Annotated in this window: 53 protein-coding genes and 1 pseudogene (2 of these 54 cut by a window edge); 25 read left to right on the plus strand and 29 right to left on the minus strand. The window is 70.9% G+C overall.

Going from position 1 to position 55,440, the window contains the following annotated elements; translation table 11 throughout:
• Positions 1–454, minus strand: the 5' portion of a protein-coding gene (locus ACZ7L5_RS42375) for a TIGR03084 family metal-binding protein (RefSeq protein WP_471524104.1). It extends 341 nt beyond the left edge of the window; only the first 454 of its 795 coding nucleotides appear in the window; the start codon lies at positions 452–454; its stop codon lies off the left edge, out of view.
• 251 nt (positions 455–705) lie between these two features.
• On the opposite strand from ACZ7L5_RS42375, the gene ACZ7L5_RS42380 reads away from it, so the two are divergent.
• Positions 706–1,686: a hypothetical protein gene (locus tag ACZ7L5_RS42380; protein ID WP_471524105.1), complete on the plus strand. Its 981-nt coding sequence runs from the start codon at positions 706–708 to the stop codon at positions 1,684–1,686.
• A 943-nt stretch (positions 1,687–2,629) separates the two neighbouring features.
• Here the strand turns inward: ACZ7L5_RS42380 and ACZ7L5_RS42385 are convergent.
• The 3 genes from ACZ7L5_RS42385 to ACZ7L5_RS42395 all read right to left on the minus strand — a co-directional run bounded on the left by ACZ7L5_RS42385 (position 2,630) and on the right by ACZ7L5_RS42395 (position 7,976).
• Entirely contained in the window at positions 2,630–3,592 is a 963-nt protein-coding gene (locus ACZ7L5_RS42385; protein ID WP_471524107.1) for an EamA family transporter, read from the minus strand.
• A gap of 161 nt (positions 3,593–3,753) precedes the next feature.
• On the minus strand, positions 3,754–4,878 hold the full coding sequence (locus tag ACZ7L5_RS42390; RefSeq protein ID WP_471524109.1) for a lipid II:glycine glycyltransferase FemX: 1,125 nt from the start codon (positions 4,876–4,878) through the stop codon (positions 3,754–3,756).
• 209 nt (positions 4,879–5,087) lie between these two features.
• Positions 5,088–7,976: an FAD-binding and (Fe-S)-binding domain-containing protein gene (locus ACZ7L5_RS42395; protein ID WP_471524111.1), complete on the minus strand. Its 2,889-nt coding sequence runs from the start codon at positions 7,974–7,976 to the stop codon at positions 5,088–5,090.
• 179 nt (positions 7,977–8,155) lie between these two features.
• Between ACZ7L5_RS42395 and serC the strand changes: the two genes are divergently transcribed.
• On the plus strand, positions 8,156–9,274 hold the full coding sequence (gene serC / locus ACZ7L5_RS42400; protein ID WP_471524112.1) for a phosphoserine transaminase: 1,119 nt from the start codon (positions 8,156–8,158) through the stop codon (positions 9,272–9,274).
• Between the two features lie 97 nt (positions 9,275–9,371).
• On the opposite strand, the gene ACZ7L5_RS42405 is transcribed toward serC, so the two are convergent.
• The 3 genes from ACZ7L5_RS42405 to ACZ7L5_RS42415 form a co-directional block, all read right to left on the minus strand.
• A complete protein-coding gene (locus tag ACZ7L5_RS42405; RefSeq protein ID WP_471524114.1) occupies positions 9,372–10,466 on the minus strand; it encodes a serine hydrolase domain-containing protein in 1,095 nt (364 codons plus the stop codon).
• A 147-nt stretch (positions 10,467–10,613) separates the two neighbouring features.
• Positions 10,614–11,435 carry an ABC transporter permease gene (locus ACZ7L5_RS42410; protein WP_362388412.1) on the minus strand — a complete coding sequence of 274 codons (822 nt, stop codon included), beginning with the start codon at positions 11,433–11,435 and terminating at the stop codon, positions 10,614–10,616.
• Positions 11,432–12,496, minus strand: a complete 1,065-nt coding sequence (locus ACZ7L5_RS42415) for an ATP-binding cassette domain-containing protein (protein WP_471524116.1) — start codon at positions 12,494–12,496, stop codon at positions 11,432–11,434. Before ACZ7L5_RS42415 ends, ACZ7L5_RS42410 begins: the two co-directional genes overlap by 4 nt.
• A gap of 101 nt (positions 12,497–12,597) precedes the next feature.
• Here ACZ7L5_RS42415 and ACZ7L5_RS42420 point away from each other — a divergent pair, with 101 nt between their 5' ends.
• A complete protein-coding gene (locus ACZ7L5_RS42420) occupies positions 12,598–13,410 on the plus strand; it encodes a TetR/AcrR family transcriptional regulator (protein WP_471524117.1) in 813 nt (270 codons plus the stop codon).
• 184 nt (positions 13,411–13,594) lie between these two features.
• On the opposite strand, the gene ACZ7L5_RS42425 is transcribed toward ACZ7L5_RS42420, so the two are convergent.
• The 4 genes from ACZ7L5_RS42425 to ACZ7L5_RS42440 all read right to left on the minus strand — a co-directional run bounded on the left by ACZ7L5_RS42425 (position 13,595) and on the right by ACZ7L5_RS42440 (position 16,200).
• Positions 13,595–14,146 (minus strand): hypothetical protein, encoded by a 552-nt coding sequence (locus ACZ7L5_RS42425; protein ID WP_471524119.1) that lies wholly within the window; start codon positions 14,144–14,146, stop codon positions 13,595–13,597.
• Positions 14,143–14,421 carry a hypothetical protein gene (locus ACZ7L5_RS42430; protein WP_471524121.1) on the minus strand — a complete coding sequence of 93 codons (279 nt, stop codon included), beginning with the start codon at positions 14,419–14,421 and terminating at the stop codon, positions 14,143–14,145. The genes ACZ7L5_RS42425 and ACZ7L5_RS42430 overlap by 4 nt, the downstream gene beginning before the upstream one ends.
• 62 nt (positions 14,422–14,483) lie before the next feature.
• A complete protein-coding gene (locus ACZ7L5_RS42435; protein ID WP_471524123.1) occupies positions 14,484–15,140 on the minus strand; it encodes a hypothetical protein in 657 nt (218 codons plus the stop codon).
• A gap of 88 nt (positions 15,141–15,228) precedes the next feature.
• Positions 15,229–16,200, minus strand: coding sequence for a WD40 repeat domain-containing protein (locus tag ACZ7L5_RS42440; RefSeq protein ID WP_471524125.1), 972 nt, complete (start codon positions 16,198–16,200; stop codon positions 15,229–15,231).
• A 144-nt stretch (positions 16,201–16,344) separates the two neighbouring features.
• Between ACZ7L5_RS42440 and ACZ7L5_RS42445 the strand changes: the two genes are divergently transcribed.
• Positions 16,345–17,019, plus strand: a complete 675-nt coding sequence (locus ACZ7L5_RS42445) for an SGNH/GDSL hydrolase family protein (RefSeq protein ID WP_328880905.1) — start codon at positions 16,345–16,347, stop codon at positions 17,017–17,019.
• Here ACZ7L5_RS42445 and ACZ7L5_RS42450 read toward each other — a convergent pair.
• On the minus strand, positions 17,007–17,651 hold the full coding sequence (locus ACZ7L5_RS42450; protein WP_471524127.1) for an aminoglycoside adenylyltransferase domain-containing protein: 645 nt from the start codon (positions 17,649–17,651) through the stop codon (positions 17,007–17,009). The genes ACZ7L5_RS42445 and ACZ7L5_RS42450 overlap by 13 nt on opposite strands.
• 91 nt (positions 17,652–17,742) lie before the next feature.
• Here ACZ7L5_RS42450 and ACZ7L5_RS42455 point away from each other — a divergent pair, with 91 nt between their 5' ends.
• From ACZ7L5_RS42455 to ACZ7L5_RS42465, 3 genes are read left to right on the plus strand one after another with little or no spacing between them, the layout of a single operon-like run.
• Positions 17,743–18,330 carry a Uma2 family endonuclease gene (locus ACZ7L5_RS42455; protein WP_328426936.1) on the plus strand — a complete coding sequence of 196 codons (588 nt, stop codon included), beginning with the start codon at positions 17,743–17,745 and terminating at the stop codon, positions 18,328–18,330.
• A gap of 13 nt (positions 18,331–18,343) precedes the next feature.
• Entirely contained in the window at positions 18,344–19,006 is a 663-nt protein-coding gene (locus ACZ7L5_RS42460; RefSeq protein WP_471524129.1) for a maltokinase N-terminal cap-like domain-containing protein, read from the plus strand.
• Between the two features lie 30 nt (positions 19,007–19,036).
• Positions 19,037–20,026, plus strand: a complete 990-nt coding sequence (locus ACZ7L5_RS42465; protein WP_471019730.1) for an aldo/keto reductase — start codon at positions 19,037–19,039, stop codon at positions 20,024–20,026.
• A gap of 144 nt (positions 20,027–20,170) precedes the next feature.
• Here the strand turns inward: ACZ7L5_RS42465 and thpR are convergent, their stop codons facing one another.
• Positions 20,171–20,743 carry an RNA 2',3'-cyclic phosphodiesterase gene (gene thpR / locus ACZ7L5_RS42470; RefSeq protein WP_471524131.1) on the minus strand — a complete coding sequence of 191 codons (573 nt, stop codon included), beginning with the start codon at positions 20,741–20,743 and terminating at the stop codon, positions 20,171–20,173.
• Positions 20,744–20,768: 25 nt separating this feature from the next.
• Here thpR and ACZ7L5_RS42475 point away from each other — a divergent pair, with 25 nt between their 5' ends.
• Complete coding sequence (locus ACZ7L5_RS42475) at positions 20,769–21,287, plus strand: GNAT family N-acetyltransferase (RefSeq protein ID WP_471524133.1); 519 nt, start codon at positions 20,769–20,771, stop codon at positions 21,285–21,287.
• Positions 21,288–21,333: 46 nt separating this feature from the next.
• Here the strand turns inward: ACZ7L5_RS42475 and ACZ7L5_RS42480 are convergent, their stop codons facing one another.
• Both ACZ7L5_RS42480 and ACZ7L5_RS42485 read right to left on the minus strand, forming a co-directional pair.
• Positions 21,334–22,605: an MFS transporter gene (locus tag ACZ7L5_RS42480; protein ID WP_471524135.1), complete on the minus strand. Its 1,272-nt coding sequence runs from the start codon at positions 22,603–22,605 to the stop codon at positions 21,334–21,336.
• A gap of 108 nt (positions 22,606–22,713) precedes the next feature.
• Complete coding sequence (locus ACZ7L5_RS42485; protein WP_471524137.1) at positions 22,714–23,151, minus strand: MarR family winged helix-turn-helix transcriptional regulator; 438 nt, start codon at positions 23,149–23,151, stop codon at positions 22,714–22,716.
• A gap of 155 nt (positions 23,152–23,306) precedes the next feature.
• Between ACZ7L5_RS42485 and ACZ7L5_RS42490 the strand changes: the two genes are divergently transcribed.
• Positions 23,307–23,489, plus strand: coding sequence for a ribbon-helix-helix protein, CopG family (locus ACZ7L5_RS42490; protein ID WP_328426929.1), 183 nt, complete (start codon positions 23,307–23,309; stop codon positions 23,487–23,489).
• Positions 23,490–23,532: 43 nt separating this feature from the next.
• On the opposite strand, the gene ACZ7L5_RS42495 is transcribed toward ACZ7L5_RS42490, so the two are convergent.
• The gene (locus ACZ7L5_RS42495; RefSeq protein ID WP_471524140.1) at positions 23,533–24,984 is read right to left on the minus strand and encodes an NCS2 family permease; all 1,452 of its coding nucleotides are present in this window, start codon (positions 24,982–24,984) and stop codon (positions 23,533–23,535) included.
• 159 nt (positions 24,985–25,143) lie between these two features.
• On the opposite strand from ACZ7L5_RS42495, the gene ACZ7L5_RS42500 reads away from it, so the two are divergent.
• Positions 25,144–25,440 (plus strand): DUF2530 domain-containing protein, encoded by a 297-nt coding sequence (locus ACZ7L5_RS42500; RefSeq protein WP_471524142.1) that lies wholly within the window; start codon positions 25,144–25,146, stop codon positions 25,438–25,440.
• A gap of 103 nt (positions 25,441–25,543) precedes the next feature.
• On the plus strand, positions 25,544–27,940 hold the full coding sequence (locus ACZ7L5_RS42505) for a cation-translocating P-type ATPase (RefSeq protein WP_471524144.1): 2,397 nt from the start codon (positions 25,544–25,546) through the stop codon (positions 27,938–27,940).
• Between the two features lie 45 nt (positions 27,941–27,985).
• Here the strand turns inward: ACZ7L5_RS42505 and ACZ7L5_RS42510 are convergent, their stop codons facing one another.
• From ACZ7L5_RS42510 to ACZ7L5_RS42520, 3 genes are all read right to left on the minus strand, one after another.
• Positions 27,986–28,906, minus strand: a complete 921-nt coding sequence (locus ACZ7L5_RS42510) for a hypothetical protein (RefSeq protein WP_471524146.1) — start codon at positions 28,904–28,906, stop codon at positions 27,986–27,988.
• A gap of 194 nt (positions 28,907–29,100) precedes the next feature.
• Positions 29,101–29,859, minus strand: coding sequence for a calcium-binding protein (locus ACZ7L5_RS42515; RefSeq protein WP_471524148.1), 759 nt, complete (start codon positions 29,857–29,859; stop codon positions 29,101–29,103).
• 173 nt (positions 29,860–30,032) lie between these two features.
• Positions 30,033–33,170 carry a sacsin N-terminal ATP-binding-like domain-containing protein gene (locus ACZ7L5_RS42520; protein WP_471524150.1) on the minus strand — a complete coding sequence of 1,046 codons (3,138 nt, stop codon included), beginning with the start codon at positions 33,168–33,170 and terminating at the stop codon, positions 30,033–30,035.
• A 198-nt stretch (positions 33,171–33,368) separates the two neighbouring features.
• On the opposite strand from ACZ7L5_RS42520, the gene ACZ7L5_RS42525 reads away from it, so the two are divergent.
• Together ACZ7L5_RS42525 and ACZ7L5_RS42530 are read left to right on the plus strand one after the other, a co-directional pair.
• Positions 33,369–35,498 carry an RNase A-like domain-containing protein gene (locus ACZ7L5_RS42525; protein ID WP_471524152.1) on the plus strand — a complete coding sequence of 710 codons (2,130 nt, stop codon included), beginning with the start codon at positions 33,369–33,371 and terminating at the stop codon, positions 35,496–35,498.
• Positions 35,499–35,518: 20 nt separating this feature from the next.
• The gene (locus tag ACZ7L5_RS42530; RefSeq protein WP_471524154.1) at positions 35,519–36,175 is read left to right on the plus strand and encodes a contact-dependent growth inhibition system immunity protein; all 657 of its coding nucleotides are present in this window, start codon (positions 35,519–35,521) and stop codon (positions 36,173–36,175) included.
• Between the two features lie 470 nt (positions 36,176–36,645).
• Here the strand turns inward: ACZ7L5_RS42530 and ACZ7L5_RS42535 are convergent, their stop codons facing one another.
• The 3 genes from ACZ7L5_RS42535 to ACZ7L5_RS42545 all read right to left on the minus strand — a co-directional run bounded on the left by ACZ7L5_RS42535 (position 36,646) and on the right by ACZ7L5_RS42545 (position 38,532).
• Positions 36,646–37,377 (minus strand): DUF7873 family protein, encoded by a 732-nt coding sequence (locus ACZ7L5_RS42535; RefSeq protein WP_471524156.1) that lies wholly within the window; start codon positions 37,375–37,377, stop codon positions 36,646–36,648.
• A gap of 70 nt (positions 37,378–37,447) precedes the next feature.
• Positions 37,448–37,660, minus strand: coding sequence for a DUF397 domain-containing protein (locus ACZ7L5_RS42540; RefSeq protein WP_471524158.1), 213 nt, complete (start codon positions 37,658–37,660; stop codon positions 37,448–37,450).
• Entirely contained in the window at positions 37,657–38,532 is an 876-nt protein-coding gene (locus ACZ7L5_RS42545; RefSeq protein ID WP_471524191.1) for a helix-turn-helix domain-containing protein, read from the minus strand. Before ACZ7L5_RS42545 ends, ACZ7L5_RS42540 begins: the two co-directional genes overlap by 4 nt.
• A 156-nt stretch (positions 38,533–38,688) precedes the next feature.
• Between ACZ7L5_RS42545 and ACZ7L5_RS42550 the strand changes: the two genes are divergently transcribed.
• From ACZ7L5_RS42550 to ACZ7L5_RS42560, 3 genes and pseudogenes are all read left to right on the plus strand, one after another.
• A complete protein-coding gene (locus tag ACZ7L5_RS42550; protein ID WP_471524160.1) occupies positions 38,689–39,162 on the plus strand; it encodes an ATP-binding protein in 474 nt (157 codons plus the stop codon).
• A gap of 197 nt (positions 39,163–39,359) precedes the next feature.
• A pseudogene (locus ACZ7L5_RS42555) lies at positions 39,360–40,206 on the plus strand (helix-turn-helix domain-containing protein).
• A gap of 167 nt (positions 40,207–40,373) precedes the next feature.
• Positions 40,374–40,922, plus strand: coding sequence for a Uma2 family endonuclease (locus tag ACZ7L5_RS42560; protein WP_471524193.1), 549 nt, complete (start codon positions 40,374–40,376; stop codon positions 40,920–40,922).
• A 44-nt stretch (positions 40,923–40,966) separates the two neighbouring features.
• Here ACZ7L5_RS42560 and ACZ7L5_RS42565 read toward each other — a convergent pair whose 3' ends face one another.
• Entirely contained in the window at positions 40,967–41,893 is a 927-nt protein-coding gene (locus ACZ7L5_RS42565; protein WP_362388366.1) for a DUF3027 domain-containing protein, read from the minus strand.
• A gap of 324 nt (positions 41,894–42,217) precedes the next feature.
• Here ACZ7L5_RS42565 and ACZ7L5_RS42570 point away from each other — a divergent pair, with 324 nt between their 5' ends.
• From ACZ7L5_RS42570 to ACZ7L5_RS42585, 4 genes are all read left to right on the plus strand, one after another.
• Entirely contained in the window at positions 42,218–43,645 is a 1,428-nt protein-coding gene (locus ACZ7L5_RS42570; protein WP_471524162.1) for an MFS transporter, read from the plus strand.
• Positions 43,646–43,921: 276 nt separating this feature from the next.
• The gene (locus ACZ7L5_RS42575) at positions 43,922–44,395 is read left to right on the plus strand and encodes a DUF2771 domain-containing protein (protein ID WP_471524164.1); all 474 of its coding nucleotides are present in this window, start codon (positions 43,922–43,924) and stop codon (positions 44,393–44,395) included.
• 26 nt (positions 44,396–44,421) lie between these two features.
• Positions 44,422–45,138 (plus strand): futalosine hydrolase, encoded by a 717-nt coding sequence (locus ACZ7L5_RS42580; RefSeq protein WP_471524166.1) that lies wholly within the window; start codon positions 44,422–44,424, stop codon positions 45,136–45,138.
• The gene (locus tag ACZ7L5_RS42585) at positions 45,128–45,988 is read left to right on the plus strand and encodes a 1,4-dihydroxy-6-naphthoate synthase (RefSeq protein WP_471524168.1); all 861 of its coding nucleotides are present in this window, start codon (positions 45,128–45,130) and stop codon (positions 45,986–45,988) included. Before ACZ7L5_RS42580 ends, ACZ7L5_RS42585 begins: the two co-directional genes overlap by 11 nt.
• Positions 45,989–46,106: 118 nt before the next feature.
• Here ACZ7L5_RS42585 and ACZ7L5_RS42590 read toward each other — a convergent pair whose 3' ends face one another.
• Entirely contained in the window at positions 46,107–46,490 is a 384-nt protein-coding gene (locus ACZ7L5_RS42590; protein ID WP_328426909.1) for a cold-shock protein, read from the minus strand.
• 165 nt (positions 46,491–46,655) lie between these two features.
• Here ACZ7L5_RS42590 and ACZ7L5_RS42595 point away from each other — a divergent pair, with 165 nt between their 5' ends.
• Positions 46,656–46,907 carry a hypothetical protein gene (locus tag ACZ7L5_RS42595; protein ID WP_467479551.1) on the plus strand — a complete coding sequence of 84 codons (252 nt, stop codon included), beginning with the start codon at positions 46,656–46,658 and terminating at the stop codon, positions 46,905–46,907.
• On the opposite strand, the gene ACZ7L5_RS42600 is transcribed toward ACZ7L5_RS42595, so the two are convergent.
• From ACZ7L5_RS42600 to ACZ7L5_RS42610, 3 genes are all read right to left on the minus strand, one after another.
• Complete coding sequence (locus ACZ7L5_RS42600; RefSeq protein ID WP_471524170.1) at positions 46,883–47,527, minus strand: HAD family hydrolase; 645 nt, start codon at positions 47,525–47,527, stop codon at positions 46,883–46,885. The two genes, ACZ7L5_RS42595 and ACZ7L5_RS42600, sit on opposite strands and share 25 nt — an antisense overlap.
• A gap of 107 nt (positions 47,528–47,634) precedes the next feature.
• A complete protein-coding gene (locus tag ACZ7L5_RS42605; RefSeq protein ID WP_471524172.1) occupies positions 47,635–48,651 on the minus strand; it encodes a hypothetical protein in 1,017 nt (338 codons plus the stop codon).
• A gap of 76 nt (positions 48,652–48,727) precedes the next feature.
• Positions 48,728–50,338, minus strand: coding sequence for a substrate-binding domain-containing protein (locus ACZ7L5_RS42610; protein WP_471524174.1), 1,611 nt, complete (start codon positions 50,336–50,338; stop codon positions 48,728–48,730).
• A 210-nt stretch (positions 50,339–50,548) separates the two neighbouring features.
• Between ACZ7L5_RS42610 and ACZ7L5_RS42615 the strand changes: the two genes are divergently transcribed.
• The 3 genes from ACZ7L5_RS42615 (at position 50,549) to ACZ7L5_RS42625 (ending at position 53,704) form a co-directional block, all read left to right on the plus strand.
• Positions 50,549–53,086: a helicase-associated domain-containing protein gene (locus ACZ7L5_RS42615; RefSeq protein ID WP_471524176.1), complete on the plus strand. Its 2,538-nt coding sequence runs from the start codon at positions 50,549–50,551 to the stop codon at positions 53,084–53,086.
• A gap of 177 nt (positions 53,087–53,263) precedes the next feature.
• Positions 53,264–53,392 (plus strand): hypothetical protein, encoded by a 129-nt coding sequence (locus tag ACZ7L5_RS42620; protein WP_328426903.1) that lies wholly within the window; start codon positions 53,264–53,266, stop codon positions 53,390–53,392.
• A 96-nt stretch (positions 53,393–53,488) separates the two neighbouring features.
• Entirely contained in the window at positions 53,489–53,704 is a 216-nt protein-coding gene (locus ACZ7L5_RS42625; protein ID WP_363038995.1) for a hypothetical protein, read from the plus strand.
• On the opposite strand, the gene istB is transcribed toward ACZ7L5_RS42625, so the two are convergent.
• Both istB and ACZ7L5_RS42635 read right to left on the minus strand, forming a co-directional pair.
• Positions 53,682–54,899, minus strand: a complete 1,218-nt coding sequence (gene istB, locus ACZ7L5_RS42630) for an IS21-like element helper ATPase IstB (protein WP_471524178.1) — start codon at positions 54,897–54,899, stop codon at positions 53,682–53,684. The genes ACZ7L5_RS42625 and istB overlap by 23 nt on opposite strands.
• 132 nt (positions 54,900–55,031) lie before the next feature.
• On the minus strand, positions 55,032–55,169 hold the full coding sequence (locus tag ACZ7L5_RS42635) for a hypothetical protein (protein ID WP_471524180.1): 138 nt from the start codon (positions 55,167–55,169) through the stop codon (positions 55,032–55,034).
• Positions 55,170–55,334: 165 nt separating this feature from the next.
• Between ACZ7L5_RS42635 and ACZ7L5_RS42640 the strand changes: the two genes are divergently transcribed.
• Positions 55,335–55,440, plus strand: partial view of a DNA repair helicase XPB gene (locus tag ACZ7L5_RS42640; protein ID WP_328880870.1) — the start only. It continues 1,538 nt past the right edge of the window; 106 of the gene's 1,644 nt are visible here — the first part of the coding sequence; its start codon is at positions 55,335–55,337; its stop codon lies off the right edge, out of view.

A 55,440-nucleotide genomic window follows, 5' to 3' on the forward strand; every position in this document is an offset into this window, starting at 1 on the left:
CACCCAGCGCTTCGGCGACATCCAGGCCGTGGGCCCAGGTCTCCATGAGCCTGGCCGTGGCCATGGAGGCGCCGGACATAGGGGGGCCGTACCAGGGAAACTTGGTGCCGTGCGGTGCCTCGCGCAATGCCGTGTCGAGGGCGGTGCGCCCTGCCCGCCAGCGCGCCAGCAGTTCGGCGGGCGGCAGCGCGGCCCCCTCCTCCGCGCCTACGTCGACGAACGACCCCGGCGTCACCAGCGCCTTCTCCACCAGCGTGTGGAACGCCTCCGCGTCGGTCACCGCCAGCAGCGCCGAGTGGTCCGTCCAGGCGAGGTGTGCGATCTGGTGGGCGACGCTCCAGCCGGGCGCCGGAGTCGCGAGCGCCCACTGTTCCGGGCTCAACTCGGCCACCAGCCGGTCGAGTTCCTCGCTCTCCTCGCGCAGATCGTCGAACACGGGCGTCGGATCGGACACGGGGCGCTCCCCTCAGGGCACGGCGGTGTGCGTGGGTGGTGCGGCGTGGTGCTCGGTGGTGCGGCGTTGTGCTCGGTGGTGCGGCGTGGTGAGGAGCATGGCAGCGCGCGCGAAAACAAGCAAGCATGCTTGCATTAATTGAGAAGTGTTCACCGGGGGAAGGGTGCCTGTGCGGCGTGCCATCAATACACTCGGGCGTCGCGCCTGTTGCGGCAGCAACGCATCGGTCACACCTCGGGGGAATCACAAGCATGAGCAACTGGAATCCGGGCGGGCAGCCGCCCTTCAACCCGCAGGGCCAGCCGCCCCCGCCGCCGCCGGCCGGAGGGTATCCGCCCAACGCGCCGTACCCGTATCCGCCGCAGCCCAACGCTCCGTACCCGTACCCGCCGCAGCCCAACGCGCCGTACCCGTATCCGCCGTATCCGTACCTGCCGGCCGCCCCGCCCGGGCCCCTCACCCGGCTGTGGCGGCAGATCGGTCCCGTCCCCGTCGCACGCAGGGTGTTCAAGCCGTCCAGGCCCGGCATCGTCCAGGACCCGGTCGTGGCCCGCATGCAGCGGATCCGCACCTTGGTGGGGCTGGCGGCGGTCGTGTGGATGTCGGTCACCTACAAGATCGCCGACTCGGCCAGGGTCGGCGACTCGGTGGGCAACGTCGCGAACGACCGTCTGAACCAGTCCTGGATCAGCGTCCTGGTGCTCTGCGTGACCTTCCCGGTCCTCGTGGGCGTCCTGCTCGCCCTGGCCTCCGCCTCGGCCCGGCGGGAGCTGCTGCGCCGGGCGGCGAAGTGCTTCGGCGCGATGGTCGCCCTGGTGGCCGCGGTGTTCGTGTTCCCGGCCTCCGTGCTCACGGGCTTCGTCGAGGGCCGTTTCGCGACCAACCCGGTGATGACCGTTCTCACCTACACCGGCATCCTGCTCACCTTCGTGTGGGTGCTGCCCTTCGTCATCGCGGGTATCGGCCTGGCCCTCCTCCACGTGTTCCGCACCGCGGACATCCACGAGACGATGCCGCCGCTGCTCGCCATGACGCTGGTCTGGGAGATGGCCCTGATCGACCTGTTCACGGGCGCCTACACGGGCGTGCCGGCACCGGTCCGGATCCTGTTCATGCTCGGCGCCCCCCTCTCAGTGACGGCAGTGGGCCTGTGGGAACTGCGCCGACTGCGCGCCCATCACGGCATCGGCCTGCAGGGGCTGCTGATGCGGCAGGGGCCGGGGCAGGCTTGACGGTGGGGCGGGGAGTCGGCCCGGTCGGGTGGCCGGCCCGGTCGGGGGCCGGTCCGGTCGGGGGCCGGTCCGGTCGGGGGCCGGTCCGGTCGGGGGCCGGTCCGGTCGGGGGCCGGTCCGGTCGGGGGCCGGTCTGGTCGGGGGCCAGCCCAGTCGGGGAGTCGGCCTGGGCGGGGAGTCGGCCTGGGCGGGGAGTCGGCCCAGTCGGGGAGTCGGCCTGGGCGGGGAAGGGCCCCCGGGCCGCAACCCCGCCCAGCTCCTCCCCGCCGGCGCCTGCACCGCCTGATCTGCGTCCGCGCCGGGCGCATGCACACCGCCACGTCTCGGCGAGGGCCAGCTGAGTGTGCGGGAACTGTGCCGACGGCGGCCATCACGGCATCGGCTTGCAGGAGGCTGATGCGGCAGGGCTTGGGCCAGGCGTGACGGTGCGGCGGCGAGTCGGCCCGGGAAGGGAAGGGCCCCCGGGCCGCAACCCCGCCCAGCTCCTCCCCGCCGGCGCCTGCCCCGCCTGATCTGCGTCCGCGCCGGGCGCATGCACACCGCCACGTCTCGGCGAGGGCCAGCATGAGTGTGCGGGAACTGTGCCGACGGCGGCCATCACGGCATCGGCTTGCAGGGGACTGATGCGCCAAGGCCAAGGCACGGGTCACGCACTGCGGCGTGCCGCAAGCCCGCGCCGACGACCAAGGGGCCGTCGGGCCGCGACCCCGCCTAGACCTTCCCCCGCCGCACCTGCATCCCCACCGCGCCTACGCACGCCGAACACGCCCCGCCCCGCCCCGTGTCAGCCGCCGACCTGTGGGAACTGCGTCAACCCCGCGCCCAGCACACCATCGGTCGGCAGAGACCGCTGATGCGCCAGGGCCCGGGCCGGCGGGCCAGGCGCGACAGCGGTGCCGCAAGCTCGCGCCGACGGCCGAGGGTCGCCGGGCCGCGACGCCGGCTAGGCCTTCTCCGCCGGCGCCTTCCCCCGCCGCACCTGCGTCCGCACCGCGCCCATGCTCGCCGCGATGACCAGGGCGATTGCCAGGGCCTGTAGGGCCGAGAGGGACTGGTTGAGGATGAGGAAGCCGGCGGTGGCGGCGACGGCTGGTTCCAGGCTCATCAGGATGGCGAAGGTCGCTGCGGGGAGGCGGCGAAGGGCGAGGAGTTCGAGGGTGTAGGGGAGGACCGAGGAGAGGATGGCCACGGCTGCGCCCAGGGCGACGGTGACGGGGTCGAGGAGCTTCGTACCGGACTCGGCGATGCCCAGGGGGAGGAACAGGACGGCCCCCACCCCCATCGCCAGCGCCAGGCCGTCCGCCTGGGGGAAGCGTCGGCCCGTGCGGGCGCTGAAGATGATGTAGGCCGCCCACATGGCACCCGCAGCCAGGGCAAAGGCGACACCGACGGGATCGAGGCTGCCGAAGCCTCCGCCTCCGAGGAGGAAGACGCCGGCGAGGGCGAGTCCGGCCCAGACGACGTTGACGGCCCGGCGCGAGGACAGCACGGACAGGGCGAGCGGGCCGAGCACTTCGAGGGTGACCGCGGGGCCCAGCGGGATGCGGGCGACCGACTGATAGAACAGGCCGTTCATCGCGGCCATCGTGATGCCGAAGACGACCACCGTGCCCCAGTCCGTGCGGGAGTGGCCGCGTAGCCGGGGGCGGCAGATCAGCAGCAGGACGACCGCCGCGACCAGCAGCCGCAGCGCCACCACACCGAGCGCACCGGCCCGCGGCATCAGGCTCACCGCCAGGGCGCCGCCGAACTGCACCGAGATCCCTCCGGCGAGCACCAGCCCGACGGGACCGAAAGAGCCCCAGCGGCGCGGGCCACCGGCCGCCGACTGGGGAACGGTCCGGCCGCGGGTCGGCGAGGACGGGGCGGCTGCGGCAGTGACGGCTGCGGCATCAGGGGTACTCACGGGCGTTCCAGGGCTTCACTCGGGGGCTACGGTCTGTTCAGTGGGCTGCACTACCCAGTCCAAGGTAGTGGACATCGTCAGGTGTGTGAACCTGTTATGCCACTGTCCCAGAGTGTGGACGGACGGGTTCCGCCGGCCGAGTTCCGCAGGCCCCGGGACAGCTACCGCCGTGCCATGTACAGATCCAGCGCCTTGTGCAGCAGCCGGTTGAGCGGGAAGTCCCACTCCCCCAGGTACTCGACGGCCTCACCGCCCGCCCCCACCTTGAACCGCAGCAGGCCCAGCAGATGGTTGGACTCCTCCAGGGTGTCCGTGATGCCGCGGAAGTCGTACACGGCGGCGCCGAGCTCGTGGGCGTCGGACATCATGCGCCACTGCATGGCGTTGTTGGGCTGGACCTCGCGCTTGTGGCTGGTGGAGGCGCCGTAGGAGTACCAGATGTGGTCGCCGACGGTGAGCATGGTGGCGGCGGCGAGGGTGTCGCCGTCGTGGTGGGCGAGGTAGAGCCGCATCCGGTCGGGGTGCTCGGCGGTGAGCGCGGTCCACATGCGCTGGAAGTAGGGCAGGGGGCGCGGGATGAAACGGTCGCGCTCGGCGGTCTCGGCGTAGAGGTCGTAGAAGGCGGGCAGGTCCTCGTAACCGCCGCGCACGACCTTCACGCCGGCCTTCTCGGCCTTCTTGATGTTGCGCCGCCACTGCTGGTTCAGGCCGCGCTGGATGTCGTCCAACGACCGCCCGGCGAACGGCACCTGGCAGACGTACCGCGGCTGCCCGGCCGCGAAGCCCTCCTCGCCGCCGGGCTCGGTCTGGCGCCAGCCGGCCCGCCGCAGCCGGTCGGCGATGTCGAGGGCGCCCTGTTCGGTCGAGGTCGGCTCCGCGTCCCGCAGCCGCCGGGCGGCCGGGTCGGCGATGGCCGCCTTCACCGCCTCGGTGTTCCAGCGGCGGACGACGACGGGCGGGCCCATCCTGACCGAGAAGGCGCCCTGCCGTTTGAGGTGGGCGAGCAGCGGTTCGAGCCAGCGCTCGCACAGGTCGGGGGCGTACCAGTCGACGAGCGGGCCCTCGGGGAGGTAGGCGAGGTACTTCTTCAGCTTCGGCAGCGGGCGGTAGAGCACGAGCCCGGCCCCCACCGGCCGCCCCTCCTCGTCGAACCATCCCAGGCTCTCCGCCCGCCAGTCCGGCTTCACGTCGCCCCAGGACGGGACCTGCATATGGCTGGCGGACGGGCGGGCCGCGACGAACGCGAGATGTTCGTCGCGGGAGATGGACTGGACGCGGAGGGCCATGTGCGGGGCTCCCTGTGGGCGGCAGTATCGGTGTCCGGCCAGCGTATGCAGCCGTCCCCGGCCCCGCGCGCGGAGCGCGGACGCCGGCGCGTGCGAGCCGCCGCGCTCCCGCGTTCAGCCCAGGGCGCCGGCCCACCGGGAGCACCCGTTGCCCCCGGCCGGAGACCACCCGCCGCCCCCGGGCACGAGCGCACTCACTCCCCCCCGGGTCACCCGTCCCCCTCCAACCGCTCCGCCAACACCTCCGCCAGATGCCGCCCCGGCACCCCCGCCAACTGCTCCACCTGCGTCCGGCAGGAGAACCCGTCCGCCAGCACCACGGCGTCCTCCCCCGCTCCCCGCACCGCCGGCAGCAACCGCTCCTCCGCACACGCCACCGACACCTCGAAGTGCCCCTTCTCGAACCCGAAGTTGCCCGCGAGTCCGCAGCAGCCGCCGCTCAGGTCCCCGGCGAGCCCAGCGGCCTCGCGCAGCCGGCGGTCCGCCGCGTCCCCGAGGACGGCGTGCTGATGGCAGTGGGTCTGCCCGACCGCCGGCCGGTCCACGCGGGGCGGCGTCCAGTCGGGGGCGTGGCGCTCCAGCGTCTCCGCGAAGGTCAGGACGCGGTCGGCCAGGCGACGGGCCCGTGGGTCGTCGTGGAGGAGCTCCGGGAGGTCCGCGCGGAGGGCGGCGGCACAGCTCGGCTCCAGGACCACGACCGGGGCGTCCGTCGCCAGTACCGGCTCCATGAGGTCGAGCGTGCGCCGCAGCACCGCGCGGGCCCGGTCGAGCTGCCCTGTCGAGATGTACGTCAACCCGCAGCAGACCCGCTCCCGCCCCCGTAGGAGGGACACCGGATCCAGCGCCACGGTCACCTCCGCACCGCCGCTTCCCGCGGGCGCCGTCAGCCGCACCGTCGGCGGCAGCGCGACCCGCAGCCCGGCTGCCTCCAGGACGCGTACGGCCGACTGTCCCACGGACGGCGTGAGGTGCTCGGTGAAGGTGTCCGGCCACAGGATGACCAGGTCACCGGCCGAGCCGACGGGAGGCTTCGGCTTCTCCCGCCGCTCCCACCACCGGCTGAACGTCCGCGCCGCCAGCCGCGGAATCCCGCGCTCCGGCGCGATCCCGCCGAGCCGTTTCGCCACCCATGCCAACGGCCGTACGGCGGCAAGTGCGTTGACCAGCGACGCGGTGCGCGTGCGTGCCACGACGCGCAGCCACTGGGGCAGCCGCCCCATGCTGTGGTGCGCGGCCGGGCGGCGCCGTCCCTCGTAGTGGTGGTGCAGGAACTCCGCCTTGTACGTGGCCATGTCGACCTCGACCGGACAGTCGGACCGGCAGCCCTTGCAGGCCAGGCACAGATCGAGCGCGTCCCGCACCTCCGTCGACCGCCACCCGTCGGTCACCAGTTCCCCGGCGAGCATCTCGTGCAGCAGCCGGGCACGCCCGCGCGTTGAGTGCTCCTCGGCGCCGGTGGCCCGGAAGGACGGGCACATGACGGCGGGGCCGGTCGCCGACGTCGTACGGCACTTGGCGACCCCGACGCAGCGCCGTACGGCCGCCGAGAAGTCCCCGCCGTCGGCCGGGTAACCGAAGGCGACGTCCACGGGCTTGCTCGGGAGCACGGAGAAGCGGAGGTTGGAGTCGAGGGGGGCGGGGCGCACCAGCATCCCCGGGTTGAGCAGATCGTCCGGGTCCCAGACCCCCTTGGCCCGCTCGAAGAGGGCGACCATGTCCGACCCGTACATCTTCGGCAGCAGTTCGGCACGCGCCTGCCCGTCCCCGTGCTCCCCCGACAGCGAGCCCCCGTGCGCCACGACGACCTCGGCGAGCTCCTCCGAGAACCGCCGGAAGCGAGCGACACCCGCCTCCGTCAGCAGGTCGAAGTCGATACGGACGTGGATGCAGCCGTCACCGAAGTGCCCGTACGGCGTCCCGCGCAGCCCGTGCGCGGTCAACAGCGCGCGGAAGTCCCGCAGATACGCCCCGAGACGCGCGGGCGGCACCGCGCAGTCCTCCCAGCCCGGCCAGGCCTCGCTGCCGTCCGGCATCCGGGTCGCCGTGCCGCTCGCGTCCTCCCGGATGCGCCACAGGGCGCGCTGCCCGGCCGGATCGGTGACGACGATCGCGTCGACGACGTCAGCCGCCCGCACGATCCCCTCCGCACGCGCGCGTGCCTCACTCTCCGACTCCCCGCCCGTCTCCACGAACAGCCAGGCCCCGCCCCGCGGCAGCGCGGCGGAGGCCGACTCCGGCACCAGGTCCTGCGCCATGCCCTCCACGGTCAGCGGCCCGTACGGCAGCAACCCGGCGGCCGCTTCCGCGGCGGCGCTCTCGTCGGGGTACGCCAGCACGGCCAGCGCACGCGCGCGTGGCGCCTCCACCAGCCGTACGACCGCCTCGGTGAGGATCCCGAGGGTGCCCTCGCTCCCGCAGAAGCCACGGGCGACGTCGGCGCCCTTCTCGGGCAGCAGGGCGTCGAGCGCGTATCCCGAGATACGGCGCGGCAGTTCGGGGAAGCCCGTCCGCAGCCGGGTCAGGTCCCCCTCCACCAGCTCCCGCAGCCCCTCCGGCGCACCGGCCCACCCCTGCCCGAGCCGCAGCCGCTCCCCACGGCCGCTGATCACGTCCAGCTCCCGCACGCTGTCCGCGGTCGTCCCCCACGCCACCGAGTGCGAGCCGCAGGAGTTGTTGCCGATCATTCCGCCGAGCGTGCAGCGGCTGTGGGTGGAGGGGTCGGGGCCGAAGCGGAGTCCGTGCGGGGCGGCGGCGTCCTGGAGACGGTCGAGGACGAGGCCGGGCTGGACGACGGCGGTACGGGTGTCCGGGTCCAGGGACACGAGGCGGTTCATGTGGCGGGTGAAGTCCAGCACGACGCCGGCGCCGGTGGCCTGTCCCGCGATCGAGGTACCTCCACCGCGTGCCACGACCGGCACCATATGGTCCCGGCACACCTCCAGCACGGCTGCGACGTCGTCGGCGTCATGTGGCGCCACCACACCCAGTGGGACACGCCGGTAGTTGGACGCGTCCATGGTGGTCAACGCCCGAGAGGTGATGTCGAATCCCACCTCACCCCGGACGACGGTACGCAGCGCAGCTTCGAGATCCGTCATCCCTCCAGCAAACCAGCCGACGTCCGGCATTCCAGCCCGTCCGGCGTTTGAGGACGGGGCCGTTCAGGCCGACAGCGGGGGTTTGGGGGCGGCAGCCCCCAGCTCACGGCCATGACAACCCCGTCTCACCCGACGGACGAGGTTTCACCAAGGTTTCCCGAAACAGCTACGCTCCCACCGTGGCTGAGATCCAGATTCCCGCTGACATCAAGCCCGCCGACGGACGTTTCGGCGCGGGCCCCTCCAAGGTGCGGACGGAAGCGCTGGACGCGCTGGCCGCCACCGGAACCTCCCTGCTCGGCACCTCCCACCGCCAGGCCCCGGTCAAGAACCTGGTCGGCCAGGTACGCGAGGGCATCAGCGAGCTCTTCCAGCTCCCCGACGGCTACGAGGTCGTCCTCGGCAACGGCGGCTCGACCGCCTTCTGGGACATCGCGACGCACGGCCTGATCGAGAACAAGTCGCAGCACCTCACGTTCGGCGAGTTCAGCTCCAAGTTCGCCAAGGCGGCCAAGCTCGCCCCCTGGCTCGCCGAGCCGGACGTCATCTCCGCCGACCCCGGCACGCACCCCGAGCCGGCCGCCGCGGCGGGCGTCGACGTCTACGCCTTCACCCACAACGAGACCTCGACCGGCGTCGCCATGCCGATCAAGCGCGTGGCGGGTGCGGACGAGGACTCCCTGGTCCTGGTCGACGCCACCTCGGGCGCCGGCGGCCTCCCGGTGGACGTGTCCGAGACGGACGTCTACTACTTCGCCCCGCAGAAGTCCTTCGCCTCCGACGGCGGCCTGTGGATCGGCGTCTTCTCCCCGGCCGCGATCGAGCGCGCAGAGCGCGTCCACGCCTCCGGCCGCCACATCCCGGAGTTCTTCTCGCTGCCCACGGCGATCGACAACTCCCGCAAGAACCAGACGTACAACACCCCGGCCCTGGCCACCCTCTTCATGCTCAACCAGCAGCTGGAGTGGATCAACGGCCAGGGCGGCCTCGACTGGGCCGTCCGCCGCACCGCCACCTCCGCCCGCACCCTGTACGGCTGGGCCGAGGACATCAAGTACGCCAACCCGTTCGTCACCGACCCGGCCAAGCGCTCGGCGGTCATCGGCACGATCGACTTCACGGACGAGATCGACGCCGCCGCCGTCGCCAAGGTCCTGCGCGCCAACGGCATCGTCGACACCGAGCCCTACCGCAAGCTCGGCCGCAACCAGCTCCGCGTCGCGATGTTCCCGGCGATCGACCCGGCCGACGTCGAGGCCCTGACGAAGTGCGTCGACTACGTCATCGAGAAGCTGTAGTCGTTCTCGTACGACGTACTCGTACGTCGACGAAGGGCGCCCGGCGAACACCGGGCGCCCTTCGTCGTACTCGGACCGCCGTCGTCCGGCCGCGTCCTCAGGCCGCGCCGAGCTCGCCGAGCAGGCGGAAGGTGAGGGCGTCTACCGGGCGGGCGGCGGTCTCGGTCTCCTGGCTGAAGGTGTTCACCATCATCACCACCGCCGTGCCGCTCTCCCGGATGAACGCGGCGCAGGTGCTGAATCCACCGGTGCCGCCGTTGTGCCAGGTCATGGTCCGGCCGCCGGGCAGCGAGCTCAGGTGCCAGCCGAGGCCGAGCCGCAGGTTCTGGTCCACCGTGAACCGGGGCCGCTGGGTCAGTTCGATCGCGTCCCGCAACGGCGAGCGCTCAGGCCGGAGTTGGGAGCGCAGGAAGCGCACCATGTCATCAGCGGTGCTGTACATCGACGTCCCGGCCGCGCTGAGGACGTGGTCGTGCCAGTCAGGAACGACCTCTCCCTCGAAATGCCCGACAGCCTTGCGGGACGCCATGTCCGGTCGCACGGCCGTCGTCGTGTCCACCATGCCGAGCGGCGCTGCCACCCGGTGCCGCAGCATCGAGTCGACGTCGTCGAACGCCAGCGCCTGGCCGAGCAGACCGAACCCCAGGTTCGAGTAGGCGTTGGCCTTGCCCGGCTCGGTACTCAGTTGCGTGCTGCGAAGTCCGGTGGCCAGGTCGTCGAGCGTGTAGTGCGTGTAGGGGTCGTACGGATCCGCCCCCGCGAGCAGGTTCGGCGGCAGGGAGGGCAGACCGGAGGTGTGGGTCGCCAAGTGGGCCAGGGTGATCCGCCGAGCCCCCTTGCGCGGGATGGGGAACCGCGCGGGCAGCACGAGCGGCGCGTCGAGGCGGGTTGCACCCGCGCCCACGGCCCGTGCGAGTGCCGTGGCGGTGAGCGTCTTGGTGATGGAGCCGAGTTGGAACACCGTCCTGCCGTCCGGCGCCGACCGCCCCACCGCTGCACCCGCGCCCTCGACATGGGTGCGCCGACCCTGAATGACCCCGCAGACCACACTCGGACTGCCGGCGGCCAGCGCCTGGTCCAGGTACCGCCTGACGAGCGCGGGCAGCCTGTCGTCGGCGGCTGCGGCGTTGCCGGGCAGCAGTGACACGCCTGCCGCCGCCGTCGCCACGCCAAGAAACTTCCTTCGGTCCATGGATTGCTCCCCCGTCGAGACTCACCAGCCGTTTCCACGAGATTACGTTATTACGTAATCCCAAATCAAGCGCGATGATCCGGACGCGGAAGGGCGCCCGGCAAACACCGGGCGCCCGTCTCACCTCCGCACAGCTCACGCTCGGGCTCAGCGGCTCAGCTTCTGGAACCTCCGCACCGCCAGCGGCAGGAAGATCGCCGTCAGGATCACCGGCCACACCCCCGCCATCAGCAGCGCGTGCTGCTCGACCCAGGAGTCCCCGCTCCCGGCCGGCGTGCCGAACAGGTCACGGCTGGCCGCGGCGGTGGAGGAGATCGGGTTCCAGGCCGCCACCCAGCCCAGCCAGTCGGGCATCAGCTGGGGCGCGACGAAGATGCTGGAGATCATCGTGAGCGGGAAGGCGACGGCGAACAGGCCGCCCGCGGCCTCCGGGTTGGGTACGAGCAGGCCCAGCCACACCCCGATCCAGATGAGCGCGAACCGCAGCCACAGCAGCAGCCCGAACGCACCGAGGAAGCCGAACCCGCCGTCCGGGCGCCAGCCCATCGCGAAGGCGGTCAGCATCATGATCGCCAACTCCGCGCAGGCGGCGAGCAGATCGGTGATCCCGCGGCCCGCGACGACAGCGGACGAGGCCATGGGCATCGAGCGGAAGCGGTCGATGACGCCCTTCGTCGAGTCGTAGACGACGAGCGTGGCGGTGTTGATGAACCCGAACGCCATCGTCATCACGAACATGCCCGGCATCAGGAAGTCCTTGTAGTCCCCGCCGCCGGGCACCTTCATGGCGCTGCCGAAGACATAGCCGTAGAGGAGGACCGACAGGATCGGGAAGCCCAGCTGCCAGGCGATGTTGACCGGTTGACGCCGGTAGTGGGTGAGGCCGCGGCGGACGATGTTCCAGACGTCGGCGAGCGTCCAGTACAGGCGGCCGCGCGTGGCCGGGACGGTGAGGTCTACGGCGGTCATGCGACGGCCTCCTTCTCGGCCTTCTCCTCGGCCCTCTCGACCCTCTCGGTCCTGTCGGTCTTTTCGGCGCTCCCGGTCTCTTCGGACTTCTCGGCGCGGTGTCCGGTCAGGCGCAGGAAGACGTCGTCGAGGCTCGGCCTGCGCAGCCCGATGTCCTCGACCGCGACGCCCTCGTCCTGCAGCGTCCGCGCCACCTCCGTCAGGGCGGACACCCGGTCGGTGACCGGCGCGTGGATCCGCAGCTCCGCCTCGTCCGACTCGGGGTCGCCGTCCGAGACGCGGGCCACGACCTTCACCACGCGCGCGATGTCGGACCGCTCGGCGACGACGACCTCGATACGGTCGCCGCCCACGAGACTCTTCAGCCCGTCCGGGGTGTCGTCGGCGATGGCCCGCCCCTGATCGATGACGGTGATGCGCGAGGCCAGCTTGTCGGCCTCTTCCAGGTACTGGGTGGTCAGCAGTACGGTCGTGCCGCTCGCCACCAACTCCTTCACCGACTCCCAGACTTCGCCTCGGCCACGCGGGTCCAGTCCCGTCGTCGGCTCGTCGAGGAAGAGGACGGCCGGGGCGAGGATCATCGAGGCGGCGAGGTCGAGACGGCGCCGCATGCCGCCGCTGTACTTGCCGACGCCCTTGTCCGCGGCGTCGGTCAGGTCGAACTGCTCCAGCAGCTCGACGGCCCGCAGCTTGGCCCGCTTGCCGCCGAGGTGGAAGAGCCGGCCGAACATCTCCAGGTTCTGCCGGCCGGTGAGAACCTCGTCCACGGCCGAGTACTGCCCGGTGAGCCCGATCCGTGCCCGCACCTCACGCGACTGCCGGGCCACGTCCAGTCCGGCCACCGTGGCCCTGCCGCCGTCCAGCCTGATCAGCGTGGACAGGATGCGTACTGCGGTGGTCTTGCCCGCGCCGTTCGGGCCGAGCAGGCCGTGCACCGTCCCCTCGCGGACGGCCAGGTCGAAGCCGTCGAGGGCGCGTTTCTCGCCGTAGCGCTTCTCCAGCCCCTCGGCCCGCACCGCGTATCCGTTTCCGCCGTTTCCGCCGCGTCCGTCGTCACCCATGGGTCCCCCTCTCGATAGCCGAGCATCGCCAACTGAGTACACCGTACCCGATTACGCGTACACCGTACCCAATTTTTTTCGGAGGACTTAAGCTGAAGTGCATGACGAGCGGCAAGGGCGGCACCAGCGGTACGGAGACCAGCGGCAGCGGCGACATCGCCCGCACGATGGAGCTGCTGTGGGACGCCGGCCGGCGCCCGAGCCGGGGGCCCAAGCCGACCCTCACCCTGGACCAGATCGTGGAAGCGGGCGTCCGGGTCGCGGACGCCGAGGGCCTGGAGTCGATGTCCATGCGCCGGGTCGCCACCGAGCTGGGCACGGGCACGATGTCGCTGTACCGCTACGTCCCCGGCAAGGCCGAGCTGCTCGACCTGATGCTGGACCGCGTCCAGCGCCCTTCGGAGAACCCGGCCGACCTGGGCGACGGCGGCTGGCGCTCGGCCCTGGAGGCCCTGGGCCGCGCAACCCTCGACCTCTACCGCCGCCACCCCTGGCTGCTCCAGGTCAACCAGTCCCGCCCGATCCTCGGCCCGAGCGCCCTCGACGGCATGGAGAAGGTCCTCGACCGCATCAAGCCGATGGGCCTGACCGACCCCGAACTGATCTCGGCGATCATCATGATCGACGGCTACGTCGTCGGCGCCGCGCGCACCCAGCTGTACGCGCAGGAGGCCGAGCGCCGCACGGGCCTGACCGACACGGAGTTCTGGCAGGCCCAGACCCCGATGCTGGAGAAGATCATGGCCTCCGGCCGCTACCCTCTGCTCGCCTCCCTGGACGAGAACACCTGGGGCAGCGAGTTCGACCACTTCGAGTTCGGCCTGCAACGGATCCTGGACGGACTGGAGGTCTTTGTCGCCCGGCGTGCGGGAACGGCCGGCCGTGCCGACAGCGAAGTGAAGGGACAGCTCTAGGGACGCGCCGTCGACGACTCCGGCAGCGCCGGCGGAAAGGGCGGCACCAGCGCGCGACGGCGACCAGACGGCGGTCCTCCACCGTGTACGCCGGGGAAGCGCACCCAGCCCTGGTCGGCGATCCGGTCGCCGAGTTCGCTCAACAGGACCGACCGGACACGCTGCGGGCGGCTGCGGACACGGCCTAGGGCGACGGCTCCGCGATCATGGCGATGAAGCTCAGCAGGCCCACGGGGACGGCGACCAGGACGGCGTACCCCACCCGGTCGGCCGCCCTCTGCCGCCGTGAGGGCTCCCGGCGGTGGGCCTCGCCGCGCCGGTCCGCCCCGCGCGGCTTGATCGCCTGGTAGGCGAGGACCGCGAGGACGGCCACGCAGATCGAGACCTGCCAGAGCTCACCCACGACGCCCCAGAACCCGGCCCGCTGGACCGTGTCCGGCTCGATGCCCTGGCGGGCGTCGAACTCGGTGCCGTCCGGGTAGTCGTTCCCGGTGTCCTCGAGCCGCACGTAGTTGGCGTCGGCGGCGGTGCCGCCATCGGGCATGAAGTCCCCGAGGCAGTCGTATTCGGAGCGCTTACGGCTGTAGTCGGTGTCGTAGCAGCGCTCCACCTTGTACGTGCCCGAGGTGCCGTAGACGCCGGCGGACAGAGCCATGTCGGCGGTCGCAGTGACGAACCAGAAGCCGGTGACGAGGGCGAGGAGGACACCGCACACCCAGCCGAGGACGCGTTTCATCCGAGCACCGTTCCCCGCGGCTCCTTGAGCTCCAACAGCCGGGAGATTCCGGCCTGTTCGGCAAGCTCCCTGCGCTGCGGACCGGCCTGCGCGCGCTCCTGCTCGTACTTCGCCCAGCCCGCGGGCTGCACGAAGAGCATGTTTTGGCTCTCCGGCACGATCATGACGCCGCCGAAGGCCGCATCACCGGCGAACCAGGCGCCGCCCTCCTCGGCCCTCTTGGGCCGGCGGCGCACATCGCCCATGTACTTCCACTCGGAGCCCTTCTTTGCCACCCGCGTGCGCGCTTGAGCACCTGGTCGATGTCGGGGGCCACGGGAGGGTTGTCCATGGGGAGTCAGATGATCCTTCGTGCGAGGCTCGCGTCTTTTGCACGGGTGATGCGCTCGGGCGCCGCCGACTTGCGGTCCTGCGCGGTCGCGTCCCAGTCGTCCGGCTGCATGAAGAAGAACGCCCCACTGCTCGGCACGTAGCCGACCGCGCCGAAGGGCAGGTCGCCCGCGACGTACACGCCTTTCTCGATGCCTTCGGGCCAGGGGTTGCGCCACGGTCCGCGCCGCGGGGCCGGGTTGATCCGCATCAGCGGCGACTCCTGGCCCTCGGCGGTGTGCAGCGTGAGCGTCATGCTCTTCGGACGGCCCCTGGTCGCCTTGGCGCCGTCCACCTTGGTGACCTGCGGGCAGAACGTGTCGAAGGAGTACTGGGCCAGTGTCTTGCGGCAGGTGCGGGTGAGGAGGACCGCGAGGGGGATGGTGTAGAGCGTGGCGAGGACACCGAGGATACCGACGAAGATCATGGGGCCCCCGATGACGGGAACCCAGGCCATGCCGGCGCGCTTCGCCTCTGCACCCAGTCCCGGCACCGCGAACGCCATGAACGAGTAGACCACGGTGTTGCGGATACCGGTCCACCACATCCGGGTGGTCAGTTTTCCGCGCAGCGCCGCAGTGTCCAATGTTCCGGATGCCAGGGCACCTTGAGTGTTGCTCAGCACGCTTCTCCTGCGGTCGCCGGGGGTCCCCTGACGCTATCCGAAGGCGTCCGCAGGTCGGCACCGGTGCACGGCAGAGCCCCGGGTCTCCTCAACTCCTTCGCAAGAGCCGCCGCAACCCGAACACGACCACACACCCGACGACCACGGCGATGGCACCGACCTTCAGATCGCCGGTCCGCCCGCCGTCCCCGCTGTCGTCGGACGAGGCCGAACTGCCGCCGCCGGAGGACGAGTCGGAGCCGGTGTCCCCAGGGGCGTCGTTTGCGACGACGGAGCTCCCGGCGCCCTCGCTGCCGAGCATGAGCTTGGTGCCGTCGGTCGAGTAGCTGGCGGACTCGCCCTGCCCGAGGGGCACGCTGATGCGCTCCAGCCGCTTGAGCTCGCCGCCGTTCCAGTCGTAGGCGACGCCGCCGAAGTAGCCGCGTACGGCGAGGGTCTTGCCGTCCGGGGAGAAGGCGGCGTCGGTGGCCCACATGTCGATGGGGACGGTGGGCTTGAAGACGTTGGTGCCGGAGGCGGAGAGCTCGGCCGGGCCCTCGTACAGGTGCCCGCCGTCCTCCTGCTTGTCGATGATGTAGACGCGGCCGGTCTTGGGGTGCACGACGAGCGACTCGGCGTCACGGGTGCCGTCGGAGTACTTCACCACGTACTGCGTGGCACGGATCGTCCGGTCCTTCAGCGTCTTGGGCTCGGGGAGGCGGTAGACCCACACATAGGGCCACTGCACACCGTCGTTGTCGCCGATGTCGCCGACATAGAGCTGGTTGTCCGGGCCCATGGAGATCGCCTCCACGTCCCGCGGGGTACCCACCCCGGTCATGGTGATCGTCGCGACCGTCTCGCCGGTCCTGCTGTCCACCGCGTAGAGGAAGGCGCCCGTGTCCTGGTCGTTGTGCGTCCAGTAGATCCCGGGGTGCTGACGCGACGCGGCGAGGCCGCTGGACTCCGTGATGCGCGGGTCCTTGATCGTGAAGTCCTCGTCGCCGTCGGCGGCTGAGGCGGGCAGGGTGAGCGCACCGGTGAGGAGGACCCCGGCGAGGATGGCGAGCGGTCGACGCATGCCCCAAGCCTGCCATTCGGCCGGACGGTTCGGAGGCCGGGTCGGAGGCCGGGTCGGCGGGGGCGGCCCTGGGATGTGGGGGCGTGTCGGGCTTCACACCCCGCCCGGCCATACCGATGGGTAGCGATCGTCCATCATGAGCGGATGCTCAGGTTCATGCCCGTCGGCGACTCCCAGACCATCGGCAGCGCCGGCGAACACACGTGGCGCTACCGCATGTGGCAGCACCTGCGTGAGACGTACGGCGGCCCCTTCGCCCTCGTCGGCCCGCGCGAGACGCTGCACGACAAGGCGACGGACTCCCCCACCTCGTACGAGTACGCCGACCCCGACTTCCCCCGTGCACACCTCGCCGGCTGGGGCGAGGGCTGGCTGCACATGGCGCCGCTGATCGGCGAGGCGGTGCGGTCGTGCCGGGCGGATGTGCTGCTGGTGTCGCTGGGCCTGATCGACCTCGGCTTCTACACGAACGCCGAGCAGACGGCGGAGAACGCCCGGAACTTCGTGGCCGAGGCGCGGTCCGCGAACCCCCGGGTGCGGATCGTCGTGCTGCCGGTGATCCCGAACGTCCGCGCCGAGTCGGAGGAGGCCTTCGCCGCCGAGGTCAGCCGCTTCAACGAGTTGCTGGCGAAGACGGTCGCCGACCTGGACGAGCCGCGCTCGCCGCTGCTCCTGGCGTCCCCTCCCCCGTCGTACGACATCAATCTCGACACGTACGACGGCACGCACCCGAACGCGAGCGGCGAGCACAAGATCGCGGAGGCGTTCGCGGAGGCGATGTACCAGGCGTGGGACCTGGGCGAGCCCTACGAGGTCTGACGCTCGATCGCCCGGACGAGGTGGTCGGCGCAGGAGCGCACGCCGGGGCGGACGCCGTCACCCCAGCGCTCCTCCTCGTCGCCCAGGTAGACGGCACGGGCGTGTGCGAGTGCGGGGCGGTGTTCGGCGGGGAGCCGGGCGAGCGCCCAGTCGGCGGCGGCGTCCTTCGAGCGGATCGCCCCGGTGGCGAGGGTGGTCCAGATCCGGGCGAGGGTCAGCAGGACGTTGCGGGTGTCGGTGTCCAACTCCGCGAGCAGGTCGGGTATTCCGGCGGTGATCGCGTGTCTGAGGTCTGCGGGTGGGACGGGGGCGAGGAGGTCGGCGGGCGGGGGGCCGTGGAGTGGGGCGTCCGCCAGCAGGACCATGGTGAGCAGGGGCGCGAGGTCCGGCATGGGCTCAGTACCGGGGACGAGCCCCCGCTCGTACTCGGCGCGCAGCCACTCCCCGTACAGGAACTCGCAGGTGGGCGGATACGGCCACGGCCGTACCTCGTCCTGTACGACGACGATGAGCTCGACGGGGCGGGCGGAGCCGCCGGACACCCTCAGCAACTCCTCGACGAGGGCACGGCGTTGTGCGTGGGTGGTCGGTTCGCTCACGACGACCAGGACGAGGACCTCTGGGGCCCGCATGTGAGCTTCATCTCCGTGTCACGGTCACTGTGCGTATCGTTGTACTGCGCGGCTGCATCTGTCCGTGGGGCAGCCGGGGAGGAGCGCCACGATGACCGTCCTTGAAGACAGGATCAAGATGGCCGACGCGAACACCGAGCGCCTGGACCAGTGGTTCGAGCGCCTTGAGCGGATGCCCGTCCCCGAAGGATTCAGGGTCGAGATCGTCGGGGGCAACGTTCACATGACGCCGCAGCGGGACACACACTGGGCGATTATTTTCCGGATCGCGGGGGCCATCGCGGCCAAATTCGGGATGGACAGGGTGCTCTCGGACGTCCGCATCGACTTTCCCGGGCACGAGAACGGCTTCTGCCCGGACGTCGCGAAGCTCAGCGACTCGGCAAAGAAGGACGACGACGGCCGCTGGCGATACGAGGACGTCGAATTCGTCGCCGAGGTGATTTCCGAGGCGACGGCCGCAAACGACTACGGCCGAAAGAAACTCGCGTACGCGGAGGCCGAGGTCCCTGTCTACGTGATCGCCGACCCGTACCAGGGACGCTGCCACGTCTACACCGTCCCCAAGGACGGCACCTACGCCACCGAGACCCGGGTCGACTTCGGCACCGACATCGACCTGACCGGCACGGTGGTCGACCTCGTCCTCAAGACCGAGGACTTCCCCCGCGACCGATGAAAAGCTGTGGGCCATGGCCGTCATCCACCACACCACCCTCAAGCCCACCAAGCTCGAACTGCTCGCCTCCTGGCTGCCCACCCGCCCCTGGTACACCGGTGCCGGCGAACCGGAGTTGACCAAGGCCGGCGGATTCCGGCTGGACGACCCCGAGGGCGAGGTCGGCATCGAGATCATGGTCGTCACGGATGACTCCGGCGCCCGTCCGGTCCACTACCTCGTGCCGCTCAGCTACCGCGGCGCCCCCCTCGACGGCGCCGACCACGCCCTCGTCGGCACCATGGAGCACGGCGTGCTGGGGCAGCGCTGGGCCTACGACGGCTGCCACGACCCTGTGCTGGTCGACCAGTTGCTGGCCCTGATCGAGGGCCGGGCCCAGGCGCAGGACCAGAGCACCAGCGACGCGGCCGACCGCGAGGTCACCAGCGCCTACACGGGTCAAGGCTCCCCGTCCGCGGCCCCCGGCACCACCACGGCGACCGACGACCGGGACGGCACCGAGCTGCGCACGTCCGACGGCACGGTCGTGCTCCGCCTCCACCGGGTCCTGCGCCCCGCCGCGGAGGCACCTCAGGACGCGGACGGCCACATCACCGGCGCGTGGCGGCTGCCGGACGGCACCCGGGCCCGCGCCGTGTTCGCCGCCCTGCACACCACCCCTCGGGACCTTGCCTAGAGCGCACTCCACGCGGCTAGCGTGCACTTCATGAAGTACACGCAGCTCGGACGCACAGGACTCAAGGTCAGCCGGCTCGTCCTCGGCACCATGAACTTCGGTCCGCAGACGGACGAGGCGGACAGCCACGCGATCATGGACGCGGCGCTGGACGCCGGCATCAACTTCTTCGACACGGCGAACGTGTACGGCTGGGGCGAGAACAAGGGCCGTACCGAAAGCATCATCGGCACCTGGTTCGCGAAGGGCGAGCGGCGCGACAAGGTCGTCCTCGCGACCAAGATGTACGGCAACATGGGCACGGAAGGGCAGCCGTGGCCCAACCACGACAAGCTGTCCGCCCTCAACATCCGGCGCGCCGTGGACGCCTCGCTCAAGCGGCTGCAGACCGACTACATCGACGTCTACCAGTTCCACCACATCGACCGCGCCACTCCCTTCGAGGAGATCTGGCAGGCGATCGACGTCCTCGTCCAGCAGGGCAAGATCCTGTACGTCGGCTCCAGCAACTTCCCGGGCTACAAGATCGCCCAGGCCAACGAGATCGCGGCGAGGCGCAACGGCACCATCGGCCTCGTCAGCGAGCAGTGCATCTACAACCTCTTCGAGCGCCGCGCCGAGATGGAGGTCATCCCGGCCGCGCAGGACTACGGCCTCGGCGTCATCCCGTGGTCGCCGCTGCACGGCGGACTGCTCGGCGGCGTCCTCAAGAAGGAGGTCGAGGGCGGGCGGCGCCGCTCCGGGCGGGCCGCCGAAGTCCTCGCCGACCCGGCCGTACGCGCGAAGATCCAGGCGTACGAGGACCTGCTCGACAAGCACGGCCTGGAGCCCGGCGAGGCCGCCCTGGCCTGGCTGCTCACCCGGCCGGGCGTGACCGGGCCGATCGTCGGCCCGCGTACCGCCGGGCAGCTGGAGTCGGCGCTGCGGGCGTCCGAGCTCGACCTGAGCGAGGAGCTGCTGGCGGGGCTGGACGAGATCTTCCCGGGTCCGGGGCCGTCTCCGGAGGCCTTCGCCTGGTAGCAGTCACAGGGGCCCGGCGGCGCTCGGCCGTAGACGCATGCCGCCTACCTGCCGAGCGCCGCCGCCAGGGCCACCACGACGAACATCAGCACAAGCACACCGGCCATGATCCGGTTCCGGGTTTTGGGGTTCACGTGTCCGAGCCTAACCGGCACCTGTGAGCGGCCGGCGGGCGACCGCCTCGTAGCGGGGCTGCTCGCCCGCCACCCCGGACGTGGGCAGGTTGCTGCGCACCAGCACCAGCTCGTCCACCATCCAGGTGCGGCTCGCGAACGCGTCGAGGGCCGCGACGTACGGCCGTACGTCCACCGCCGACCGGCTCCTGGCGACCGTCAGGTGAGGCTTGTAGCGCCGGTTCTCCCCCATCGGCACCCCGGCCTTCCGCGCCGCCGCCTCGCTCCGGTCGGCCAGGAGCCGCAGGGTCGCCAGGTCCCCCTCCGCGCCCGCCCACAGCGCCCGCCCGTGCCCGAACTGGCCGCCGCCGCGCAGCGCCAGCCGGAAGGGCGCCGTACGGTGCGCGACGCGCTCCAGGCGGGCCGACAGGTCCGGTACCAGCTCGTCGTCGACCTCGCCGTAGAAGGCGAGCGTGAAGTGCCAGCCGGTGCGGCCGGTCCAGCGCAGGGCGTCCGCGCCGGGCAGCTTCTTCAACTCGGCGACCTCGGTGGCCAGTTCGCGGGCCACGTCCTCGGGTGGCAGCACGGCGGCGAAGAGTCTCATGGGTCCAGCCTGGCACCATGACCGGATGACGATCACCATCAGAGAAGGCGGACCCGACGACATCCCCGTGATACTCGGCATGCTCGACAGCTGTGTGGAGTGGCTGGTCTCACAGGGGCGCACGGGACAGTGGGGGACGAACCCGCTGTCGGAGAGCGCGAGGACCGTGGAGTCGGTCACGCGGAGCGCGTCAGGCGGCGAGGTCTTCATCGCCGAGGTCGACGGCGCACCGGCCGCGACCCTGACCCTGGCCGACTCGCCCGGGCCCTCCCTGGCCCATCTCCCGTCGCCCGGCGAGCCCGAGCGCTACATCCACTGGCTCGCCTCCGACCGCCGCTTCAAGGGACACGGCGCGGGCGGCGCCCTGCTCGCCCACGCCGCCGAAGTGACCCGGCAGGCGGGCATCTCGCTGCTGCGGGTGGACTGCTACGCGGGCGACGACGGCAAGCTCGTCCGCTACTACGAGAGCCACGGCTTCGTCCGCACCGAGACCTACCGGGGGACGAACGACTGGCCCGGGCAGGTACTGGCCCGCCGGGTCTGACCCCCACGGGGGCGGGGCCCGCAGGCACCCGCCCCCCAAGCGGTCCTCAGGCAGCCGTGGCCAACTGCTCCCGCTCGCGCGGCACGAACCGCACCTGCGGATGCCCGTGGTTCCAGCCGACCGACAGCCGTAGCCCGCCGACCCGCGCCAGGACCAGGGCGATCGTGACGGCGGCGACGGCTGTGATCGCGCCGCCCACCGCCAGGCCCGCCCGGACGCCGTACGCGTCGGTGATCCAGCCGGCGATCGGCGCGCCCAGCGGTGCGCCGCCCATGAACACCATCATGTAGAGGGCCATCACGCGGCCCCGCATGCTCGGGTCGGTGGCCATCTGGATGCTGCTGTTGGCGGTGACGTTGACCGTCATGCCGAACATTCCTATCGGGGCCATGAGCAGGGCGAACAGCCACAGCGACGGGGCGAACGCGGCCACTATCTCCATCGTGCCGAAGGCCAACGCCCCCGCGACCAGCACCCGCATCCGGGCCGTGCCGCGCCGGGCCGCGAGCAGCGCGCCGGCCAGGGAGCCGACCGCCATCAGGGTGTTGAAGAGGCTGTAGGAGCCGGCGCCCGCGTGGAAGACGTCGTCGGCGAAGGCCGACAGATACACGGGGAAGTTGAAGCCGAAGGTGCTGACGAACCCGGCGAGGACGATGGTCCACATCAGCTCCGGCCGCCCGGCGACATACCGCAGCCCCTCCCGCATCTGCCCCTTGCCGCGCGGCGCCCGCTCGACGGCGTACAGCTCGCGGTCCCGCATCAGCAGCAGGCCGGCGAGCGGCGCGACGAAGGACAGGCCGTTGGCGAGGAACGCCCAGCCGGTGCCGACGCCGGTGATCATCAGGCCGGCCACGGCGGGGCCGACCAGGCGGGCCGACTGGAAGTTCGCGGAGTTCAGGCTGACCGCGTTCTGGAGCTGGTCCGGGCCGACCATCTCGGAGACGAACGACTGCCGGGCCGGGTTGTCGATGACGGTCGCCAGACCGACGACGAAGGCGGCCAGGTAGACGTGCCAGACCTGGACGTGCCCGGAGAGGGTGAGGACGGCCAGCGCGATACCGGTGACGGCCATCGACGTCTGGGTGACGAGCAGCGTGCGGCGCTTGGGCAGACGGTCGACGAGGACGCCGCCGTAGAGGCCGAAGAGCAGCATCGGCAGGAACTGCAGGGCCGTCGTGATGCCGACGGCGGTGGCGGAGCCGGTGAGGCTGAGCACCAGCCAGTCCTGCGCGATGCGCTGCATCCAGGTGCCGGTGTTGGAGACGACCTGGCCGAGGAAGAAGAGGCGGTAGTTCCTGACCTTCAGCGAGCTGAACATCGAGGACCTGCGGGGCCCCCGGGCGGGCGGGGATTCGTGGGTGGTCGGTGCGGGGGCGGAGTCTGCTCCGGATCCCGTACTCAAAAGGGTTCGCCTCCTCTTGGCTGCTTACAGGTGTGCGAGCTTCTCCAGCACGGGGGCGGCGGCGCGCAGTTTCGCCCACTCGTCCTCGTCGAGACCCTCGACCAGGGCCGCCAGGAAGGCGTTGCGCTTTCGGCGGCTCTCCTCGAGCATCGCCTCGGCCTGCTCGGTCTTCGTGACGACCTTCTGGCGCCGGTCCTCCGGGTGCGGCTCAAGCCGGACCAGTCCCTTGGCCTCCAGCAGGGCGACGATGCGGGTCATCGACGGCGGCTGAACGTGCTCCTTGCGGGCGAGCTCACCGGGGGTGGCCTTTCCGCAGAGGGAGAGGGTGCCCAGCACCGACATCTCGGTGGGGCTCAGCGACTCGTCGACCCGCTGGTGCTTGAGCCGGCGTGACAGTCGCATCACGGCGGAGCGCAGGGAGTTCACGGCGGCAGCGTTGTCGCCATGGGTAAGGTCCGACATGGTCCTTAGAGTAACTCATTACTCTCCCTAAAGACCACCAAGGACACGCATGAATGCCCGTGAGCCGGGCCACTCAAGCGCGACATCACTCATATGGGTGATCCGGCAGCGGAACGTGACACACCGCACCGAAGAGTGCCGCGACCCTCGTGTTCATGGGGACCAGCGTGCTCAGCCTGCGAATAGACCATGAGCTGCTCGAACGGCTCCGCCAGCATGCCGCGAAAAGAGGAATGAGCGTCCAGGACTATGTCGTCCGGACGCTCATCCGCGATGACTTCGACGAACGGTTCCAGGCCGCCGTGGAAGAGACAGAGAAGTTCTACGGGCGCACGTGAGCAGCGGGCCCACGTGGGAGACGCGTTTACGTGAGAGACGCGCTTACGTGAGGCCCAGCGCCGGCATCAGGTAGTAGAAGCCGAACACCGCCGCCACGACGTACATCGCGATCGGCACCTCCCGGCCCCACCCGGCGGCCAGGCGCAGCACCGCGAAGGTGATGAAGCCCATGCCGATGCCGTTGGTGATCGAGTAGGTGAACGGCATCATCACCATCGTCACGAAGGCCGGGATCGCGATCGTGTAGTCGGCCCAGTCGATCTCCTTGACGGAGTTCGCGAGGATCAGGAAGCCGACCGCGAGCAGGGCCGGGGTGGCCGCCTGGGACGGGACCATGGTGGCGACGGGCGTCAGGAACAGCGCCACACCGAACAGGGCGCCGGTGACGACGTTCGCGAATCCGGTACGGGCGCCTTCGCCGACGCCGGCCGTGGACTCCACGAAGGCGGTGGTGGCCGACGAGGAGTTGGCGCCGCCCGCGGCGACGGCGAGGCCGTCGACGAACAGGACCTTGTTGATGCCCGGCATCTGCCCCTGGGCGTCGGTCAGTTTCGCCTCGTCGCTGACGCCCATGATCGTGCCCATGGCGTCGAAGAAGCAGGACAGCAGGACGGTGAAGACGAAGAGGATGCCGGTCAGCGCGCCGACCTTGTCGAAGCCGCCGAACAGGCTGACCTCGCCGATCAGGCCGAAGTCGGGACTGGCGACGGGATTGCCGGGCCACTTCGGGGTCGTCAGGCCCCAGGACGGCACGTTCACGACGGCCTCGATGACGACCGCGAGCACCGTCATCGCGACGATCGAGATGAGGATCGCGCCGGGGACCTTGCGCACGATCAGCGCGAGGGTGAGCAGCGCGCCGAGGACGAAGACCAGCACCGGCCAGCCGTTGAGGTGGCCGTCGCCGCCGAGCTGGAGCGGGACCGTGGTCTGGGCGGCGTCCGAGATGCGGGAGACGAAGCCGGCGTCGACGAGGCCGATCAGCATGATGAACAGGCCGATGCCGATGGAGATGGCCTTGCGCAGGCCGTAGGGCACGGCGTTCATGACGCGCTCGCGCAGACCTGTGGCGACGAGCAGCATGACCACGAAGCCGGCCAGGACCACCATGCCCATGGCGTCCGGCCAGGACATCCGGGGCGCCAGCTGGAGCGCGACGACCGAGTTCACGCCGAGACCGGCGGCGAGCGCGATCGGCACGTTGCCGATGACGCCCATGAGGAGGGTGGTGAACGCCGCCGTCAGGGCCGTCGCGGTGACGAGTTGCCCGTTGTCGAGCTGATGCCCGTACATGTCCTTCGCGCTGCCGAGGATGATCGGGTTCAGCACGATGATGTAGGCCATCGCGAAGAAGGTGGCGAGACCGCCGCGGATTTCACGGGGCAGCGTGCTGCCGCGTTCGGAGATCTTGAAGTAGCGGTCGAGTGCGCCGTAAGTGGGCCCGGCTCCCGGCTGTTCAGGGGTGGGGGCCTTGGCAGGAGCCGAGGTGGGCATGCTTTTGGTTGTTCCTACGAAGAGAAGTGGTCAGGCATAAACCGTTTCAGTATGAACATATAAAGCCTGGATCTGCTATCTCCGCGCGTAGATGTGCGCGTGGCTCCGCGTGGAGCGATCGCTTCGTACCGGGATCCGATCGCCTCGTAAGCTGTCCCCATGGCCGGTCTTTTCTCGGGATCCCCCAAGCACGAGGCGCCGGAGCCCCTTGAGGGCCCCGTGGTCGCCACCATCACCGGCGGCACGATCCTCTGGTTCGTTCTCTTCGTCGTCCAGCTCCCCTTCTACAACTGGTTCGACGACCGCGGACAGGCCTGGTGGGTGTGGACCTGTCTGGCCGGCGGCGGGCTCGGGCTCATCGGCATCTGGTACGTCCGCAGGCGCGACGCCGCCCTCAAGCGGGAGGCGGCTCCCGAGGAGCCCCGGGAGACCACGGGCGAACCCCAGTCGTCCTGAGGTACCGCGCCGTACGACCACGGCACGACGCCGGTCCTCCCCAGGTCGGAACTTGCCCGCACTCGGCGGGTGAAGGCGTAGATCCGCACGTACCGTCGAAGGCATGACGCATACCGACGCGGGCGCCGAAGTGGACAACCCTGTGCACCCCGTTCGCGCCCCGGTGGCGACGGGCGGGCTGACCGCCGCCGAGGTGGCCGAGCGGGTCGCCCGGGGCGAGGTCAACGACGTTCCGGTGCGCAGCAGCCGGTCGATGACCGACATCGTCCGCGCCAACGTCTTCACCCGGTTCAACGCGATCATCGGCGTGCTCTGGGTGATCATGCTCTTCGTCGCGCCCATCCAGGACAGCCTGTTCGGCTTCGTGATCCTCGCCAACACCGGCATCGGGATCGTCCAGGAGTGGCGGGCGAAGAAGACCCTCGACTCGCTCGCCGTGATCGGCGAGGCCCGGCCCACCGTGCGGCGCGACGGGGTCGCCGGCGAGGTCAGCACCTCGGAGATCGTGCTCGACGACCTGATAGAGATCGGGCCGGGCGACAAGGCCGTCGTGGACGGCGTGTGCGTCGAGGCCGACGGGCTGGAGATCGACGAGTCGCTGCTCACCGGCGAGGCCGACCCGGTCGTCAAGCAGCCGGGGGACCAGGTGCTGTCCGGCAGCTTCGTCGTCGCCGGCGGCGGCGCCTTCCAGGCCACCAAGGTCGGGCGCGAGGCCTACGCCGCCCAGCTCGCCGAGGAGGCGTCCCGCTTCACGCTGGTCCAGTCCGAGCTGCGCTCCGGCATCTCCACCATCCTCAAGTACGTGACGTGGATGATGATCCCGGCCGCGACCGGCCTGATCATCACCCAGCTCGTCGCCAAGGACAACGCGCTCGACGACTCGATCGCCCGGACCGTCGGCGGCATCGTGCCGATGGTCCCCGAGGGGCTGGTGCTCCTCACCTCGGTCGCCTTCGCCATCGGCGTCATCCGGCTCGGCCGCAAACAGTGCCTCGTGCAGGAACTGCCCGCCATCGAGGGCCTCGCCCGCGTCGACACCGTCTGCCTCGACAAGACCGGCACGCTGACCGAGGGCGGCATGGACGTCACCGAGCTGCGGCCCCTGGGCGGAAACGACGAGGAGTACGTACGCAAGGTGCTGGGCGCCCTCGGCGAGTCCGACCCCCGCCCGAACGCCTCCCTCCAGGCGATCATCGACGCCTACCCGGACGCCGACGACTGGCGCTGCACCGAGTCCCTCCCCTTCTCCTCCGCCCGCAAGTACAGCGGCGCCACCTTCAGCGAGGGCAACGGCGAGACCAGTTCATGGCTGCTGGGCGCCCCGGATGTCCTGCTCGGCAGCGACGATCCCGACCTGGCCGAAACCGATCGGCTGAACGAACAGGGCCTACGGGTCCTGCTGCTCGCCCGCGTCGGCCGCGACCTCGACGATCCCGAGGTCGCCGAGGGGGCCAAGCCCGCCGCCCTGGTCGTACTGGAACAGCGGCTGCGGCCCGACGCCGCCGACACCCTGCACTACTTCGCCGAGCAGAACGTCCGCGCCAAGGTGATCTCCGGGGACAACGCGGTGTCGGTGGGCGCGGTGGCGACCAAGCTCGGGCTGACCGGTACGACGGTCGATGCCCGCCGGCTCCCGCAGGACACGGACGGGATGGCGACGGCCCTCGACGAGGGCACGGTGTTCGGGCGGGTCACCCCGCAGCAGAAGCGGGACATGGTGGGCGCGCTGCAGGCCCACGGGCACACCGTCGCCATGACCGGCGACGGCGTGAACGACGTCCTCGCCCTGAAGGACGCCGACATCGGCGTGGCCATGGGCTCCGGGTCGGAGGCCACCCGCGCGGTCGCGCAGATCGTGCTGCTCAACAACAGCTTCGCGACGCTGCCGTCGGTGGTCGCGGAGGGACGTCGCGTCATCGGCAACATCACGCGCGTGGCGACGCTGTTCCTGGTCAAGACCGTCTACTCGGTGCTGCTGGCGCTGATGGTGGTGTGCTGGCAGGTGGAGTACCCGTTCCTGCCGCGGCACCTGACACTGCTGTCCACCCTCACCATCGGCGTCCCGGCGTTCTTCCTCGCTCTCGCACCCAACAAGGAGCGCGCGAAACCCCACTTCGTACGGCGGGTCATGCGGTACTCGATCCCGGGCGGGGTGGTGGCCGGGGTGGCGACATTCGTGACGTACCTGATCGCCCGTCACTACTACACCGGTGAGGGCGCGCTGGACGCGGAGACCAGCGTCGCCACGCTGACGCTGTTCCTGATCGCGATGTGGGTGCTGGTCATCATCGCCAGGCCGTACACATGGTGGCGGGTCGGGCTGGTGGCGGCGATGGGGCTCGGATTCCTGCTGGTGCTGGTGGTGCCGTGGCTACAGGAGTTCTTCGCGCTGCGGCTGGTCGGCATGACGATGCCGTGGATCGCGGTGGGTATCTCGGCCGTGGCGGCGGTCGCCCTGGAGTTCGCGTGGAGGTGGGTCGACCGCCGCGTCCCCGCCTAGCCGCTGCGCTCGGCTTTGGCCGGAGGGGCGTTGTGGGTCACTGTCCTACTGGACGTCGACGAAGTCACCGGTGGCGTTGACGGCCGGCGTCGTGCTCGTGCCCGCGAAGCTGTAGCGGAAGTAGCCGTCCGTCGACGCGGTCACCGTGGTCTTCAGCTCGCCCGTCGAGTTCGACTTGATCGTCTTGACGGTGCTGTAGGTGTCGCTGCCCTTCTTGCGGAACTGCAGCTTCACCGACTGGTTCGTGTAGCCGTGGTACTTGTTGTCCTCCCAGTTCGCCCGGGAGAGCTTGCCGGTGACCGTGATGGTCTTGCCCTTCTTCACCGGCTCCGGCGACGCGTTGACCGTCAGCTGGGAGTAGCGCTGGATCAGGGTGGTGGCGAGGCCGCCCTTGTCGGCGTAGCCGACCTTGGTGATGTCGAAGGACTCGGCCGAGGGGTCCTGATCGTTGAACGCGATGGCCATCGCGCCGGCCTTCCAGCTGCCCGCGTCCGCGTTCCACAGCTCGCCGTCGGCCGGGTAGACGTCGATCGTGCCGGTGCAGTTGGCCGTGGTCGACGAAGCCGGCGTGCACTTGCCGTAGTTGTTGCCGAACAGCATGTTGTCCGGCGCGTCGAAGGCGCCCTTGTAGATGTACGGGTCGGTGTAGAAGTCCGCGGCGGTGATGTCGAGGTCCGCACCGTGGGTCAGCTTGTACGTCACCTTGGTGGAGACGTGGTTGGTGATGCCGACCTTGACCGCCTTGGCGATCTTGAAGTCGGAGAAGGAGACGTTCAAGGCGTACGGCTGGCCCTCTACGGGGGCGCGGGTGCCGAGCGCGCTCTTGCCGGACGCGGCGTGCGCGGCCTCACGGATCTTCGCGACGTCCGCACGGCTCACGGTGTCGTCGGCCTGCGCGGCCGGCACGGCGAGGGCGGAGAGGGCCAGGGCACCGGAGACGGCGGCCACAGTGGCTCGTATGCGCATGCGTTCTCCACGTGGAGAAGGGCCCCGGTGGATCGCCGAGCACCGTGTCTCGCGATCACACCGGGGCCGAGTGATCGTTGGAGCCTGTTGGCTCACAAGATCAGATATGCGGCACGAGTGGAGGGTTGTGCCGCTGGTGTGGATGTTGCGTAAGCGTTACTGACGCTGAGTGAACGGGCGGCGATTGCCCGGTTTCAGCGCACGTCGACGAAGTCACCGGTGGCGTTGACGGCCGGAGTCGTGCTCGTGCCCGCGAAGCTGTAACGGAAGTAGCCGTCCTGCGACGCGGTGACCGTCGCCTTCAGCTCGCCCGTCGAGTTCGACTTGATCGTCTTGACGGTGCTGTAGGTGTCGCTGCCCTTCTTGCGGAACTGCAGCTTCACCGACTGGTTCGTGTAGCCGTGGTACTGGAGGTCCTCCCAGTTCGCCCGGGAGAGCTTGCCGGTGACCGTGATGGTCTTGCCCTTCGTCACCGGCTCCGGCGAGGCGTTGACCGTCAGCTTCGAGGCGCGCTGGAACTTGAAGGACCCGGCCTTCTCCTTCCAGACGAAGTCGCCGTCCCTGGCATCGACCAGCGCGTCGACGTACCAGGTGCCGGCCGAGGCGTTGGTGAGGTAGTCGACCTTCGGGTCCACCAGGACCGAGGCGGTGCAGGTGGAGGTGGTGGCGCTGACCACCGTGCAGGTCGGCTTGCCGGTCGTGAAGTAGCCGTAGTCCGGGCCCGACAGTGAGAACTCCTCGGCGCTCAGGATGCCGGAGTCGTCCTGCGCCGTGACGCTCACCTTGATGGCCTTCGCGACCGACGTGCCCACGGAGGCCATGTTGTCGCCGTCGACGACGACCTTGGTGATCGTCGTGTCGCCGGCGCTCGCGTCGGCCTGTGCGGCCGGCACGGCGAGGGCGGAGAGGGCCAGGGCACCGGAGACGGCGGCCACAGTGGCTCGAATGCGCATACGTTCCCCAGGAGGAGAAGGGGCCCGGCCGCGGTCGTTCCGCGCGGCTCGTCGCCGGCCGGGCCCAAGTGATCGTTGAGCCTGTTGGCTCGGGTGATCAGATCAGCGACATCGACGAAAAGTTGTACGGGAGGTGAAGAAAATGTGCACGGGCACGGTGATGGGGACGGCCCCTAGTCGAACCACCGGTCCCGCGCCAGCTCCCCCGTCCGCGACGGATCCTCCAGCAACGCCGCCACCTCGAACCGCCGCGGCCACTGCCCCGCCGCCCAGGCGAGCCCCGCGGCGACGCCCTCCAGGGTCGAGGCGTGCAGGGTGCCGTCGTTCGTGTGGCGCCAGTCGATCTCCACGCCGTCGACGACGAGCTCCTCGTGCTCGACGTACGACTGGGGCGTCCGCGCGCCGAGCAGCACCCGTACCGACTCGGGTACGTCGTGCTCGGTGCCCTCGGAGTCCACGTCGCCGGTGACGGACTCGCTCAGGCGCCGCACCTGGAACAGCTCGGCCAGTTCGGCGGCCCGCGAAGGCCGTACGGGAAGCAGCGGCACCCCCTCCGTGAACGGCAGCAGGTCGGGCGAGTCCACGACCACCGCGTCGGCCGCGTCCACCACCTCGACCCGCCCGTCGATCACGGCCCGCAGCTCGTCGGGCAGCGTCACCTGCTCGGGGTCGAGGTCGGCCAGGGCGCCGTACAGGGCGTGCAGTTGGGCGGAGGTGACGGGGCGGTCCGGGTCGGCGAGGCGGTCGAGCAGCTCGGCGCCGCCGCCCGGCTCGTCGAGCAGCGCGGCGACGGAGGTGCGCACCCCGAGCGCCCGCAGCACCTGCTCGTCCTCGAAGCCGGTCGCGTCGGCCTCGTCGTACAGGCCGCGCAGCAGCGGGTCGCCGCCGGAGGCGAGGAGCCCGGCCGGGCGGCGGCCGTCCAGCACCGGGTGACCGCGCAGCCACCATGCGGTGTACGGCCGTACGACCTCGTGTGTGCCGTCGGGCAGCAGGATCCGCACCTGCTGGGTCAGCGCGTCCCGCAGGGGCGGCTGGGCGAGCAGGGCGAGGGCCTGGGGCCACTTGTCGTCGTCCACCAGGTCCAGGTCGCGTACGGCGATCAGCTCGGTGGCGACCGGCGGTACCGGCGTGTCCGGGAAGCGGTCGAGGATGTCCTCGCTCCACACGTCCACGGCGTCCAGCAGGCCCGCGTCGTCGGGCTGGGCGAAGTCGCCTTCGCGCGGCTCCAGTTCGTCCGGGTCGAGGACGACGTCCGTGGCGCGCACGAGGGCGAAGTTCGCGAGGACACCACAGGCGGCGAGGGGCTGCTCGCCCCACTTCTCGGCCAGTTCGGAGTCCACGGTGGCGAGTTCGCCGTCCCGCATGACCTGGTGGAAGGGGCTGCCGGGGAGGACGAGTTCGCCGGCGGGCGCGGGCTCCCCCTCCTCGTCGGGCAGCGCGAGGGCGCCGAGCCACGGCTCGTCACCGGGCTCCAGGCCCGCTTCGCGCACGAGGGCGAGGACGGTGTCGGCCAGTTCCTCGGCGTCGGGAGTCTCCTCCTCCCAGCTCAGCGCGCCCTCCTCGTCCAGGGAGGCGGCGACCGCGGCACGCACCTGGGGTGTGGTGAGGACCGCGCGGGGCGTGGCCGGGAGTGCGCCGAGCTTCTCCAGGAGCGGGTGCGCGGCGTCGGGGTGGGCGACCTTGAGGCCCAGGCGGGCCAGGATTTCCGGGTCGACGGGGGCGCCGTCGGAGGTGGGGAGCAGGATCTGCCGGGGGCCGATGGTGGTGCGTCCGTCGGCCAGCGGCACGGGGAGGCCGGACAGCCGGTCCGGGTCGACCCCGGCAAGGCTGTCGTAGAGCCGCCGCCACCAGTCCGGCGCCTTCTCCAGCCCGGCGAGCCGGTCGACCGCGTCGGTCAGCGGGACCCGGGCGACGCCCAACGTCCGCAGCTCCACGCGCCGTTCGAGCCCGGCGGGGAGGAGGGTGGGCAGGACCTCGGCGAGGACCTGCACGGTGTCGGCGCCCGCGCCTTCGACCACCTCGGCGTCCCGGGGCCGCAGGGACTCGGGCAGCTCGGAGTCCTGCTCCTGCGGCTCGACGGCGGGCGGCAGGAAGGAAGTGCGGGGCAGGCGCTCCAGGATGGCCTGGCGCAGGGCACCGTCGAGTTCGCCCTTGCCGAGCGGGCCGGGTACAAGGCTGATGATGCCGTCGCTCACCGGACGCCAGTCGGCGAGCAGTTCGGCGTACGCGTCCGCCGCCCGCTGCACGAGGAAGTCGGTGAGCGGGCCGGGGGCGGCGTGCCGGCGGGTGGTGTCGAGGGGGAAGGAGGCGATGAGCAGGGCCGGGACGCCGAGGGCCTCGTCGCTGGGTGTGGGCGCGTGCACGACGGGGGCGGTGCGGGGCCGGGCGGGCGTGCTGTCCGTGGCGTCGACCGGGACGGCCCAGGTGAGCGACCAGTGGGGGCGCAGCCGCTCCTCGACCGGGCGGTCGGCGAGCAGTTCGGGCGTGAGCGGGCCGTGGGCGTCGGCCGTACGCCAGTGGGTGACGCCGTTGGCGGAGTCCTCCACGACCGTGAAGGGGCCGTCGGCCCCGCGGCGCAGGGTGCGCGGCTCGGCGTCGCCGGCCTCGATCACGACCTCCTCAAGCCCGGGCAGGGCGAGGAGCAGGGCGTCGTCGACGGAGTGCAGCAGCCGTTCGGCGAGGTCGGCGGCGGCGGTGTCGCGCAGGGGGAGGATGACGACCGTGTCGTAGGGGTCCGGGGCGGTGCCCTCGGCGGCGAACGGCAGGCGCAGCAGCGGCACATGACCGTCCCGCCGCCGGATCTCGTCCCCGAGCCCCGGGCTGTGTGCCGCGGTCTCCCGGGCCAGTTCGCGGGCCTCGACGAGGGACCACCGGATACCGCCGTGCCGCCCGACGACGGCGGGTTCGTCGGTGACCGCGATCACGGAAGCGAAGCCGACACCGAACCGGCCGACGGAGGCCGAGTCCCGCTTGGCGGAGGCACGCAGGGTGGCCAGCGACTCGACGCCGGACGCGTCGAGCGGAGCACCGGTGTTGGCGGCGACGAGAACACCCTCGCGGAGGGTGAGCCGGAGCCTTCCGGGCACTCCCGCCCTGGCGGCGGCGTCGGCGGCGTTCTGAGCGAGCTCGACGACGAGCCGGTCCCGGTACCCGCCGAGGACGAGGTCCTCCTCGGCGTTGGCGTCCTCCCGGAAACGGGCGGGACTGGTGGCCCAGGCGTCCAGCACACCGCGCCGCAGGCGGGCCGTGCCGAACGGGTCGGCGCCTTCGGGTGCGGGCCGCACGAACTTGCTCACGTTGACTCTCCTCATCGGCGTGATGATGAAGGTACCGCCGATGGGAGGCGCATGCGCTTCCCGCCCGCGGCGCTGCGGACGCGCCTTTTGGCCTTCCGGGCCGGCTCACCGCACGGGCGTCTCACAACTCCCTTGCCGCACCGGCAGTTGACTGCCTAGCATCGCGTTCACTATCGCGAATCGATTGTTGTTCCGGTGCATCGGGGGCCTGGCGTGACGTTGGTGATGGCGGTGGCGGCCGTCTGGGGCGTTCTGCAACTTTTCGCGATTTCCTCACCGACGCGTTCGGTGCGTCTGTCGACCGTGCTGCTGGCCCTTGCGGTGGGCGTGTACGGGTGCGGCGTGGCGACGGCGTTGGTGGAGTTCGCCTACACCCGTTTCTACGCGGAGCAGTCGGGCCGGTCGCTGGTGACGGTGGTGAACACGACCAGCTACACGGTCGCTCCCTGGGTGGAGGAGTTACTCAAGGTTTCCCCGTTGCTGCTGGCGGGGCTGAGCCTGCGGGTCCGCCGCCAGTGGGGGCTGACCGACTTCGTCGTGGTGGGCGCGGCTCTCGGGGCGGGCTTCGGGCTGCTGGAGGCGGTTCTCCGGTTCGGCCTGGAGGCGGACCGGGCGATCCCTCGCGGCGAGGGCTGGATCGTCCCCGACAGCCTGTCCCCGCCCTATGTGCCGGGCCTGGGACAGGTGCTCACGTCGTGGCTCCCGGCCCCGTTCAGCCAGCTGGACCTGGGCGGCCCTCCGGTCACGGAAACGTTCACTCACCTGGTGTTCACGGCCATGGCCGGCTTCGGGGTCGGGCTGCTGTGGCGCGCGCACGGCTGGATACGCCTGCTGTCGATCCTCCCGATCGCGGCTGCCGCCGCCCACCACACGGTGAACAACTACGCGGTGCAGGAGCACTCCGCCGGGGCCAGGGAGTGGCTGGACTCCCTGAACGGGTCGGCATGGGCCGCGCCACTCGTGTGCCTGGCCATCGCCATGGCCGCGGACCTGCGCCGGCTCCACCGCGCCAAGGGCACCATGCCCGACGTACTCCTCGCGTCCGAACGCGCCGACGGCGACAGCCTGGGAGCACTGCTGCGGTATGCGGCATGGCGTCTGCCGTGGAGCCTGCTGATCGTCCTTCGTTACGTCAGGCTGCGGCGCTCCTTGCTGTACGCAGCCGCCGAGTCGACGCCGCCCGGCGAAACCAGTGACCTGCGTCGAGTGGTCGCCGGGATCACCGCCCGGATGGACGCGTCCGACAACGGGCGTGCCTGGCAGTCGCTGAACATCCGCGCCTGGCTGAAGGCGAGCCGAGCGGCGCGGCGTACCCGCGAGCGATGGCTCCTGCTGATCCCGTGCGTGCTCATGCTCCCGGCGCTGCTGTTCCTGGGCGTCGGCTCGTTCACGTCCACCGCCGGACTCCAGGAGTACTTCAGCACCGGCGCGGGGCCGAAGATCCTCATGGGCTTCGGCATCGCCGCCCTGGCCTGGATCGCCTACCAGCTCACCGTCCTGCTGCGTACCTGGCGAGTGGCGTCGGCACAGCCCGTGGGGGAAGTGCTGGCAGCGCATCGCTTCCGTCTCGGCACGGCGCTGGGGGCGGCGACCACCGGCGTCCTCCTCCTGTGGGCCGGCCTCGGCGATGCGGGCCCCGACGGCAGAACCATCCGCACCCTCCACCTCCTCGACGCCCTGAACACCTTCCTGGTCCACCTCGGCTTCGCCCTCCTCCTGCTCTCGCTGCTCGCCCTGTTTCCTCCGGGAGGTTTCGCGCTGGCCGGAGGCGGGATGGTCGGCGCACTCACGGCCGAGGCGGCGCTCAGCGCCGGGGTGCTTGGTACGGCCGGCGTCGTCCTCATGGGGCTGGGTGCATCGAACGGGTCCGGCGGGGACTACAACGCTTGGCCGAGGAGCAAGAGGAAGGGGCGTCAGAAGCCGGAGCACCGGGCGGACGTCCGTGGTGACGAGGGGAAGAGCCTTGGGGGCAAGAGCAAGGCTCATACGATCGAGAGGCACGTCGACAAGACCATTGCGGGCATGCGTAAGCGCTTCCGCGAAGACCCGGATCTCAAGTCGGACTCACGCTACGTTGACGTCGATGCGGCACAACACTTTACGGACAAGACTCTCACTATCGAGGCAAACCAAAGGAAGTTATCTGCTTGGCTGGCCAATGGCGCGAAGGGAACGTTGCGGCTGGAGGGGAAGTTTCGCGAGCCCACAGGACTCCACCTCACGCGGTACGACTTCACCCACGGACAGCCAACGAAGTGGGTGAACCGCGTTCGTGTCGTCCTAAAGGCTGACTCGTCGGCGGCAGCCGGATACCGCGTGCTCACTTCGTTCCCTATGCCCTGAAACCACTCTTGGAGCAAGCGATGAGTCAGGCACTCCCACCAGAGCCGCGATTCTACGAACTCAGCGAGCTGCTGGAGGCTTACGCGAACACCGGCTTCACATTCTCCGACACTCCAGAGACCCCGGGCCCTGGCCTGGCCTCATATCTCAGAATCGCCGCCCGTGACCCGGCGCGCGCGTCAACGGCTGTCCATCAAATTGACGACCTGCTCTCCGTCGGACTCTTCTCCGACGAGATCGCGGATGACGTAGAGAACCTGCAGCACATCCGCCCTCCGATGGGCACCAGCGTGGAGCACTGCCTGCGTATCGCTCGGGACCACCTCAACCGGTTCCTGGAAGACCCATCGCGAGTCCCCCAGATGAACCCGCAGAACAACTGGGAATGGAATGAGCGATTCCCCGAGTTGAGCCAATTGCTCGGCGGACGCTTTCATCAAGATTTCTCATACTTCTATGATTCTCGCGATGCGGCTCTCGACGAATATGCCAGCGAAGTCGATCCGGCAACCCGCACACAGGCAGCACAGGAAATCGCTGAACTTCTCACGATGGTGTCCTCGGATCAAGAGCTCGACACGGCAACCACAGCGCTGGGCCTCGACCTTCTGCCGCCGGACGGGACGTCACTCCGGCAATGGCTGGAACTGATCCGCCGGCGAATCACTGCCGCGTAGCGATACCTGGACGTGGCGGAGCCCGGGAGTCGTATCCAGCTCCCGGGCCCCTGGGGATGCCACCCAATTGCGCACGCCGGCGGCGTTTAAGAGGTCGGATCAGTCATCATGCCGTCGTGTTCTTCCTTTGAACTACCGCAGCACGAGAGAGCTGCAGGCGAGATTCGAACTCGCATCCGACGGCGTTCGTCCGGCCTCGGTCGATCCGGCGATCGGCGGCAATGCTGAGACTGGAGCGAGAGTCTGAGATTGATCGCGGCTGCCTCTGCCATGTTGGGCTACCCCGGCCCGGATTGGTTCGTAGTGCCGGGGGAAGGACTCGAACCTTCACTGTCACCGCGTCTTTCAGGCTGAACTTCAGTGTCAGCTTGCGCTCATCACGCGAACCGGGCCTCAATCCCGGCCCGCGCCTGTTGCGCACCCCCGCGCTCGCACGCAGGGGCGATCATGGAGGCTACCCGTGATCGGCGTCAGCCGAACAGGTAGCCGAACACCGCGTCGCCGACCCGCTGGTCGGTGACCTCGGCACCGTTGGCCTCCTCGCGCGCGAACTTCACGGCCTGCTGGAGCTTCTCGACCCGCTCCACCAGTTCGTTGACCCGCCGCGCCGGAAGGGCCCCGGAGAACTTCACGGTCGTCCAGTACCCGATGGGCACGTCCTCGTAGTACACCTCGACCTGCGCCGGGTGCTTCTCCGTCGCCTCCGCCTTCACGTGGTTGCGCGGAACCTTCTTCGTACGGATCGTGCGGACCTGGTCCGTCTTCCACCAGTCCGTGGACGGGTCGTGGGACCAGGACTCGGCGGCATCGAGCGTGGGAAGCTTCTTCACGAAGGTGTGCAGGTCGGTGAGCTGCTTCTCCAGGAAGAGGAGGTAGCTGACCGGAACGTCGGCGACGACCGTCCGCCCGTCGACCGTGACGTCGGCGCGTGCCGAGCAGTTGGCCCAGTCCTTCGTGGCGGTCACGTCGAACAGCCGGGTCAGCGACGCGGACATCTCCCGCAGCACGTCCTCCGCCTGCACCTGCACACGCGTCGACTCGGGCGGCAGTTGCTCGCCCTCCTCGTCCTTCGGCTGGTACGTACGCGAGATACCGGCCAGCAGCGCGGGCTTCTGTACCTTGTGGTGCGCCGCGGTGATGTCCTGGAGCGACTTGCTCTTGACACCCTTTTCGACAGCGATGATCTGATTCAGCTTCGCCACGAGATTCCCCCTTCGAACAGGCAGGAACGTATCCCACCGGCTCGAACGCGTGCACTCGCTTTTCGGGGGGTCAGCCCTCGGACGCGTACGCGACGAAGGCTGCCCAGGCCTGCGGGGCGAGCGCCAGCCGGGGGCTGGTGTCGCGGTACTTGGAGTCGCGGACGTGGATGGTGCGGGGTGCTATCGCGATCTCGACGCAGGATTCGCCGTCATTGCCGCTGCTGTAGCTGCTCTTGAACCACGCCAGTTCGGAGGCGTCCCAGGCAGAGGCCTTGCGGATCATGTTTCTCCCAGCAGTTGCTCGACAAAGGCCAGCGACTCCCATGGAGGGAGGGCCTGGGCCCGGATGGTGCCATACCGCAGTTCAAGGATGCGGAGTTGCCGCGGGTCAGAGACCGGACGACCGTTGAACGCCCCATCGGAACGGCCGACTGCCGTACCGTCCACGAACTTCAGCAGCTCGATCCTGCCGTCCAAGCCTGAATGGACCTCGACGTGTGTCGGCATTACCTGAAGTGTGACGTTGCGCAACCGCCCCACCTCCAGCAGATGTTCGAGCTGCTGTCGCCACACCATTGTGCCTCCGAGCGGGCGTCGCAGCGGCCCCTCTTCCAGGACGAAGTGAATCGACGGGGCCGGATCTCGTTCGAAGACCGACTGCCGGGCGAGGCGAGCAGCCACCATACGTTCCACGTCGTCCAGCGAATACGGGGGCTGGGCCGCCTCGATCAAGGCACGCGCATGCTCCGGTGTCTGCAACAGCCCGTGGACGCTGTTGCACTCGTACACGCCGATCTCGACCGCCTTGGCCTCCAGCGTCCCCAGCTCCCGCACCTTCTTCGGATACCGGACCTTCTGCACGTCCTCCCACGTCGCCGCAATAAGCCCCCCGGCCCCCAACACCTCATCGGCCTTGTCCAGATACTCCTGCCGAGGAATCCGCTTCCCACCCTCGATCTTGTAGACCAGGTCCTCCCCGTACCCGACCGCCCTCCCGAACTCGGCGGCACGCATCCCCACCGCCTCCCGCCGCAGCTTCAGTTGCCGGCCGACGGTCGCGATGACCGCGATCCCCCACTCGTCGTCCGGATCCACCTCCCAGCCCGGCTCGTCCGCCTCCGTCTTGAGCCGTCCGGCGTCCGCCTCGACCAACATCCCGTACCCCTCCGTCGTACCGCCACCGTGCAGCAGCGCCCTACCCTCACCCAACGCCCCGACAGCCCGGACACCACCGGACAAGCTCCGGACAGTCACCGTACGCACCCGCTGAGTCACTGGTCACAGTAAGCACGCACCACCACGCTGAGTGACGTGACGCAGAAATCCCCCGAACTCGCCACTTCCGTCCGCAACTTCAGCGTGCAGCTCTCCCCCACCCCGCGCGGCGCCCGCCTGGCCCGTCTCCTCGCCACCGAGCAACTCCGCAGCTGGGGACTTCCGCTGGACCCGGCGGCGCACATCGTGGCCGAGCTGGCCGCCAACGCGGTCACGCACGGCCGCGTCCCCGGTCGAGACTTCCTGCTGCTCCTGTACGTCGTCGGCGGCACCCTCCGTATCGAAGTCACCGACACATGTGGCGACCGACTCCCGCACCCTCAACACCCCGCCCCCGAGACGGAGTCCGGCCGTGGACTCACCATCGTCGAGGCGCTGGCCGACCGCTGGGGCACCTCACCGGGGCTGCCTCCACGCAAGACGGTCTGGGCCGAAGTCGCCCTCTCACCGGAACCCGGAAACCCGGTCTCCGGTGGCGCGGGCGGTCTCCCTCAAGGAACAAACCAGTGAAAGAACCCCACCAAGCCCCACCCCTCCCGCCCACGGCGCAAACTCACCCAACCGGGTGAACATCACCAACTCGGCTGGATTCGGGGCAGGTTGCCTGCCTTACGCTCGCCGCAACACAACCGCAGACATACGACGGCCCTCGCCGGGACGGCAATCCCAGTGCGAGGGCCTGACCACCAAGGAAGCCAACCTTCCCGATGGACACCCAAAACCCTAGCGCGCCCCCGCGCGCCCAGTCCCGTATCGCGGGCAAAAACCACCCCCACGCGGGCGGCCTCCTCCACGACAACGCCCGCCACACCACCCGCTTCACGGTGATCGGCAACCACCTCGCCCAGCACCCGGAGCTGTCGGGTCTCGCGATCGGGCTCGGCGTCCACATCCAGTCGCTCCCCGCAGGCGCCCGCGTCGACATCAAGACCCTCGCCGCCCGCTTCCCCGAGGGCACGACCCGTATCGCCGCCGCCCTGCGCGAGCTGGAAGCCCACGGCTACCTGCGCCGCGAACGCCAACGCACTCCCGCCGGCCGCATCGTCACCCGCACGATCTCCTGCAACCAGCCAGGTGACCGCCGTACGCAGGACCACCAGGCCGCGCCGACCGGGAAGAAGCGAACCCCCGGGACCCCGCAAGCCCCTCCCCGCCGTACCGCAGCCCGCCTGCCCGGCCCCCGACCTCCTCCGGACAGCCACGGACCTCCTCACGGACCTCCGCCGCCACGACCCCCGCCTACTGCTCTCCGCCCACGACACGGCCCACCTGGCCCCCGGCGTCGCCGCCTGGCTGGAGCGCGACGTCAGCCCCACCGCCGTACGCCACACCCTGACCACCGACCTGCCACCCGAGCCCCTGTGCCGACCGGCGGCCCTGCTGGCCCACCGCCTGACCGCGCAGCTACCGCCCCCACCCCCGTTCCGCGCCCCAGCGCCATCACCGACCGTTCGCCACCCCTTGCAGACCTGCGAAGACTGCGACCGCGCCTTCCGCTCACCCACCCCAGGAGCATGCCGTGACTGCCGAACCACTCCCCTGGCCGCCGCCTGAACCCGTTCCGTCCGGGTCACCCCTCAGGCGCCGGTCGTCGAATGTGGACATCAACTACGCCGATGCCAGGCGTTCGGGCCGTAACCATGACCCGGGATCAGAACCTCTGACCGCCGCTCCCTTGAAGCGCCTGTGAGGACGCCGTGACCGCCGAACTTCCCGACTGGATGATCCCGCCCAGGCCGAGCGGCTGGGAAGCGGACGACCTCGACCACCTCCCGCAGGCACCGCGGCACACCGAACTCATCGACGGAGCCCTGATCTTCATGCTGTCGCCGCAGCGGTCCTGGCACTCCCGGCTGGTGCAGAACCTGACCTTCGCGCTCAGGCAAGCGGCGCCCGAGGGCTTCGAGACGGAGCGCGAGATGACCGTCCGGCTCGACAAGAAGAGCCGACCGGAGCCCGACATCCTGGTCACCACCGCCGTATACGACCCCGACCGCACCTGGTACGCGCCCGCCGACGTCGCCCTGGTCATCGAGGTCGTCTCGGAGGAGTCCGCGGACCGCGACCGGTCCCTGAAGCCCTTCAAGTACGCACAGGCCAGGATCCCCCACTTCTGGCGCGTCGAGGACGAGGCCGGTGCACCCACCGTCCACATCTACGAGCTCGACACCATGACCGGCGCGTACGTGGCCACCGGAATCCACCGTGAGCGTCTGAAGGCCGCCGTCCCGTTCCCGACCGGCATCGACCTCAAGAACCTCGTGCCCTGACCTCGGGCGGGAAGAGAAGCCGTCGCCGGCTCCTCAGCGCGTACTTACGAGTGCCCCAGCTCCCCCGAGTCCCCGTCCGCCCCCACCGACACCGACCCCGAGTCCGGCGCCGGGCGCAGCGGGAAGGGGTCCACGCGGGTCTCGTCGATCACCGGCGGAGCCGGGCGCGGGGGCTTGGGCATGACCGCGGCCTCGGAGTGGCCGCCGCAGCCGTACGTCAGCGACACCACGCGGCCGTCGGCCGGGGAGAACTCGTTGGCGCAGACGCCGAAGGCCTGGCCGAGGGAGCCGCCGATCGGGGCCAGGAAGCCGCAGGTGACGCAGGAGGCGGGGGCCGCCTGGGCCATGGGGGTCTTGGCGCCGTACGACTCCTCCCAGCGGTCCGCGGCGACGTGCAGGCCGTAGCGGGACAGGACCCGGGCACGCCGCATGCCGAGCTCCTCGGCCACGGCGGCGATCGAGCCGCGGGAGGGCGCCGCCGGCAGGTTCGCGGGGGCGGTCGCGGTGACGTCCGCGTCCTCCGCCTCGGCCAGTTCCGCCATCTCCTCCGAGAACGGCGAATTCGGTCCCGGTTCGTCCTCGCCGGTGTAGCCGGGCTCCAGGCGGAGGTCCTCGGCGTCCGTGGGCAGCAGGTCGCCCGGTCCCATGTCGCCGGGGCGCAGGCGCTCGCTCCACGGCACCCACTCGGGCGCGAGGAGGGCGTCCGGGCCCGGCAGGAGGACCACTTCGTCGAGCGTGACGACCTTCGCGCGGGAGGCGCGGGCCACCGTCACCGCCCAGCGCCAGCCGCGGTACCCGAGCTCCTTGCACTCGAAGAAGTGCGTGACAACGCGGTCGCCCTCGGAGACCAGACTCGCGTGCTCGCCCACGACGCCGGGCGCGGCGGCCTCCTCGGCGGCACTGCGGGCGAGGTCGACCGCCTCGGCGCACAGACGGTCGGGGGTGCGGCTTCGCGTTGTCGCTGCGCTCACAGGTATCGCTTCTCTCCTACGCCGTCTCTCGGGTGCGGTGCCTTGAGGCGATGGAGCAGACGGAGCGGACCTGTGGGCCGCGTCGACGTCCGCATCCGAATCACGCTCGGGCGCACCTACGTCATCCATTGTGCGGGATGGCTGAGATACGCACGCTACCTGCTCGCGGGCGCTGGGCCTACACCGACGGCCCTTTCACCGCTCGCGGCGGGTGGTGGAACCCTTGCCACCGGGCCATCGGTTGCCCCGTGCCCATCCGAGTCCCTGCCCTCCATACGCGCCGTAACCGCACTACCCACCCCCATCTCGGGGCACTATTGCGTCGTGGCAACCGCGAGGCAGCCCGAAGGAGCCACCGGCATCGGTGGCGGCAAGGGCGGCCGTGATCGAGGTGGCGGGACGGGCCGGACGCGCGGCTCCCTCCGCGCGCTCGGCCGTGCCCTGCGCTTCCCGTTCACCGGCCCGGCCCGCGGCATCCGCAAGGCCACCCACGCGCACGGCGCCGGTGAGTCCGGCCTCGGCAAGCTGATCGAACTGCACGCGGTGAACGGCGCCGGGGACATGATGATCACCGTCGCCCTCGCCTCCACGGTCTTCTTCTCCGTCCCCACCGACGAGGCCCGCGGCCGGGTCGCGCTCTACCTCGGCATCACCATGGCGCCGTTCACGGTCCTCGCGCCCGTGATCGGCCCCCTCCTCGACCGCATCCCGCACGGCCGCCGCGCCGCGATGGCCGGCGCGATGTTCGCCCGGGCGATGCTCGCGCTGGTGCTGGCCGGGGCCGTCGCCACCGGCAGCATCGAGCTGTATCCGGCCGCGCTCGGCGTCCTGGTCGCCTCCAAGGCCTACGGCGTCGTCAGAAGCGCCGTGGTGCCCCGGCTCCTGCCACCGCGCTTCTCCCTGGTGAAGGCCAACTCCAGAGTCACGCTCGGCGGCCTGCTGGCCACCGGCATCGCCGCCCCCATCGGCGCGGGACTCCAGGCGCTCGGGCCGCGCTATCCGCTGTACGGCGCCTTCGTGATCTTCGTCGCCGGCACGATCCTGTCGTTCACCCTGCCGCCGAAGGTCGACTCGGCCAAGGGCGAGGACACCGCGCTGCTGGCGGCGGACGAGCAGCACCTGCACGGGCCGCACCGGCGCCCGGTCAAGCGCCCCGGGCTGCGCACGGTCGGCATCGCCGTCACCCACGCCCTCGGCGCCAACGCCGCCCTGCGCTGCCTCTCCGGCTTCCTGATCTTCTTCCTGGCGTTCCTGCTGCGCGAGCACCCGATGTCCGGGCAGAGCGCGGCCGTGTCGCTGGGCATAGTGGCCGTCTCGGCCGGGGTCGGGAACGCGTGCGGTACGGCGGTCGGCGCGTGGCTGCGCTCCCGGTCGCCCGAGATCATCATCGTGACGGTCGTGGCCTTCGTGCTGCTGGCGGCGCTCACGGCCGCGGCCTTCTTCGGCGCGGTCGTGGTGGCGTTCCTCGCGGCGACCGCCGGGTTCGCCCAGGCGCTGGCCAAGCTGTCCCTCGACGCGCTGATCCAGCGGGACGTGCCCGAACTGGTCCGTACGTCGGCCTTCGCGCGCTCTGAGACGCTGCTGCAGGTGTCCTGGGTGCTCGGCGGGGCCATCGGCATCGTGCTGCCGCTGAAGGGCTCCCTGGGCCTGCTGGTCGGCGCGACGATCGTCGCCATCGGCTGGCTGACCACCATCAAGGGCCTGATCGGCTCGGCCCGGCACGGCGGCCACAGCCAGCCGCGCGTGAGCTGACACGATCCGTCCGCCGGCAAGGCGCACGGCACGCCGCCCCCCGCGTACCGCCATCGGCATCGTGCCGCCGCTCAGGGGCTCCCCGGGCCCACCGGCCGGCTGACCACCATCGAACGCCTGATGGCCCGACAGGCGTCGAGGGCATGATCGGCTCGGCCCCGCACGGCGGCCACAGCCAGCCGCGCGTGACGTGACGCGCTGTGTCCGCCGGCCCGGCCCACGGCACGCCGCCCCCCACGTAGAGAGAGCGTCACACGCTCCCGATAGCCTTCGCCCATGACCACGCTGCAATCCGAAGTGCGACGCCGCCGCGCGCTCGCCGCCGCCGGCGCCGTTTCCGCCGGACTGCTCGTCCTGTCGGCCTGCGACAAGCCGACGCCGCTGGCCACGGTCACCGTAGGCACCTCCTCCGTCCACTCGCAGGCCACCTGCGGTGGTGAGGGCGAGGTCGTGAAGACCTCGGACCTGGCCGGCTGCCTGAAGGACAAGGGCATCGAGTCCATCAAGGTGGACCCGGACGAGACCGTGCGCTTCGGTGTCGACCCGGAGATCGCGGACGAGGGCTGGACGATCCTCATGAACGGCCAGCCGCTCACCGACTCCAGCACGAAGACGTACCGCACCGTCCCGGGCAGCGTGTTCTTCAACGCCCAGTACGGCGCGAGCGGCGACTCCACGCTGGTCTCCATCAAGGAGGGCGAGCGGGACGTGACGGGCCTGTGGTCCTTCAAGCTCAAGAAGGACAGCTGATCCCTGCCGCTGGGCCGCACGTGCTCGTGGCCACCGCCGTCCCCGTGGAGCGGGACGCGGTGGCCCGGGCGTTCGCGGCAGCCGCGGACGAGGGGCGGGTGCTGCTCGGGTCCGCCGGCCCGGCGCCCGGCGCGGCCGGCCACGGCCGGCCGGTCATCGACCTCGTCGCCGTCGGCGTAGGCCCTGCCCGGGCCGCCGCCAGCACCGCGTCGGCCCTCACCACGGCCGCCCGCGACGGCGCGCCCTACGGCCTGGTCGTCTCCACCGGCATCGCCGGCGGCTTCGCGCCCCACGCCCCCGTCGGCTCCCTCGTCGTCGCCGACGAGATCACCGCCGCCGACCTGGGCGCCGAGACCCCGGACGGCTTCCTGCCCGTCACCGAGCTGGGCTTCGGCACCGTCACCCACCGTCCGCCCGAAGCACTCGTACGGGAAGCGGCGGCCGCCACCGGTGCCCGCACCGGTGCCGTCCTGACCGTCTCCACCGTGACCGGCACCGCCGTCCGCGCCGCGCGACTGCGCGAGCGCCACCCCACCGCCCTGGCCGAGGCCATGGAGGGCTTCGGCGTCGCCGAGGCCGCCGCCGCGCACGGCACACCCGTGCTGGAGCTGCGCTCGGTCTCCAACCCCGTCGGCCCGCGCGACCGCGCCGCCTGGCGCATCGGCGACGCGCTGACGGCCCTCACCGAGGCCTTCGGGAAGCTCACGCCCGTCCTGGAGAGTTGGCAACCACATGACCGGTGAACAACAGCGACAGACCCTGCGGATCGCGTACTCGCCCTGCCCGAACGACACCTTCGTCTTCGACGCCCTCGCCCACGACCGGGTGCCCGGCGCCCCCGCGCTCGACGTCACCTTCGCGGACATCGACATCACCAACGGCATGGCCGAGCGCGGCGAGTTCGACGTGCTGAAAGTGTCGTACGCCGTGCTGCCGTACGTCCTCGACGAGTACGCCCTGCTGCCCTGCGGCGGCGCGCTGGGCCGGGGCTGCGGCCCGCTGGTGCTGACCCGCGAACCGGACGTGGACCTCAGCGGCCGTACGGTCGCTGTGCCGAGCGAGAAGTCGACGGCGTATCTGCTGTTCCGCCTGTGGGCCGCCGACACGCTGCCCTCCGGGGTCGGCGAGATCGTGGTCATGCCGTTCCACGAGATCATGCCCGCCGTGCGGGACGGGAAGGTCGACGCGGGGCTCGTCATCCACGAGGCGCGCTTCACGTACCAGAACTACGGGCTGCACAAGCTCGCCGACATGGGCGAGCACTGGGAGGCCACCACGGGGCTGCCCATCCCGCTGGGCGCGATCATCGCCAAGCGCTCCCTGGGCGAGCGGCGGCTGACCCTCCTGGCCGACTCGATCCGCACCTCCGTCCGAGCCGCCTGGGACGATCCGGAAGCCTCCCGGGCCTACGTCATGGAGCACGCCCAGGAGATGAACCCGGCCGTCGCGGACCAGCACATCGGCCTGTACGTCAACGAGTTCACGGCCGACCTCGGTGACGACGGCTACGCGGCCGTGCGGGGCCTGCTGACGCGCGCGGCGGCGGAAGGGCTGACACCCGCACTCGGGCCCGAGGCGCTGTCGTTCCCCTGAACCTCACCCGCCGCGGCCGTGCTCGGGCTGCCCGGACGTGCGGCGGCCGAGGGGCTGGTGTCGCCCCTCGGCCGGGAGGTGCTGGATTTCCCCCAGGAATTCCAGGGGTCCGTGAGAGCTATACGTCGAGCTGGTCCGCCACCGCGCGGAGGAGGCCGGCGATCTTCTTGCCGGCGGTCTTCTCGGGATAGCGGCCCCGCTCCAGCATCGGCGTGATGTTCTCCAGGAGGGTCGTCAGATCCTGGACGATGGACGCCAGTTCGTCCGGCTTCTTGCGCTGGGCCGCCGCCACGGAGGGGGTCGGGTCGAGGATGGTGACCGAGAGGGCCTGGTCACCGCGCTGACCGGCGACCACCCCGAACTCGACTCGCTGTCCCGGCTTGAGTACGTCGACTCCGGCGGGGAGGACCGAGGAATGGACGAAGACGTCACCGCCGTCGTCGCGGGAGAGAAAGCCGAAGCCCTTCTCGCTGTTGAACCACTTGACCTTGCCGGTAGGCACGTCTGTCCTCGTCCTCGTACTCGTCGGAAAACTGCTTCTGAAAACGGCTCTTGATAGCACTACAGCGGGTCGACCATGACCCGCCGCTACCAAGGCTAATGCTCCCGGAGCCGGTGACAAGACGTCGCCCGGTTGTTCCTTCGCGCAGGGAACTACCCTGGTCCGGTGCGTGACAAAACCCAAACGAATTCCGCGGCTCCCGGCGACCGACTGATCCGTGCCGGTGCGGTCGTGTTCTTCATCGGTGCCGTGGCCACTCTGGTCACGGTGGCCCCGTTTTTGCTCGGTACGACGCCATTTCCGACCTACATGTTCGGACTGAGCATGCTCATGGGCGTCGGATTCCTCGTCGCCGGTGTCGGCGTACTGCGGTCCGTCGCGGCCGGACGGCGTCAGGCGCGGGGCGCTTCGAGGTAGCGGGCGAGCCAGCCGGGGAACTCCGTCAGGTCCGTGAGGACCACGTCCGCGCCGAGCGCGCCCAGCTGTTCCGTGCTGAACGGCCCCGTCGCCACCGTGACCGACAGGGCGTCTGCCGCGCGGGCTGCGCGGACGTCGCCCTCGTGGTCGCCGACGTAGACGCCCGCGTCGTGCTCGCGCAGGGCCACCGCCTTCTGCTCGGCCCAGAGGTTGCCGATCACCGCGTCGGGCTCGATGCCGAGGTGCTCCAGGTGCAGCTTGGCGTTCGGCTCGTACTTGGCGGTGACGACGATCGCGCGCCCGCCCGCGGCCCGTACGGCGGCGATCGCCTCACGGGCGCCCGGCAGGGCGGGGGTCGCGGTGATCGCGATCGTCGGGTACATCGCGCGGTACTGGTCGGCGATGGCCGGAACCTGCTCCGCCGGGAACCAGTTGACCAACTCCTCCGCCAGCGGCGGCCCGAGCCGTGTGATCGCCAGGTCGGCGTCTATGTACGTCCCCGTGCGCTCGGCCAGAGCCGTGTAGCAGGCGTGGATGCCGGGGCGGGAGTCGATCAGGGTCATGTCGAGGTCGAAGCCGACGGTGAGCGGGCGCGAGGTCGAGGAGGCCATATGCGCCATTGTGCCCAGGCCCGCGGCGGGGCAGACACCGAGTGGGTGTGACCTGCATCCATCCTGCGTCCGCACCTCGCGCACGCCTACCTCGCGCACGCCTACCTCGCGGACGCCTACTTCTCCCGCTGTGACCGCCAGACGATGAACAGCGCCGACGCCACCGCCGCCCCCCGCAGCACCCAGGGCCAGGTGTCCGCGAGGGCGGCGTTCATGTGGCCCTCGGCGATGGGGTCGCCCCAGCGGCCGTTGGTGCGCCCCCACAGCCATGCGACGCCGGCCGTGAGCGCGAGACCGGGCAGGATCACGACCGCCCACTTGGTCTCGGCGTCACTCAGGCGCCGGGAGCCCCAGGCGATGAGCCAGCCGAGCAGCAGGACGATGAGGTTGCCGAGGACGGCGCCGGCGACGAGGAGGGCGGCGGAGAGCAGCAGGAGGGGGTTGCTCCAGCGGCTGGTGGGGAGTGTCGGGCGCCGCGGGAAGAGGCGGCGGCGACGGGGGGCGGGGGCGTCCGCGTCGGCCGCCTCCTCAGCGGCCTCCTCGGGCTCCTCGACGGGTTCCTTCTTGCGGAGCCGCGCCTCCTCCTGCTCCTTGGAGGGCGGACGCCTGAGCATCTCCGGGATCTCGACGCCGCCGACGAAGCCGGGGACGTCGTCGCCGGGCCCGAAGGGGCTGCTGTCCACCCGCCACCAGTCCGGCTGGAGCGCGCTGCCCCCGAGGTCGGCCGTGCTCGCGAGGTGGGGCGGCGGGGGCGCGTCGTCGCGGGCCGTCGGGGCCTCGGCGGGCCGTGGGCGCGGCACGAGCCGGCGCAGGCCCTTGGGGCGCTCCGGCTCGGCGTGCTCGTCCCGGCCCGCCGGCTGTACGGGCACGGAGGTGACCGGTGCCGGTGCCTGCGGTGCGGGGGCGCCGCCCCCGGCAGCCGCGACGATCTCGTCCGGGGTGCCCAGGCGGGCGATGATGCGGCGGACCGCGGCGGGGCTGTCGACGGCCGCCTTGGCGCGGCGCCGGTCGATCTCGCCGCGCAACTCGTTCACCAGGCGCATGCGGGTGGCCGACGGCAGCTGACGCTGCTGAGCCACGTCACCGACGCGGCTCAGATACTCGTAGACGACCTGGTCGCTCTCGATCCCCACGAAGTCCCCTCCGGGGTGGGTGTGCTGAAGCCCCGTGGGGAACGACGTTAGCGCAGCGCAGGGTGTGCGGTGCGGGTCAGACCGGCCGGCACTCCCCCGCGTCCTGCGCCTCGGAGCACAGGCCGTGGCCGTGTTCGTGCAGGATGTCGCGGCCGCTCTGCTGGGTGAGGAAGTTCAGGAAGGCCGCCGCGACGGAGCCGGCCGGCGCCTCGCCGTAGGTGTAGGCGAATTCGGTCTGCCAGTAGGGGTAGTTGGTGTCCTCGACACCTTCCGCCGTGGGTTCCCGGCCGTCGATCTTCAGCTTGACGAGCCGGTCGGCGGCCTTGTGGCCGGCGACTCCCGTGGCCTCGCTGTAGCCGATGGCGCCGGGCGTCGAGGCGCTGGTGTTCAGCATGGTGTCGGTGCTGGTGACCTCGCAGCGGCCGTACCGGCCGGACTTCAGGGCCGCGCAGTCCGTCACGGTGAACTGGGGCGGTTCCCTGCCGTCCAGGACCTTGGCGACGAGGGTGCTGCGGGTGCCGGAGCCGGGGTCGCGGTTGATCAGGTGGACGGGGACGTCGTTGCCGCCGACCTGGGACCAGTTCGTCACCCGGCCGGCGAAGAGGTCGCGGATCTGGGCCAGCCGCAGGTTCTCCACGCCCGCGTCCTTGTTGACGACGAGGGTGAACACGGAGAAGGCGACCGGCTTGGGGACCAGCCGGGGGTGGCCGTCGGAGGCGAGCCCGTCGGTGAACGCGATGTGGTCGGCGAGGCCGTCGCCGACCTGGATCCCGGCGTTCTTGCCGGCCTGGTCCAGGTCGGTCACACCGTCGGTGCTGCCCTTGAAGGTGTCGTCGGCGAGCGGAATCGACACGCCCGCCCCGTCGCACCGCTTGAGGTAGTCCTCGGCGGCGGCCCGCACGGCGGGCGCGAAGGCGGTGGAGCCGTGCAGGCTGAGGGTGCCGCCGACGCAGTCCAGCGGAGGCCTGCGCTCCTCGCGCAGGAACAGCGTGAAGAACGCCTGGAGGGCCACCGCCGCCGTCAGGAACGCGATGGCGAACCAGGCCGGCCGGGAGGCGAACAGATGGCTCTCGGTCCTGGCCAGCTTGAATCGGAACACCTTCACCAGCGGGTCGAACCAGCGCCGGTCGGCGCCGACGGCGCCGACGATGTCCGGCTTGGGGAAGGGGTCGGCGCTGTCGTCGCCCTGCCAGCTCTCCAGGATCACCAGCACCTTGTACTCGGCGCCCCGGGGCAACTTGACCTTCGGCAGTTCGATGACACCCTCGCGCCTGGACGGGTTGTTGCGGAAGCCGAAGCCGGGGGCCCCGCGCCGGAAGAAGCGGCGCAGCTCGCGCTGGCTCAGCTCGGTGACCACCAGCCCCGCGACCTGCCGGCGGCGGAAGGTGACCCATATGCCGCTGGGGTCGTTCTCGTCGGTCAGGTAGTCACTGGCCTCGATGGGGGCGGACCCGGCGTTCTCGATGCGCAGCAGCACGAACGAGGGGTCCTTCAGCCGGTGGCCGTCGCGCTGCAACTGCTCCAGGATCTCGGCGTGCTCGGACTGCGTGTCGTCCGCGGCGAGGGTGTCCATCTGCACCCGGTAGCCAAGCCGCTTGCGGCCGACGATGGCGAACTCCCACAGGAATGCCGCGACGGGAAACCCGAGACTCAGGATGGCGATCCACTGCTCGACCTGCTCGCTCACCGCTGGAACCCCCAATTCCATTGAGCCGTGAAGTAGTTGACCGGGAGCCCAGGGTGACGAGTGGGGATGACGTGTTGCCAGGGGTGCCGGATTCCTCCGGATGATGTTCATCCGGAGGCCATTTGCGAAACGTTCCGTTCGCCCATGGGGCGGCGATCCGGGCGGCCCGCACACCCCCTGCTCCGGCCGCCACCCGCTAGATTTGGTCGGATGAGCGACCCGGCTGCACCGCCCCGTTCCCTCGCGGAAGCCCTCCGCGTGCGGGACGACGCCTCACTGGCCGTGCTGCTGCGCAGCCGGCCCGATCTCATCACCCCCGTCCCCACCGATCTCACGCAGCTGGCGACCCGCGCCGGCACCCGGGCCTCCGTGGTGCGCGCGCTGGAGCGGCTGGACCGGTGCACGCTGCAGACGGCGGAGGCTCTGGCGGTGGCGGGCGACCCGGCGACGTACGACGAGCTGCTCGCTCTGATGGCCGGTGACGAGGGCGATCCAGCGGTCGCCGGGGCGCTGCCGCACGCCCTCGCGACCCTGCGCGACCAGGCCCTGGTGTGGGGCGCCGACGACCGGCTGCGGCTCGTCCGTACGGCACGTGAGCTGCTGGCGCCCTCGCCGCAGCACCCGTCCCCCACCGGACTGGGCCCGACCGTGCAGGAAGCCACCGCGGGCATGTCGCCGGGGCGTATCCAGGAGATCGTCACGACGGCCGGGCTGCCCTCGACCCACGACGCCGTGTCCGCGGTGTCGTCGCTCACCGCCCTGTTCGGCGACCGGCGGCGCATGGCGGCCCTGCTCGCGGGCGCACCCGAGGAGTCCAGGGAGGTCCTGTCCCGGCTCGTGTGGGGGCCGCCGTACGGCCAGGTCACCGCCGACCCCGCGCCCCGCCTGCGCTGGCTCCTGGACCGCGGCCTCCTGCTCCCGACGGCTCCGGGCACGGTCGTACTCCCCCGCGAGGTGGCCCTGCATCTGCGAGCCGGCCGTGCGCACCGCACCACCGAGCCGCTGCCCCCGCCGGTCGAAGCGAGCGCGACGCACCGTCCACAGGTTGTGGACGCGACGGCGGCCGGACAGGCGTACACGGCGCTGGCGACCGTCGAGGAGCTGCTGAAGGACTGGGACGAGGGCGGTCCGACGGTGCTGCGGGCGGGCGGCCTGAGCGTGCGCGACCTCAAGCGCACCGCCGTCGCCCTCGACGTCTCCGAGCCCCTGGCCGCCTTCTGGATCGAGCTCGCCTACGCCGCCGGACTGCTGGCCTCCGACGGCGAGGCCGACGAGCGGTACGCGGCGACCCCGGCCTACGACGAGTGGCTGGAGCAGCCCGCCGCGCAGCGCTGGGCACTGCTGGCGCAGACATGGCTGACGGCGACGCGCACATCGGGGGTGATCGGCGGGCGGGACGCGAAGGACCGTACATTGTCGGCGCTGGGCCCGGGCCTGGACCGCTCGGCCGCGCCCGAGGTGCGCCACCGGGTACTGACCCTCCTCGCGGGACTGCCGGAGGGCGCGTCGCCGTCCGCCGAGTCGGTACTGGCCCGGCTGCGCTGGGAACGGCCGCTGCGCGGACCCCAGCGGGACGACGACCTGCGCGGGCGCCTCGCCCAGTGGACGCTCGGCGAGGCGGAGATGCTGGGGGTAACGGGGCGGGGGGCGCTGTCGGGGCACGGGCGTGCGCTGCTGGGGATGCCGCTGCCGGAGCCCGTGGCCGAGGAACCGGCCGGTCCCGGCGACAAGCTCCCCGTGCATCACCGCCCGGCCCCGTCCCCCGAGCCTCTCTCCCCCGCCGAGCAGGCCACCGCCGCCGCCACCGCTGCCCGGCTCCTCGCCCCGCTCCTCCCCGAGCCGCTCGACCACGTTCTCCTCCAGGCCGACCTGACGGCCGTGGCACCCGGGCCGCTGCAACGCCCGCTCGCGGCCATGCTGGACGTGCTCGCGGACGTGGAGTCCAAGGGCGGCGCGACGGTGTACCGGTTCACGCCCGGGTCGGTGCGGCGCGCGCTGGACGCCGGGCGCAGCGCCTCCGACCTGCACGCCTTCCTCGCCGAACATGCGCGCACGCCGGTACCGCAGCCGCTCGCGTACCTGATCGACGACGTGGCCCGCAGGCACGGGCATCTGCGGGTGGGCGCCGCGTCGGCGTACGTCCGCTGCGACGACGACGCGGTGCTGAACGAGATCCTCGCCGACAAGCGGTCCGCGGGCCTGCGCCTGCGCCGCCTGGCGCCGACGGTGCTGGCCGCCCAGGCGGACCCGGCCGCGCTGCTGGAGGGCCTGCGCGCGATGGGCTTCGCGCCGGCCGCCGAGTCGGCCGAAGGTGACGTCCTGATCACCCGCGCGGACGCCCACCGCACCCCGCCGCGCACGGCGCCCGAGCCGGTCCCGGACGGCCCGCCGACGCCGGACGCCACCCTGCTGACGGCCGCGATCCGCGCCATCCGGGCGGGCGACCTCGCCTCCACGACACCGCGCAAGCCCGCCGCCCCCGGCAACCCCGCCGCGGTGACGGGCGGTGAGCTGCCCCGCACCACCTCCGCCGAGACCCTCGCCACCATGCAGGCCGCCGTCCTGACCGGCGAGGCGCTGTGGATCGGGTACGTCAACGCCGAGGGCTCCGCGACTCAGCGGGTGATCGCGCCGGTGCGGGTTGAGGGCGGGTTCGTGACGGCGTACGACCACACCGCGGACGAGGTGCGGACGTATCCGCTGCACCGGATCACCGGCGTCGCCGAGCTCGCGGACGACCAGATCTGATCCCGAGCCCGACGGCTCACTCGTTCGGGTGTACGCGGCTTTTCATGTACGCCACGCCGGGTTTTTCCAACTCTTGAGGGACCTTCCGGGTGTGTCCGCATCGCGTCACATGGCGCAGGGCAGCCACCTCGTGTCCTGATCACGCTCAAGTGAGCGCAACAGAGAGGTAGTTGTCCCATGCGCACAGCTCGTCGTCTTGCCACCGTCCTGGCCGCCGCAGCCCTGATGATCGGTGGTTTCACCACTCAGGCCGCGGCGATCGGCGTCGACGTGGCCGGGCTGGTCATCGAGACGCCGCAGGTCTGACGCGACCGCAGCGCAGTCATCGGGCCGGTCCGGCGCCAGGGCCGGCCCGCCCGCAGGTCGCCCCGCCCTCCGTCTGTGAAAGGCCCTGACGCCCCCATGCCTGCCAAGCGCCCCGCGCGCGCCCGTTCCGCAGCCGTCGCCGCTCTCATCTCCGCGAGCGCCATGGTCACCGTTCTCGCCCCCGAGGCCGCGGCCGCCGCCTCCGCACTTCCCCTGCCCCTGCCTGCCCCCGCCGGCGAGTCCCTGATCACCGAGGGCCTCACCGTCGAGGGGCCGCTGATCAACAACGTCAGTCTGCCCACGCTGCGGTAGGGCGGCGCAGCCGATAGCTGTCGCCGTCGATCCGGACCAGCTCGGCGTGGTGGGCCAGCCGGTCCACCATCGCGAGCGCGGAGGGGCCGCCGAAGATCTCGTCCCAGCGGCCGAGCGGGCGGTCGCCGGTCACGATCAGCGAGGCACGCTCGTAGCGGTGCGCGACCAGTTGGAAGAACAGCGGCGCGGTCCCCGCCTCGAAGGGGGTGTAGCCGACCTCGTCGACGATCAGCACGGCGTGCTCGTCGAGCGCGGTCAGCTCCTCGGCGAGCCGTCCCGCGTCCCGTGCACCGGCCAGCCGGGCCGCCCACTGAGCAGCGGTCGCGAACCGCACCGAGTGGCCGGCCTGGCAGGCCCGCACGCCGAGGCCGACCGCCAGATGCGTCTTGCCGGTGCCGGGCGGTCCGACGAAGACCACGTTGCGGCGGGCGGCGACGAAGTCCAGCTTGCCGAGCCGGGCCACGGCCTCCCGGTCGAAGGAGTGCGGGTGCTCGGAGTCGAACTCCTCCAGCAGCTTGCGTGCGGGGAAACCGGCGGCGCGCACCCGCTCCTCGGCGCTGGGCTCGTCGTCACGTGCCGTGGCCTGCGCCGGGACGAACACCTTCGGGGCGGGTTCCTCGGGGACGTGCGCCTGATGGGCGTGCTGAGCGGCCCGCTCGCTCTGCGCGGCCATCGGCCCCGACATGTACGCCAGGATCCCCGCCGAGGCGATGAACGCCATGTGGATCACCGTGCCCCACAGCAGTGCGTGGCGGGAGGTGTGGTGGACGTCCACGAACATCTGGAGCAGATGGACGGAGGAGATACCGACGATGGCGGTGGCGAGCTTGACCTTCAGCACGTTGGAGTTGACGTGCGAGAGCCACTCCGGCTGGTCGCGGTGGCCCTGGAGGCCGATGCGGGAGACGAACGTCTCGTAGCCGCCGACGATCACCATGATCAGCAGATTGGCGATCATCACGACGTCGACGAGCTTGAGCACGGCGAGCATGACGTAGTTCTCGGTCGCCTGCCCGGTCACGCAGCGGAGGATTAAGGCCCACAGCTCGTTGAAGAACTTGTAGACGTACACCCCCTGGGCGGCCACGAGGCCGAAGTAGAGGGGGGCCTGCAGCCAGCGGGTGGCGAACAGGGCGTACCCGAGAGTGGTGGTCGGCGGGGACGGATCACGCGAGTAGGGCTGCACGGTCGGCATTCTTCGCAGACACCGCCGTACAGGTGAAACCGGCACCACCCGCAGGGATGAAAAGACATCCTGTAGGACTCGGGGAGCGGCTCAGGGAGTACGAGCGAGGGGCGGCCTGCGTGAGACCGCCCCCGGGGCCTGCTAGGCCTTCGCGTGCTTGTAGCCGGTGCACCGCACGTCGCCGACGCCTCGCTTGATGTAGCAGAGATTCACCTTCGAGTACGCGTAGGTCCGGACGCCGTAGCCGTCCGCCTTGGTGTTGTCAGCAAAGATGATCACTACCGGGCCAAGCTATCAGCGGGCCGAGAACGGGGATCATGGGATCAGGGGGAGACATGGGATCAGGGGGAGAGGAGTGAGCTCCGCCGTGAGCCGGATGTGATCGTCCGCGTATGAGGCACACTGGACGTTTGGTCGAGTGGCCGAGCGGAAGGACGTACGCACGTGAACGGACCACTGATCGTCCAGTCGGACAAGACCCTGCTCCTGGAAGTCGATCACGAGCGGGCCGATGAGTGCCGTCGGGCGATCGCCCCGTTCGCGGAGCTGG

The organism is Streptomyces sp. NPDC107528 (assembly GCF_055639295.1).

Excerpts from the sequence above, each read along its gene's own strand:
- ACZ7L5_RS42380 (WP_471524105.1), top strand. The coding sequence starts at position 706 with ATGAGCAACTGGAATCCGGGCGGGCAGCCGCCCTTCAACCCGCAGGGC.
- ACZ7L5_RS42390 (WP_471524109.1), bottom strand. The coding sequence starts at position 4,878 with ATGGCCCTCCGCGTCCAGTCCATCTCCCGCGACGAACATCTCGCGTTC.
- ACZ7L5_RS42395 (WP_471524111.1), bottom strand. The coding sequence starts at position 7,976 with ATGACGGATCTCGAAGCTGCGCTGCGTACCGTCGTCCGGGGTGAGGTG.
- ACZ7L5_RS42405 (WP_471524114.1), bottom strand. The coding sequence starts at position 10,466 with ATGGACCGAAGGAAGTTTCTTGGCGTGGCGACGGCGGCGGCAGGCGTG.
- ACZ7L5_RS42410 (WP_362388412.1), bottom strand. The coding sequence starts at position 11,435 with ATGACCGCCGTAGACCTCACCGTCCCGGCCACGCGCGGCCGCCTGTAC.
- ACZ7L5_RS42415 (WP_471524116.1), bottom strand. The coding sequence starts at position 12,496 with ATGGGTGACGACGGACGCGGCGGAAACGGCGGAAACGGATACGCGGTG.
- ACZ7L5_RS42420 (WP_471524117.1), top strand. The coding sequence starts at position 12,598 with ATGACGAGCGGCAAGGGCGGCACCAGCGGTACGGAGACCAGCGGCAGC.
- ACZ7L5_RS42425 (WP_471524119.1), bottom strand. The coding sequence starts at position 14,146 with ATGAAACGCGTCCTCGGCTGGGTGTGCGGTGTCCTCCTCGCCCTCGTC.
- ACZ7L5_RS42440 (WP_471524125.1), bottom strand. The coding sequence starts at position 16,200 with ATGCGTCGACCGCTCGCCATCCTCGCCGGGGTCCTCCTCACCGGTGCG.
- ACZ7L5_RS42445 (WP_328880905.1), top strand. The coding sequence starts at position 16,345 with ATGCTCAGGTTCATGCCCGTCGGCGACTCCCAGACCATCGGCAGCGCC.
- ACZ7L5_RS42450 (WP_471524127.1), bottom strand. The coding sequence starts at position 17,651 with ATGCGGGCCCCAGAGGTCCTCGTCCTGGTCGTCGTGAGCGAACCGACC.
- ACZ7L5_RS42455 (WP_328426936.1), top strand. The coding sequence starts at position 17,743 with ATGACCGTCCTTGAAGACAGGATCAAGATGGCCGACGCGAACACCGAG.
- ACZ7L5_RS42460 (WP_471524129.1), top strand. The coding sequence starts at position 18,344 with ATGGCCGTCATCCACCACACCACCCTCAAGCCCACCAAGCTCGAACTG.
- ACZ7L5_RS42465 (WP_471019730.1), top strand. The coding sequence starts at position 19,037 with ATGAAGTACACGCAGCTCGGACGCACAGGACTCAAGGTCAGCCGGCTC.
- thpR (WP_471524131.1), bottom strand. The coding sequence starts at position 20,743 with ATGAGACTCTTCGCCGCCGTGCTGCCACCCGAGGACGTGGCCCGCGAA.
- ACZ7L5_RS42475 (WP_471524133.1), top strand. The coding sequence starts at position 20,769 with ATGACGATCACCATCAGAGAAGGCGGACCCGACGACATCCCCGTGATA.
- ACZ7L5_RS42480 (WP_471524135.1), bottom strand. The coding sequence starts at position 22,605 with ATGTTCAGCTCGCTGAAGGTCAGGAACTACCGCCTCTTCTTCCTCGGC.
- ACZ7L5_RS42485 (WP_471524137.1), bottom strand. The coding sequence starts at position 23,151 with ATGTCGGACCTTACCCATGGCGACAACGCTGCCGCCGTGAACTCCCTG.
- ACZ7L5_RS42490 (WP_328426929.1), top strand. The coding sequence starts at position 23,307 with ATGGGGACCAGCGTGCTCAGCCTGCGAATAGACCATGAGCTGCTCGAA.
- ACZ7L5_RS42495 (WP_471524140.1), bottom strand. The coding sequence starts at position 24,984 with ATGCCCACCTCGGCTCCTGCCAAGGCCCCCACCCCTGAACAGCCGGGA.
- ACZ7L5_RS42500 (WP_471524142.1), top strand. The coding sequence starts at position 25,144 with ATGGCCGGTCTTTTCTCGGGATCCCCCAAGCACGAGGCGCCGGAGCCC.
- ACZ7L5_RS42505 (WP_471524144.1), top strand. The coding sequence starts at position 25,544 with ATGACGCATACCGACGCGGGCGCCGAAGTGGACAACCCTGTGCACCCC.
- ACZ7L5_RS42510 (WP_471524146.1), bottom strand. The coding sequence starts at position 28,906 with ATGCGCATACGAGCCACTGTGGCCGCCGTCTCCGGTGCCCTGGCCCTC.
- ACZ7L5_RS42515 (WP_471524148.1), bottom strand. The coding sequence starts at position 29,859 with ATGCGCATTCGAGCCACTGTGGCCGCCGTCTCCGGTGCCCTGGCCCTC.
- ACZ7L5_RS42520 (WP_471524150.1), bottom strand. The coding sequence starts at position 33,170 with ATGAGGAGAGTCAACGTGAGCAAGTTCGTGCGGCCCGCACCCGAAGGC.
- ACZ7L5_RS42530 (WP_471524154.1), top strand. The coding sequence starts at position 35,519 with ATGAGTCAGGCACTCCCACCAGAGCCGCGATTCTACGAACTCAGCGAG.
- ACZ7L5_RS42540 (WP_471524158.1), bottom strand. The coding sequence starts at position 37,660 with ATGATCCGCAAGGCCTCTGCCTGGGACGCCTCCGAACTGGCGTGGTTC.
- ACZ7L5_RS42545 (WP_471524191.1), bottom strand. The coding sequence starts at position 38,532 with ATGTTGGTCGAGGCGGACGCCGGACGGCTCAAGACGGAGGCGGACGAG.
- ACZ7L5_RS42560 (WP_471524193.1), top strand. The coding sequence starts at position 40,374 with ATGATCCCGCCCAGGCCGAGCGGCTGGGAAGCGGACGACCTCGACCAC.
- ACZ7L5_RS42575 (WP_471524164.1), top strand. The coding sequence starts at position 43,922 with ATGACCACGCTGCAATCCGAAGTGCGACGCCGCCGCGCGCTCGCCGCC.
- ACZ7L5_RS42585 (WP_471524168.1), top strand. The coding sequence starts at position 45,128 with ATGACCGGTGAACAACAGCGACAGACCCTGCGGATCGCGTACTCGCCC.
- ACZ7L5_RS42600 (WP_471524170.1), bottom strand. The coding sequence starts at position 47,527 with ATGGCGCATATGGCCTCCTCGACCTCGCGCCCGCTCACCGTCGGCTTC.
- ACZ7L5_RS42615 (WP_471524176.1), top strand. The coding sequence starts at position 50,549 with ATGAGCGACCCGGCTGCACCGCCCCGTTCCCTCGCGGAAGCCCTCCGC.
- ACZ7L5_RS42620 (WP_328426903.1), top strand. The coding sequence starts at position 53,264 with ATGCGCACAGCTCGTCGTCTTGCCACCGTCCTGGCCGCCGCAGCCCTG.
- ACZ7L5_RS42625 (WP_363038995.1), top strand. The coding sequence starts at position 53,489 with ATGCCTGCCAAGCGCCCCGCGCGCGCCCGTTCCGCAGCCGTCGCCGCT.
- istB (WP_471524178.1), bottom strand. The coding sequence starts at position 54,899 with ATGCCGACCGTGCAGCCCTACTCGCGTGATCCGTCCCCGCCGACCACC.